Here is a 54,644-nt window from a genome sequence, read left to right on the forward strand (position 1 = left end):
GTGTCCCCCCCAATTGTAACTGCGTGACCGCGGGGGGTGTGTTGTTTCCGGGGGGGGGGTACCCCGCCATCACCACCCGCCCCCCCCCTCAGTGCCGCGCGCCTACCTCGCGAGTTCGGCCAGTTCGTCGAGGCGCGTCAGCTTCTGCGGGTTGCGTACCACGTAGATCCGGGTGACCCGCCCGTCCTCCACCGCGAGGCTCACCGCGGCCGGTTCGCCGTCGAACGCGATGCGTCCCGCGGGCGCGCCGTTCAGCCAGACGGTGGTCGCCTCGAGCGCGGTCACCTTCTGGTTCGCGCGCGCGAGAATGTCCGCCACCACGTCGGCCCCGTGGATCGGGGTCAGCGCGGCGGTGACGAGCCCGCCGCCGTCGGCGATCATGACGACGTCCGGCGCCATGACCTCGAGGAGCTCCTGCAGCTGCCCGGTGCGCAGCGCGGCCAGGAACCGCTCCACCACGGCCCGCTGCTCGGCCGGGCTCACCGCCACCCGCGGCCGCCGGGCCGCCACGTGCTCGCGGGCCCGGCGCGCGATCTGCCGGACCGCGGCCGCGGACTTGCCCGTCGCCCCGGCGATCTCGCCGTACGGCATCTCGAAGACCTCGCGGAGCACGAACACCGCGCGCTCCGTCGGCCCGAGCGTTTCGAGGACGGTCAGCATCGCGATCGAGACGCTCTCCGCGAACTCGATGTCCTCGGCGACATCGGGCCGGGTGAGCAGCGGTTCCGGCAGCCACTCGCCCACATAGTCCTCGCGGCTGCGCGCCAGCGTACGCAGCCGGTTGAGCGCCTGCCGCGTGACGGTGCGCACGAGATAAGCCCGCGGCTCGCGCACCTGCGCCTTGTCGACGTCGGCCCAGCGCAGCCAGGACTCCTGCACCACGTCCTCCGCGTCGGCCGCGGAGCCGAGCATCTCGTAGGCGACGGTGAAGAGCAGGCTGCGATGGGTGACGAACGGGTCGTCGGTCATGCCGTCGGCGCCACGTCGGCCGTCTCCGGGCGCGCGGTCAGCGGGATCTCGCAGGCGTCGGAGTAGCCCTGCGACGTGATGCCGTGCGCCGTGTTGCACCTGGACGCCAGGTTGGCGAAGCCGATGAACGAGGTGAGTTCGACCAGGGCGGCCGCGCCGAGCTCGTCGAGCAGCCGCGCCGACAGTTCGTCGGTGACGGTCGGCGGTGTGTTCGTCATGGCCTCCGCGTACGCGAGCACGTCGCGCTCCAGCGGCGTGAACACCTCCGACTGCCGCCAGCGCGGCACCTGGCTCGCCTTGGTCAGGTCCAGGTTCTGGTTCTGCGCGAGGAAGTAGTTGATGTCGAGGCACCAGCTGCAGCCGATCTGTGCCGCGACAGCCATGTGCGCAAAGGTCTTGAGGCTCGCGTCGGCCGCGTCCCACCCGCCCAGCGCGGCCGTGAACGCCTGGTAGGCCTCGGCGACCTTGGGGTTGTTCCACACCACTTCGGTGGGCTCGGGCACGGCGCCCAGCTGCTCGATCGTGCTCTCGCGCAGCTCGGCGGGAAGCTCTGCCTTCGGGACGCGCAGCGTCATGGTGTTCTCCTTGTGCGGAAGTACGGGTGCCTGTCCGGCCGTTCGACATGAAGACACCGGCCGGTCCGCGGATGTGACACCCGCCGACCTCACGAGGAGGCAGTGTGACGACCGCTGAGCTTGTCTCCGCGTACCTGGCAGGGCTGGAACGGGGTGATGCCGACTAGGACTCCGCGGGCCGCAGGCGCTCGTAGCAGTCGTAGTTCCGCTGGGCGATGATCCTGCCGTCGCGGAATTCCAGGATCACCGCGATGTGGGCGCGCAGCGCACGGCCCGCGGGGAGGTCGCCGAGCGGGACGGCGAGCGTGCCGGACCAGACGGTCTCCAGGGCCACCCGGGAGCCGGTCGCCATCGCGTTGGTCACGTCGAAGTGCTGGTCGGCGAGCAGGTGACGGCCCTGCTGCGACGCGGCGAGCATGCTCGGCAGATCGCGGACGGTGCCGTCGGGGAACAGGGCGTTGGGCAGTTGGGTGTGGACCGCGTCCGGGTGGAAGAAGGCGGCGAGCTCGTCCTCGCCCGCGAAGCGCGCGACGGCTTCGTGGTAGCGGACGGCCGTGGTGATGTTGCGGTGCTCCTCGGTTCCCGACGCGGCGACTCTGTCGGCCAGTTGGGCGGCGGTGTCTCGCATGGCGCCGACCCTAGCGGCCCTCCGGGAGCCGTGGTCGCCCTCCAGGCACCTCTCGTATGGCAGCCTTGCTGTCACCGGTCCCGCGACCAGTGGCTGGAGGGGTGCGCGGCCGTAGGCGTTCTCCTTGGGGCCCGAACATGATCAGATACTCGACCGGTCCGGTGGATCCGGCGTTGGCGACTGCGTGGGGGGTGCGGGTGTCGAACTCGACGACATCTCCGGAGGTCAGGACGAGGTCCTGGTTGCCGAGGGCGAGCCACAGCCGCCCGTACAGGACGCACAGCCACTCGTAGCCCTCGTGAGACCTCTGGCGGGGCCGCCCGGGCGGCTCCGCGACGGCGGGCAGCACGTGCTTGTGGGCGTGCAGGCCGCCGACGTACCGGGTCAGCGGCAACACCGCCTTGTCGTCGCCGAAGCTGTGCGGCGCCATGCTGCGGGGCTCGGCCGCAGAGGCGGGCGCGGTGCCGGCCAGCTCGTCCAGGCCGACTCCGTATTCCTTCGCCAGCTGCAGCACCACCTCCAGGGTGGGCTTGCGCCGGCCGGTCTCGATCCGCGACAGCGTGCTGGGCGAGATGCCGGTCGCGCAACTGACAGCGGCGAGTGTGACGCCACGGCGCTCGCGCAGCACCCGCAGCCGTGGCCCCATCGCCGCCAGCGTCCGGGTCACGTCGTCACCTGCCATGGGCCCCGTTCCTTCCCGCCGTGCCGCTTCACCGCCCTGTCCTGCAACCTTGCCAGAATGGCAACGCTGATCGCGCCGAGTGGCCACAGCGCCGCATGATCGATGGGTTCCCGTCGGCCGCCCACGAACCGAGGAGAAGTCCCCCATGCGATCCGAGCCGACCGCCGCACCGCGCCACCGCACCGTCGAGGCCCCGGCCGGGCGCCTGCACCTGGCAGAGCAGGGCACCGGCCCGCTGGTCCTGCTCGTGCACGGCTTCCCCGAGTCCTGGTACTCCTGGCGCCACCAGCTCCCGGCCCTCGCCGCGGCCGGGTACCGGGCAGTGGCGATCGACGTACGCGGCTACGGCCGCTCCTCCAAGCCCGCCGCGACCGACGCCTACCGCATGCTCGACCTGGTCGCGGACAACGTCGCCGTCGTGCGCTCCCTCGGCGAGGAGAGCGCGGTGATCGTCGGCCACGACTGGGGCTCCAACATCGCCGCCGCCTCCGCCCTGCTCCACCCCGAAGTCTTCCGCGCGGTCGGCTTGCTGAGCGTCCCCTACGCGCCGCCCGGCGGCCCCCGCCCCACCGACATCTTCAGCCGGATCGGCGGCCCCGAGCAGGAGTTCTACGTCTCCTACTTCCAGCAGCCCGGCCGCGCCGAGGCGGAGATCGAGCCCGACGTACGGGGCTGGCTCGCGGGCTTCTACGCGGCACTGTCCGCCGACACCATGCCGGCCAAGGGCGAGCCCGACCCGCACTTCGTCACCCCGGGCGGTCAGCTGCGCGACCGCTTCCCCGCCGGCCCGCTCCCGGCCTGGCTGACCGAGGACGACCTCGACGTCTACGCCGGGGAGTTCGAACGCACCGGCCTGACCGGCGCCCTCAACCGCTACCGCACCATGGACCGCGACTGGGAAGACCTCACGCCCCACCACGGCGCCCCGATCACACAGCCCGCCTTGTTCATCGGCGGCACACTGGACGCCTCCACCACCTGGATGGCCGACGCCATCGACGCCTACCCCACCACCCTCCCCGCCCTGTCCGCCTCCCACCTCCTGGACGGCTGCGGCCACTGGATCCAGCAGGAACGCCCCGACGAGGTCAACCGCCTGCTGACCGGCTGGCTCGCCACCCTCCAGGGCGGGTGACCGTGTCGACCTGCTGGTTGCTCAGGGCGCCGTCGATGATGATCGCGGTGGCCAGCAGCCCGGTGGAGGTGTCCTCGCCGTAGCGGTCCTACGGGAGTGTCGGCTCGCGGGCCTGGGTGGCGGAGATGAGCCCGGCCAGGGAGGTGCGGGTTTCCGACAGCGCGGAGATCCGGTCGTCCAGACCCTGGAGGTGTTCTTGGAGGGTCTCCAGCTTGCATCCGGCGACCGTATGACGAACACAGATCGCCCCATCGCCCTCTACGGTTTCCTGCGCCCCAGGCCGGAGCGCGCGGACGAGGTCCGGCGCATCCTCTCCTCTTTCGTCGAACCCACCAGACAAGAGCCCGGCAACCTGCAGTACCACCTCCACGAGCACGAGGACGGCTGCTTCTTCCTGTACGAGGTCTGGCGCTCCCAGGAAGACCTGGACCGGCACAACGCCACTCCCCCGCTGCGCGCCTTCCTGGAAAACCTGTCGACTTTCCTGGAGCAATCCCCGGAGGGCTACTTCGACACCATGCTCAGCCCGTATCCCGAGGCCTGACCGATGCCCGCCTGAGGGGATGCCCGCGACGGGTGCCGTGCAGCCAGCCGGGTGGAGCAGAGCTCAACTCCCCTCACCGAAGCACGATCCCTTGCGAATCGGCCGCCGTGGACACGAAGGACTGCGAATCCGCCAACGCGGCTCAACCGTTCTCTTAGAAGTCCTCTTACATCCGCCGACTACCCATCCCTCATGCCATCCACCACCGCACGCCACACCAGCACCCGCGCCGCCGCCACGGCCCTGGTGGCGTCCCTGTCCTGCCTCGCGCTCATCGCGCCCTCCGCCTCCGCTTCCTCCCCCGCGGCCGTCGCGCCGCACCCCTCCCGTATCGCCGACGGTGTCGTCGACATTCCGGTACGGGGCGGCACAGCCACCGTCGACACCACCTCCCTGCGCGTCACCGCCCGTACCGGGCACGGCACGGTGGAGCTCTCGGCGCCCGCCGCGACCGCGCCCGGTGCCCCCGGTCCGGTGACGAGGACCTCCGACGGCGCCCGCTGGAGCTACCCGGGCAAGGGCCTCTCCGTGACCGCGCGCGCCGCCAAGGGGCGACTCCTCGTCTCGATCTCGGCCACGGGCCCGGCCGACCGCGCCCTGAAGTGGCCCGTCACCGGCACCGACCGCGCCGCCTCCGCCCTGCAACTGCCGCGCGGCGAAGGGCTGTCCCTGCCCGTCACCGACCGCTTCTGGAACTCGCCCGCCGCCCAGCTCACCGGCGGCGACCTCGCGCTGGAGTCGGACCTGACGATGCCGCTGTGGGGCCACACCCTCGGCCGCCAGGGCGTCAGCTACCTCGTCCCCACCGACATCGGCACGTCCCTGCGGACGACGTCCGACCGGGGACGGCTGCGCACCACCGCCACCCACCGCTTCTCCCGCGCCGAGGGCACCACCCGCTACACCGTCGCCCTCTCCCTGACCGACGGCTCCCCCGTCGCGCCCGCCGTGGACTACCGCGCCTGGCTCTCCGAACACGGGCAGCTCGGCAGCCTCCGGAAGAAGATCCAGGCCGCACCGGCAACGCGCAAGCTCCTGGGCGCCTTCCACGCCTACCTGTGGGGCGACGCGCGCAAGCCCCAGGGCGTACGGCAGTTGCGTGCGCTCGGCGTGGACCGGATGTGGCTCGGCTACGACGCCGACGACCGGCCGATGGGTGCCGCCGCCGTCACCGCGGCCAAGGACGCGGGCTATCTCGTGGGCCCCTACGACTCGTTCGCCAACGGCCAGGACCCCAGGACCGCCGACGCGCCCACCTCCGTCTGGCCCGGCCGGGTGTACCCCGACTTCTGTGTCCGGGACGCCGCCGGGAAGCCACGCCCCGGCTTCCACGACCGCGGCTGCTACCTCAGCTCCGAGGCGTTCGAGCAGGCCGAGCCCACCCGCCACCACCTCGCCGACCGCACCCGCGCGATGACGGCCAACGGCGCCGACAGCTACTTCCTCGACGTCGACGCGGCGGGCGAGCTGTTCCGCGACCACAGCAGTGCCCACCCCATGACCAAGGCGCGCGACCGCGCCAACCGGCTCGCCCGCATGAAGCGCCTCACCGACGGCAACAGTCTCGTGCTCGGATCCGAGTCCGCCGGCGCGTGGGCCAACCAGGTGCTCGCCTTCGACCACGGCTCCGGCACACCCGTGGCCGACGGGCTCTGGACGGCCCAGAAGGACAAGGAGAAGTGGGGCGGTTACGCCCCCGCCAAGGCGCCGGGCGTCTTCTTCAAACCCGCCGAGCTCCCCGCCGCCGTGGCCAAGGCGATGTACGACCCGGCCTACCGCGTCCCCCTGTACGAGACGGCCCTGCACGACTCCCTCGTCAACACCGAGCGCTGGGAGCTGCCCTACGACAAGCTCCCGAAGCAGAAGACCACCCGGGCCCTCCTCGCCATGCTCTACAACACCCCGCTCAACTTCGTCCTCGACGGCGCCTCCCTCAAGGAACGGGGCCACGAACTGGCCGGGCTCCAGAAGTACTTCGCTCCCCTGCACCGGGCCGCCGCGACCGAACCCCTGACCTCCTTCCGCACCCTCACCCACGACCGCACCGTCCAGCGCACCGTCTTCGGCCGCGGAACCCTCACCGTCACCGCCAACTTCGGCACCGCCGCCCACGACGGCCTCCCGGGCGGCTGCGTGGACGCGACGCTCAAGGGCGACAAGAAGCCGCGCCGCCTGTGCCCCGGCGCGGAGCGGTGACCGGCACGTCGTCGAGGCGCGCCGGGCCCCCGCGGCCCGGCCCGTGAGAAGATCCCCCGCGACGAGCACCGCCCCCGACCGTGGAAAGTGACGATGTACGCGATATCCCTGGGTGACGACGGCGCGGAACTGCGGCCGCTCGAACCGTGGCAGGCCGAGGAGTTCCTGGCTCACATCGACCGAGGACGGGAGTTCATCGGGCGGCACAACGCGCTGCCCGACGTCGTCAAGGACCTGGAGTCGGGCCGGGCCTACCTCCAGGCGTACGCGGACAAGGCCGCCGCCGACTCCGGGCGGCTCTGCGGCATCTGGGCGGACGGCGGGCTCGTCGGGGCGGTGCTGCTGCGGACGATGGACGTCGCGCAGGGCACCGCCGAGGCGGGCTGCTGGCTGGAGCCGTCGGCGGCGGGCCGGGGCCTGGTGACCCGGGCGGTGCGGGTGCTCATCGACTGGGCGGTGGAGGAGCGCGGCATCCACCGCGTCGAGTGGTGGGTGTCGGCACAGAACGCGCCGAGCATCGCGGTGGCCGAGCGCCTCGGCATGACCCGGGACGGCGTGCTGCGGCAGAGCTATCTGTACCGGGGGCAGCGGCACGACGAGGAGATCTGGTCGGTGCTCGCGCCGGAGTGGCGGGCGGCACGGCAGGCCGATCGAACACCTGACGGGCTCGGTTAGGGTGGCCCGGTCGAGCCGCCGTACGCCCGTACGGTGACCGTGCATCAGGGGAGGTTCTCCATGACGGAGAAGATCGCGGGGAAGGTCACGGAGACGGACGCGGGGACGGACACGGGGACGGACGCGGGGGCGAGCCCGGGGACGGTCGCGGGGACGGTCGCGGACAAGATCAAGGTCGCGGTGGTCGGCACCGGCGGGATCGGCGGCTACTTCGGCGGACGGCTCGCCGCCGCCGGGCACGACGTCGGCTTCGTCGCGCGCGGCGCCCACCTGGCGGCGCTGCGCGAGAGCGGCCTGACCGTGGACAGCGCGGCCGGTGACTTCGCCGTCGCGCACGTGCACGCGACCGACGACACCCGGGACATCGGCGAGGTCGACTTCGTCCTGCTGTGCGTCAAGACCTGGCAACTGCCGCCCGCCATCGCCGCGTTGAAGCCGCTCGTCGGCCCGGGCACGGCGGTCGTCACCCTGCAGAACGGCGTGGAGGCCCCGGAGCAGGTGGCCGCGGAGGTCGGCCGGGACGCGGTCCTGCCCGGCACCGCGAAGATCATCGCGCATCTGGACGGGCCCGGCCGTGTGCGCCACGTCGGCGGGCCCGCCTCGCTGGCCTTCGCCGAGTGGGACGACCGCGCGTCGGACCGCGTGGCCCGCCTCAGGGCCGCGCTCACCGGCGCGTCGGTGTCCACCGCGGCGCCCGAGGACATCTGGGCCGAGCTGTGGGCCAAGTTCCTCTTCGTCGTGCCCTTCGGCGGGCTCGGCACCGTGGCCGACGCGCCGTTCGGCGTGCTGCGGTCGCGGCCGGGGACGCGGCAGCTGCTCGTCGACGGCATGACGGAGATCCAGCGGGTCGCGAGCGCCCTCGACGTCCGGCTTCCGGACGACATCGTGGACCGGACCCTGGACTTCATCGACCAGCAGCCCGCCGAGGGCACCTCGTCGCTCCAGCGCGACATCCTGTCCGGCCGCCCGTCCGAGCTCGACGCGTGGAACGGCTCGGTGGTCCGGCTCGGCGAGCGCACCGGGACACCGACGCCGGTCAACCGCTATCTGTACGAGGTGGCGAGCGTCCTCGCGACCCGCTCCCCGCAGGGGGCGGCGCCCACCACGTAGGCGCCTAGGGTGCCGTGAAGCTCACGTCGTCCGCGCTCGGCACGATCTCGACCTCGTCGCCGAGCGCCCATTCGGCGACACGCGACACCATGGCCGCCGGTACGGCGTCGCTGATGCCCGCGGCCGCCGGGATGTCGTACGTCGCGTGCGCGTCGTGCGGCAGGACCACGCGGAAGCCCAGGTCGAGGGCCGTGCGCGCGGTGGCGCCCACGCACATCTCGGACTGCACGCCGCACAGGGCGAGCGCGGTGACACCCTCCTCGCGCAGGATGTGTTCGAGGTCGGTCTCCTCGAAGCCGTCGTCGACGGTCTTGCGGAGCACGAGTTCGCCGCGGTCGGCGTCGACGGGCAGCTCGACCTGCCAGCCGGGCGTGCCGGGCTCGTCGAGGGCGCCCTCGGGCCCGTCGTTCTGGAGCTGGACGACGAGGACGTCGGCCGCCCGCGCCTTGGCCATGAGCTGTTCGGTGCGGCGCAGGACGCGCTCGGCGTCGGGGACGGCCTCGGCGCCGGTGACGAACGCGGACTGCATGTCGACGACGATCAGGGCCTGAACGGGTTCGGTCGGCTTGGCGGGTTCGGTGGGTCCGGGGGTCGCGGAAGGGCTCTGGGCGGTCATATGCCCATCATGCCCGCGCGTTCCCATCGGCCCGCATCCGCCCCATGGTTCGCACCGGCCGCACGGCCCTCGTGGCTCCCTCGGCACGGCGGCGTCCGCGCCTAGCCTGGGGCGATGAGTGCGGAAGTCACGGCGCTGCTGGTCGTCGCCGCGGTCCTGGTGGCCGCGACGCTCGCGGTCGCGGTCGTCCTCCTCGTACGTCTCGTCCGCACCCGGCGCGCGCTGCGGCAGGCGGGACTTCCCACGGGGCGTCAGTGGGTGTTCTGGGGCGCGGTCGCGTACTTCGTCCTCCCGGCCGACCTGCTGCCCGACCCGGTGCTGCTCGATGACATCGGCGTACTGCTGCTCGCGCTGCGGTCCCTGCGGTCCGGCGCGGCGGCGCCGCACAAAGAACCCTGAGCCCCCCCGGAACCCGGAAAGGTCCGTCGCGCGTCAGGACTCCGGCGGCGTCACCGGGCGCAGCACCGGGCGGCGCAGCAGGCGGGCCTTGGTCAGCAGGGCGTGCATGCGCTCGGTGACCTGGCCGAGGTCGTCGACGGGTTGGTGGAAGACCAGGCGTACGTCGGCCTGGCTGCTCGCGCGTTCCAGACGCAGCGTCAGGCCGTACCGGTCGATGGCGATCGGCTTGACGTTCACGACGCCCGCGAGGCTGTCCGCCGCGACGAGCCGGGTGAGCTGCTCCACGGCGTCGGGGTGCGAGTCGGCGAGGTGCGTGAGCAGCCGGGACTCGGCGTGGGCGAGCGGGTCGGCGTCGGCGAGCGCGAACTCCTCCAGGTCGACGCCGGTGCGGCCGTGCGCGTCGTGCAGCACGACGCAGGTCGGCTGGAAGGCGAGGTGTTCGCGGGTGACCGTGAGGGTGCCGGAGAGCCAGAGGCGGGCGCGGACCCGGTCCCTGACGGGCACGGGCGCGACGTCGGCCAACTCGACGAGCGTGGACGGCTCGCCGCGCGGCGCGCAGATGAGGGCGGCGGCCAGGGCACTGTCCTCCGGCGGGTGCAGGAGCACCGTGCCCCGGTCGGTGACGCTGTGGGCACCGACGAGATCGTCCTTGCCGATCTCCGTGGTCACCGCGCAGGACCAGGCGGTGGCGAGCACGGAACGAGCGCGCGCCGCGGCCGTGGGCATGGTCGTGCTGATGTGTCGGACACCCATCCTCAACCTCCATTAGGTAAGCCTTGCCTAACTTATCGGAGATCGAGGAGCGCGGCCACCACGCGCGACCTGCGGCGCGCCGCCCGTCCGACCCCGGCGGCGCGCGCCGGTCAGACCCAGCGGTGCATGCCGATCGATTCGGGAGCCGTGTCGCGGAAGCCGAACTTCTCGTACAGGAAGCGGGCGTCGCCGTCCGCGATCAGGGAGACGTACGCGCTCTTGGGCGCGCGGCGTTCGAGCTCGTCGACCAGCGCCGCCATGATCTGCTTGCCCAGGCCGCGGCCCTGATGGTCGGGCAGGACGCAGATGTCGACGACCTGGAAGACACATCCGCCGTCGCCGATGACGCGCCCCATCCCGACGGGCTCGTCCGCGCAGTAGACGGTCACCGCGTGCCAGGTGTTGGCGAGGCCGATGCGGGCCGCCTCGGGGGCCCGGGCACTCAGGCCCGACTCGACGCGCAGTCGGAGGTAGGTCTCCACCGAGGGAGTTTCGGCACGCACCATGTAATAGTCAGTATTAGTGTTCACCTGCTACACATTAGCAGCGCGAAAAAGCCACCCGAGGCGGCGCCCCAGGTGGCCTTCCGAGCAGGTCGCGCGCGACTCAGTGGCCGCGCGCGAGCCACTCCTCCACCTGTCCGGACTCCGCGCCGATCGTGGTCGTCCCACCGTGGCCGGTCCGCACCACCGTCTCCGGCGGCAGCGTCAGGAGCCGGTCGCGGATCGACGCGACGATCGTGGGAAAGTCGCTGAACGACCGCCCCGTGGCCCCGGGGCCGCCCGCGAACAGCGTGTCACCGGTGAACACCGTGCCGAGCTCCGGCGCGTACAGGCTCACCGCCCCGTGGCAGTGGCCCGGCGTGTGCAGGACCGTCAGCGTCACGCCCGCGACGTCCAGCTCCTGACCGTCGGCCAGTTCGCCGTCCGGCGCCCGGTCCGGGTGCGTGAGCTTCCACAGCTCCAGGTCGTCCGGGTGCAGCAGGACGGGCGCGCCGGTGCGGTCGGCGAGCGCCGGGGCGGCGTCGACGTGGTCGTCGTGGGCGTGCGTGCACACGACGGCGACGACGCGGCGCCCGCCGACGGCCGCCGCGATGGCGTCGGCGTCGTGCGCGGCGTCGACGACCAGCACCTCCCGGTCGTCGCCGACGAGCCACACGTTGTTGTCGACGTCCCAGGTCCCGCCGTCCAGCGAGAACGTGCCGGAGGTGACGAGGCGTTCGACGCGCACGGCGCCCGCGGAGGCGGCGGCCATCACAGGACCACCACCGAGCGCAGGACGTCGCCGTGGTGCATGCGCTCGAAGGCCTTCTCGACCTCGTCGAGCGCGATCGTCTCGGTCACGAACGCGTCGAGGTCGAGCCTGCCCTGGCGGTACAGGTCGATGAGCATCGGGAAGTCCCGCGAGGGCAGGCAGTCCCCGTACCAGCTGGACTTGAGCGCGCCGCCGCGCCCGAACACGTCGAGCAGCGGCAGATCGATCCGCATGTCCGGGGTCGGCACGCCCACGAGGACGACCGTGCCCGCCAGGTCGCGGGCGTAGAAGGCCTGCTCGTACGTCTCGGGGCGGCCGACCGCCTCGATGACGACGTCGGCCCCGAAGCCGCCGGTCAGCTCGCGGACGGCCGCGACCGGCTCGGTGGCGCGGGAGTTGACGGTGTGGGTGGCGCCGAGGCCGCGGGCGGTCTCCAGCTTCCGGTCGTCGATGTCCACCGCGATGATCTTCGCGGCGCCCGCGAGGCGCGCGCCCACGACGGCGGCGTTGCCGACGCCGCCGCAGCCGATCACGGCGACCGAGTCGCCGCGCCCCACGCCGCCGGTGTTGATCGCCGCGCCGAGCCCGGCCATCACGCCGCAGCCCAGCAGGCCCGCCGCGGCCGGTGAGGCCTCCGGGTCCACCTTCGTGCACTGCCCGGCCGCGACCAGGGTCTTCTCCGCGAACGCGCCGATGCCGAGCGCGGGCGAGAGCTCGGTGCCGTCGGCCAGGGTCATCTTCTGCTTCGCGTTGTGCGTGGCGAAGCAGTACTGCGGCCGCCCGCGCAGACAGGCGCGGCACTGGCCGCACACCGCACGCCAGTTGAGGATCACGAAGTCCCCGGGCGCCACCTCGGTCACGCCCTCGCCCACCGACTCCACGACACCGGCCGCCTCGTGCCCGAGCAGGAACGGGAAGTCGTCGTTGATGCCGCCTTCGCGATAGTGCAGGTCGGTGTGACAGACCCCGCACGCCTGGACCTTCACCACGGCTTCACCCGGCCCCGGGTCCGGCACGGTGATCGTCTCGATCCGCACCGGCTCACCCTTCGCGCGTGCGATCACGCCCCGCACTTGCTGCGCCATGACTCGTCGCCCTTCTCTCGCTGCGTACGTCACCCCGGCGCGACGTCGGCAAAGGGCCGAACGCGCCGGTACGAAAGGAGCCTACGGCCACCCCGCCTAGGGTGAGTGCGTGCGTGTACTCGCTGCTCAAACGCTGCTGCCCGTGAATGTGACGCTGGCCGTCGTCCTGCTCGTGCTGCTCGTCGCCGCGGCCACGACGGCGGCCGTCTTCCGGCTCTCGCCCGACGGGACGCGCGGGCGGGCGCGGGAGATCGGGGTGGCCGGTGTGCGGGCGGCGGCCCAGCTGGCCGCGGTGTCCCTGGTCATCGGCTGGGTGGTGCACCACGTGGCGGCCCTGTTCGCCTTCCTGCTGCTGATGTTCGGCGTGGCCACGCGCACGGCCGGGCGCCGCATCACGCCGAACGGCACATGGTGGTGGGCCGCGGTGCCCGTCGCGACGCCGGTCGTCCCGGTCGTCGCGGCCCTGACCCTCGCGGGCCTGGTGCCGGTGCGCGGCATCGCCATGATTCCGGTGACCGGCATCCTCATCGGCGGCGCGCTCACCGCCACGGTCCTCGGCGGCCGCCGCGCCCTGGACGAACTGCGCACCCGCACGGGCGAGTTCGAGGCGGGCCTCGCCCTCGGCCTGCTCCCCCGCGACGCCCGCCTCGAGGTCATCAGGCCCGCCGCGTCCGACGCCCTCCTGCCCGGCCTCGACCAGACCCGCACGGTCGGCCTGGTCACGCTCCCCGGCGCCTTCGTCGGCATGCTGCTCGGCGGGGCCTCCCCCGTCCAGGCGGGCGCGGTCCAGCTGTTCGTCCTCATCGCCCTGATGGCGGTGCAGGCCATCGCGGTGGCCGTGACCGTCGAGCTGGTCGCCCACGGCAAGCTGCACCGCGAGGAGCCGCCGGAGCCCGCTCGGCCCGCCTCTCCTGCCGACGCGGCCGGAGCGTAGGCTCCCCGGCATGTCTGTTTACGACGCAGTAGAGATCGAGCGCCTCCAGGGCGGCCCCGCGGACCTCGCCCAGTACCGGGGCAAGGCCGTCCTCATCGTCAACGTCGCCTCCAAGTGCGGTCTGACCCCCCAGTACGAAGGCCTGGAGCGCCTCCACGAGACGTACGCCGCCCGCGGCTTCACCGTCCTCGGCGTGCCCTGCAACCAGTTCATGGGCCAGGAGCCGGGCACGTCCGACGAGATCGCGGAGTTCTGCTCGGCGACGTACGGCGTGACGTTCCCCATGACGGAGAAGGTCGACGTCAACGGCGAGGCCCGGCACGCGCTCTACCGCAACCTGGTCACGGCGGTGGACGCGGAGGGCCACACCGGGGATGTGCGATGGAACTTTGAAAAGATCTTGGTGGATGGTTCGGGCAACGCCGTGGCCCGCTTCTCGCCGCAGACTGAGCCCGACGCGCCTGAACTCATCGCCGCCATCGAGGCGGCCCTGCCCGCCTGACCGACGCTGAGCGCACGTCAGCGCAGCACGGCCGCCAGCAGATCGGTCCCCAGCGCCGTCAGATCGGGCAGGTTGAGGGTGTGCCGGACGTAGCGGCCGTGCCGCCGGGCCGTGACCAGGCCCGCGCGGCGCAGGACGGCCAGGTGGCGGGAGACCTCCGGGAGGGAGAGCTCCCAGGTGTGGGCCAGCTCACCGGTGGTGTGCGGGCCGCGGGCCAGGGTGCGCAGCAGGCGCAGCCGTACCGGATGGGAGAGCGCCTCCAGGCGCAGGGTGACCGTTTCCAGCGACACCGGCTCCGCCGGGACCGCCTCGGCCACGGGGTACTGCACCACCGGCTGCCACCCGGGCGCGTGGACCACCACCAGGTGCGGGCTGCCGTAGACGCTGGGGATGAAGGTGACCCCGGTGCCGTGGGCGGAGGTCGCCTTGTCCTGCAGCTTGTCCACGACGATGCAGTCGCCGTCCGGTGCCAGGGTGACCGCGCCGGAGACCGACGCGAGCGCCGCCCCGATGCCCTGGCGCTGCACCAGGTCGTTCTTCAGGCGCAGATCGGTGGCGAGCCGCACGGCGACGCCCGCCCAGGCGGCGTCGAAGAAGGCCTCGGCGCACTGTTCGAGAGTGTCGCGCACCCGCGCCCGCACCGCGGCCGGGTCCGCGAACAGCCGTTCCGCGAAGGCCTCTTGCCGGCCGCCGCGGGCCTGGGCCAGGTCGAGGGCCCGCTCGCGCGCCGCCGCGTCGGTGAGTGGCGACGGCACGGCGAGCCGGACCCGCCGGCCGCCGCACGTGGGGACGAGCGCCGCGGTCACGTACGCGTCGTCGTCGATCCGGTCCACGTCGTCCAGCTCCTCGGCGAGGGTCGGCCGGGGCCGGGCGGGGAGCAGGAAGTCGGCCTGCGAGGACCGCCAGAGGAACTCCGCCTCGCGCAGCCGCTCGGCCAGCTCAGGGCGCAGCCTCGCCCGGACGTCCGCGGCCCAGCCTGCGAGCTGCGGATGGTGCCCGGGTTCGGCGAGCACATGCAGCATCGCGGTCAGCTCGGCCAGCGGGGAGGCGGCGAACCGCAGTCGCTCGGACGGCAGGCCGCTGATGTCGATGCGCAGCGTCATCCGTACATCATCGCTGGTCGGACGGTCGGCGACGGCGTCGCTTGACGGTCTTGGTCAAGCGACGGGCGCCGCCGGGCGGCCGCCCGCACGGTGGGCTCCATGCCCACCACCAAGATCAAGCCGCGCGCCCTCGTCCGTGCCTCCGGCGGCCCCCGCTACGCCGTCGCCCTGGCCGTGGACGCGCTCGGCACCGGCCTGCTGCGGCCCTTTCTGCTGCTCTACGGCGTGACGGTCCTGCGTCTTTCCGCGCCGGCCACCGGCATCGCCATGACGGTCGGCATCGTCGTGGGTCTGGCGTGCATGCCCGCGGTGGGCCGCTGGCTCGACCGGGGCGCACGCAGCACGGTCGTGGCGGCGTCGATGCTGATACGGGTCCTCGGGGTGGCGCTGCTCCTCGCCGCCCCGGCCGGGCACGTCTGGCTGTTCGCGACGGCGGCGCTCTTCCTCGGCATCGGCAACCAGGCCTGGCCGGCCGCCCACGCGGCGCTCGTGGCCACGGTCGCCCACGGCCGGGAGCGCGACGCCGCGCTCGCGGCAGGCCGCGCCCTGCGCAACGCGGGGCTCGGCGTGGGCGCGCTCCTCGCCACCGCATGCCTGGCGGGCGGCACCGCCGCGTTGCAGGCCCTCGCGGCCGTCACCGGGCTCGCCTATCTCACCGCGGCGGCCTTGGCGTGGTCGGTCCACCTGCACGCGCACCCCACCGCTGCCGCGACCGAGGACAGGGCCGACGGGCCCGCACCCCGGATGCGCGCGCTGCTCGCCGCCAACGTGATCTACGTCTTCTGCCTCAACGTCCCCGAAATCGCGCTCCCCCTGGTCCTGGTGACCCAGGTGCACGCGTCCCCGGTGTGGTCGGCAGCCATCTTCGTGGCCAACACGGTCCTGGTGGTGACCTTGCAGGTTCCCGTCACCGTCCTGCTGTCCCGCTTCGCCCGGCGGACCGTGCTGGCGCTCGCCGGCGTGGTGCTCGCCGCGTCCTACCTCGGCTTCCTCGCGGCCACCTCGCTGGGACACGGCCTGGCCGCCCCGGCCGTCGCCGCGGTGTCCGTGCTCTGCACCATCGGCGAGATCATCTACGCCGGCAGCGCCACCGCGCTGGTCACCGCCCTCGCCCCGGCCCCTGTCCTGGGCCGCACCCTCGCCCGCTTCGAGCTCTCCACGGGCTTCGGCCTCGCCGTGTCCCCGGCGGCCATCACCGCTCTCGCACCCCACGGCTCGGCCGCCCTGTGGGGCAGCCTCGCCGCCGCGACGCTCCTCTCGGCCTCCGCGGTCGCCACCGAGAAGGATCGAGGGGCGCGGCTCGGCGGCCACGGCCGTGGGGTGTGAGCGGCACCGACGTGTCGCGTACGGCTACGTCGTAGGAGTACGGCGCCCGCCCCGGCGCCCGGAGCCACGGCCGCCGGTGGTGTCGGCGCCGCCCGCAGGCGTACGCCGGCCGGAGCCGCGGGCGGCCTTGCCGGGGGCAGCGGTGGTCGCGGCCGCGGTACGGCGGTCGGAGCGGCGGCGGCCCGTGCCTGCGGCACCCGTACTGGGCCCGTCGGCTCCCGCCCGGCGGGCAGAGCCGCGCCCGCCGGTCGCCGGGGCCTCACCGGCCGCGGCCCGGCGGCCCGAGCCCCGGCCCTCGGTTCCGGTGGGCTTGCCCGACGCCGCTGCGGCCCCGCCGCCCTTGCCGCGGCGGCGCCCGGACCGCCCGCCGGGCGCGGCGCCGGTCTTGCGGTCCGTGCGGGACGCCTTCGGCGGCGTGGGCTGGGGGACCTCGATGGTGACGGCCACGCCGGAGGGCTCGCGGGCGCCGGTGAGGGTGGCCAGTTCCGCGTCGCTCGAGGTGACGCGGGCCGTGCGGGGGCGGATGCCCGCGTCCGACATGAGCCGGGTGACGTCCCGCTTCTGGTCGGGCAGGACCAGCGTGACCACACTGCCGGAGCCCCCGGCGCGGGCCGTGCGGCCGCCCCGGTGGAGGTAGTCCTTGTGGTCGGTGGGCGGGTCGACGTTCACGACGAGGTCGAGGTCGTCGACGTGTATGCCGCGGGCCGCGACGTTCGTCGCCACCAGCGCGGTGACGTGGCCGCTCTTGAACTGTTCCAGGGTGCGGTTGCGCTGCGGCTGGGAGCGGCCTCCGTGCAGTGCCGCGGCGCGGACGCCGACGGCCAGGAGCCGCTTGGCGAGCCGGTCGGCGGACCTCTTGGTGTCGAGGAAGAGGATGACCCGGCCGTCACGGGCCGCGATCCGCGTGGTGACGGCCTTCTTGTCGGTCTCGTCCTGGACGTGGAGCACGTGGTGCTCCATGGTGGTCACCGCTCCCGCGGACGGGTCCACGGAGTGCACCACGGGGTCGGTCAGGAACCGCTGCACCAGGCGGTCGATGTTGCGGTCGAGCGTCGCCGAGAAGAGCATGCGCTGCCCGTCGGGCCGCACCTGCTGGATCAGCTTGGTGATCTGCGGCAGGAAGCCCATGTCGGTCATCTGGTCGGCTTCGTCGAGCACGGTGATGCGTACGTCGCCGAGCGCGCAGTCCCCGCGTTCCACGAGGTCGTTGAGCCTGCCGGGGGTCGCGACGAGCACCTCGACGCCGCGCCGCAGCGTCGCGGCCTGCTTGGTGATGGACAGGCCGCCGACCACGGTGGCGAGGCGGAGGTTCACCGCGGTCGCGTACGGGGTCAGCGCGTCCGTCACCTGCTGGGCGAGCTCACGGGTGGGCACGAGGACGAGGGCGAGGGGCGCCTTCGACTCGGCGCGCAGCCCTGCCGTGCGGGCCAGGAGCGCGAGCCCGAAGGCGAGGGTCTTGCCGGAGCCGGTGCGTCCGCGGCCGAGCAGGTCGCGGCCCGCGATCGAGTTGGGCAGCGTGGCGGCCTGGATGGGGAAGGGGGTGGTCACACCTTGCGCGGTGAGGGTCTTCAGGAGCCCCGCGGGCATGTCCAGACCGGCGAAGTCCTCGACGGCGGGAAGTGCGGGAGTCGTGCTTTCCGGCAGCCGGAATTCCTGCGGCGTCGACGCGGACGGCCGGGGCGACGCGGTGCGCCGGTTCGACTTCTGGGGCCTGCGGGACATGCGGTGATTTACCTTCCTGGAAACAGCACAAACCGGGATCCGCACCTTGAGAGTGCGGACCCCGGTGCGTGGATACGCGTCCGGCGATCAGGCGGGGACGATGTTCTCCGCCTGCGGGCCCTTCTGGCCCTGCGTGACGTCGAAGGAGACCCGCTGGCCCTCCTGGAGCTCACGGAAGCCCTGGGTCGCGATGTTCGAGTAGTGCGCGAAGACGTCGGGGCCGCCGCCGTCCTGCTCAATGAAGCCGAAACCCTTTTCGGCGTTGAACCACTTCACGGTTCCCTGTGCCATGACCTTCTCCTTCTGTAGGCAGAGGCCCCATCCGGAGATGCCGGAAAACAACAAATGCGCCTGAAAGGAAAGCATTCCCGTCAGGCGCACATAGGTTCATGGGTACCACAACTGCAACTCCAAAAGCCTAACACAACTCGGCGCCCACGGGGGGTGGGGCCTCGCTCCCACGGGAGTGAGGCCTCGTTCCCAAGGGGGTGGGGCCTTGTTCAGGGCGCTTGCAGATCTTCCCGCAGGAAGTCCACGACGTCGCCGAAGAGGTCGTCCGGCAGGCGCTCCCGGTCCTGGGCGAAGGCCGTCTCCAGGAGGTGCGCGGCCCGCGTGCGGTACGGGGTGCGCGGGGGCAGCTCCTGGATCCCGCGCAGCGCCCTCACATACAGGTCGCTGAGGTAGCTGTCGGCCACCTGCGCGCGGTTGGCCAGGATCAGCTCCAGGAGGTCGTGGGCGAGCGAGGAGGCGGGCGCCCGCTCCATGGGGGTGAAGGTCGTCACCGCCGGGCCGAGCCAGCGGAACACGGGGTCCATGGCGTGGCGGACCGTCGCGTCGTTGGTGCCGCCGGACACGGACATCTTGTGCCAGATGTCGTCCCAGTACGACCGCGACCAGCCCGCTCCCCCGTGCCCCTCGGGGTAGTGGAAGAGCCAGTTCATGTCGAGCGGCGGGGGCGGCTCGACGCCGAACTGCCGCCGATCCGTGCGCGGCGAGAGGTGGAGGGTCCGCCCGGTCTCGTCCCAGGAGTGGGACACGTTCAGCGACAGAGCGAAGTCCGTCCACTGGCTCTCGTGCATCGCCGACCGCCACAGCAGGCAGTGCCGGTGCCACAGGGCCACCGGGTCGTCGGCGTCGGGGAACAGCTCGGCCACCGAGCAGCGCTCGGCGAGCAGCACGATCAGCAGGACCAGGTTGGAGTCGTACAGGCCGTGCCGGCGCGCGGTGCGCAGCGGCCACGGGCAGTAGGCCGCGTGCTGGTCGCCGGTGCGCATCCCGTGCTGGGCGAGGACCTGGATGAGGAGCCGGCTGAGCCTGCGCCGCTCGGCCGGGGGCAGCCGGCTGGTGAGCGCCCGGGCGAAGCGCGGCATCTGGCGGGACGACAGGGTGGTGTACGACAGGAGGGCGTAGGCGAGGTCGTCGTCGATGCGGGCGCCGCCGAGCGAGAGCGCGGGGCGGGGCGTGAGCAGGTCGGTGAGCAGGTGCAGGGCGAGCCGGACCGCCAGGTACTCGCCGAAGGTGGCGTGCAGGAACTCGTAGGTGGCGAGCATCTGGCCGTCGCGTACGGACTGGGCGCGCTGGACGAAGAAGAACCTGCCGAGCGCCGCGTCGGCGGTGGTCAGCGGGGTGCGGAACCCGGACGTCTGCACGGGTTCCCGGCCGAGCACCGCCGCGAGGTCCTCTTCGAGCTCGGCGGCCGACACCCACTGGCGGCCGCGGTTGAGCTGGGCGAAGGCCACGAGGGACAGGCGCTGCAGCTCCCGCTCGACGCGCTCGGCGGTCTCCTGGTCGGGCACGGCGTCGAGCGTCGACTTGCCGACCTCGCGGCGGGCGAACGAGGAGAGGAGCTCCTCGTACAGGCCGGCCACGTCGAAGGCGCCGCCGGTGGCACGCCGCAGGCCGCCCTCGGTGGCGTCGTACAGCGCGAGCATGGTCAACAGCAGGGGCTGAGCGGCGAGGTCCGCGTGCCGTGCGAGGTGCTGCCAGGTGAGCGGCGCCTGCCCGTGGGCGCGCAGGGCGCCGGCGTTGGCCGCGTTCCACACGGTCAGCCACTGCTCGATCTGTTCGGCCCGGAACGGCTCAAGGCGCAGCGCCACCAGGCCTTCGGGGTAGCGGGCGCGGTCGGCGACGGCGGTGCGGCTGGTGACCAGGGCCAGGACGGGGCGGCCCTGGTCGGCCTCGCGCCGCTGGAACTGGGCGACGCGGACGAGGAAGTTGTTCTGGTGGACGCCGGTGGTCTGCAGGAGTTCGTCGAATCCGTCGAGGAGCAGGACGGGAGTGCTGCCGCCGGCCGCGCGCACCAGCTCGGGCCAGCTCGCCGTCTCGCCCGTGACCGCGCGGACCGCGTGCTCGATCTGGTCCTGGAGCTCGTCCTCCGCGCGCATGTCCCGCAGCGGGACCCGGACCGGCAGGAATCCGACCGACGGCAGGCGCGCGGCGAGCACCCGGGTCAGGACGGACTTGCCCGCGCCGGGCTGGCCGAGGATCAGCAGCGGCGCCTCCGTCAGGTGCGGCGACGTGAGGGCGCCCGCCAGGTACTGGGTGAGGTCCTGGCGGACCGGGACCTGCTCCCACCACTGCTCGTCGGCGGGTCCGCCGGGACCGGACACTCCGCTCGCCCTGAAGTCCGGGTCGAGGTAGAGCTCTTCGAGGGTGGGGATGTGGATGCCGTCCGGCGCGGCGTCGGCGTCCAGGACGGTACGGGTCAGGGCGGCGCGGTAGGCGCGGGCGAGCGCGGCGGCCACGTCGACGGGTGGCCGCATCCACCGGGCGGTGCGCGCGAGGAGCGTCTCCATGCTGTCCAGCGCACGGCGCACTTCGGCGCGGGTCGCCTGCTGCTCGACCTGGGTCGTCCAGAACGCGAATTCGGGGGCTTCCGTGGCCAGGCGGGTGTAGAGGCCCTGGTAGCGGGCGAGGGCCGCGTTCGGCAGTCCCGCGCCGGTCACGGTCTGCCGGGCCTCGTTCTGGCGGCGCGGCTCCAGGCGGTCCCAGAAGTCGAGGCCCTCGATGAAGCGCAGGAACCTGTCGGCGTACGAGAGGTAGCGGGTCAGCAGGGCCGCCGCGACGACCTCCGGCGGCAGGTGCGGCGCCGGGCAGGGCAGGTCGGTGGCCAGGAGCGGCGCGACGAGGTCCATGACGGCGGGTGCGGGCTCCGAGGGCGCCGTGTCGGCCTGGGCCAGGGCGAGTTGCTCCGCGCGGGTCAGCGCCACGTCGTCCAGGTCGAACGGCAGGTCCAGTTCCTGGAGGGCCTCGAAGAACGCGACCACTACGATGACCGTGTGCGCGGCGCGCAGCACGTCCGACCGCTCCGCCCGCCCCTGGCTCCGCCCCAGGCGCGCGCCGACGCCCCGCATCACGTCCCGGCCGAGTCCGAGGAGGCGGCCCTGGGCGTCGGCCATGCCGAGGACCGTGCCGCTGATGCCGCCGGTGGCCTGGTTGAGCACCCCGCCGAGCGCCCGGTCGAGCGCCGCGAGGCGGGGTGGCTCGGCGCCGAGCAGCACCAGCGCGTCGGTGAACGTCAGCGGTTTGCGCGCCCCCATGGCCCCCACTCCCCGTGTGCGGTCCCCCACTCTGGCACGGGGCGGGCGGTCGAGTGGAGCACTGTGCGCAACGGGCACGCCAGGCGGGGTCCCGGTCAGGCGGAGCCCTGCGCTAGGGCGGGTCTGTCTCCGGGCGCCCGCCCGGCTCGTCCGGGGCGCGGGAGCTCACGAGGAGGGCGTCGACTCCCGTGATGTGCAGGACCCGTTCGACCGCCCTGGATATGGCGATCACGCCGAGGTGGCCGCCGGCGTCCCGGCTGCGCCGATGGTGCACGACCAGGGCGTTGATGCCGGAGGAGTCCATGAAGGCGACGTCGGCCAGGTCCAGTTCCACCCGTCGGTGCAGCAGCGGCGCCAGGGCCGTCCGCAGCAAGGGGGCGCTTTCCAGGTCCAGATCTCCCCGCACACGCACCAGGGCGGGATCGAGCCCGGAGACGATGTCCACGTGCAAGTGCTGGGGCGAGACGGCAGCCATCTTTCGCGCCTTCCGCTGGTGCAGGGCCGTGCAGGTCGAAGACCCTGTACACGGTACCGATGTCCCACGCGGTGACGATCTCTCTTTTGCCCTGCGATGCCACGCACTTGACGCCGGGACAGCACCCGCACCCTGATGTTCCGACGGCGAGAGAGCGCTTCAGGGCCGGTACACGCACGCCGCCAGCGGCGCGTGCAGCGTCCAGCCCAGCGTCTCGTACAGGGCGCGGCCGTCCGGCGTCGCGCCCAGGACGCCCACGCGTGCGCCCCGGGCGCGGGCCTCCGCGCTGAGCGACCGCATCACGAAGGTGCCGAGGCCGCGGCGGCGGTGTGCCTCCTCCGTGACGATCTTGTCCATGACCGTGGCCCGGCCGAGGAGAGCCATCTGCCCCCGGGCGGCGAGCGCGCCCGTGGCGTCGTGCACCCGGGCGAACGTCACGCCGTCGTCCGTCTCCACCGACAGGCGATAGCCCTCGGGCGCCGCCGTCTCCTCCGCCCGGAGGTCGACCGCCATCAGGTAGCCGGACTCCTCCTTGTCCACCGTCCAGCCCGCGGGCAGCCACGGCTCGACCTCCGCCAGGGCGGTGGGGACCTTCAGCCAGGTGTACGGCACGTCCACGGACGCGGCCGCCGCGCGTACCGCGGCCTCGGTGGGGTCGGGCAGGACGTGCCGCCCGACGTGGTCCGCGGAGCCCACCTCTATGTAGTGGCCCCAGGGGTGCTCGACCGGCGCGGGCGTGCGCCGCGAGACGGCCCAGCCCCGTACCCATGTGCTGACGAGTTCCGGGTTCATGTCGTCCTCCTGTGGTGGTCGTTCGCCGAAGTGGTCGATGGAGTCGATGAAGTCGATGCGGTCACGGTCGCCGAGGCACTCGATGGGGTGGGCGCGCCGACGCGGTGGGCGAGGAGCGTGCCGCCCGTGGCAAGCGCGAGCCCGGCGAGCGTGAGCGGTCCGATGTGCTGCCCGAGCAGCAGGGCGCCGAGACCGGCCGTGCTCATCGGCACGAGGTAGAAGAGGCTGCTGACCTGACTGGTCCCCTGACGCTGCAACAGGTGGTACAGGAGGCCGACGCCGACGATCGAGTTGACGAGCGCGCTCCACAGCAGCACCGGCCCGTACCCGGCCGTGAACTCCACGTCCCAGCCCTCCACGAGCAGCGCGGGCGGGAGCACGGCGAGCGCGGCGGCCAGGAGCTGCACGGCGTTGCCGCTCACCGGTTCCATGGGGCCGCAGAAGCGCTTCTGGTAGACGGTGCCGACGGAGATGCCGAGCAGTCCGAGCACGACGAACCCGAGCCCCAGCACGTACCCGCCGGACACCTGGATGCCCTCCGCGACCGCGAGGGCCACGCCCCCGAGGCCCAGGACGAGGCCCAGGTACTGCCCCGCCGACACGCGCTCGTGCAGCAGCGGCACCGAAAGGAGGGACGCGGTCAGCGGGTACAGCGCGATGATCAGGGCCGCGAGCCCGGACGGCACGCCGCGGTCCATGCCCGCGTAGATGCTGGAGAACTGCACCGCCTGCATCAGCACCCCGGCCACGGCCAGATGCCCCAACTGCCGCCCCCGGGGCAGCCGTTCCCGCCTCAGCCCCGCAAGGGCGAGCAGCACCAGGCCCGCGACCGTGAAGCGCAGGGCCGCGAAGGTGTACGGGGCCGCGTGCCGCAGGCCGAGCTTCCCGGAGACGAAGCCGGAGCTCCAGACGAGCACCAGCGCGACGCGCGCGGCCAGTTGGGGCCCGCTCGCGGACCTCCGGGGTCCGGCGGCTAAGCCGCTCGCCGACGGTGTCACGGCGGGCGGACTCGGACTCTTCACTGCTGCCACCTCTCCTCGTACGCTCGTGTGCGATAAACAGCACGATAGAACAAAATTTAGTTCAGAGCGAGCGGAAAAAGCCCCACGGGTGAGCACCCGTGGGGCGGCAGGAAGAGCGCAGAGGCGGATCGACGCAGGCCGGAGCCGATCGGTGCGGGCTTCAGTACAGGCTGGAGAAGAGCACGACCACCATCTGGGCCGGAACGTCGCGGTCGTTGCGGAAGGTGTGCGGATGCCCGGCCGACCACTGCACGCAGTCCCCGGTGCGCAGCTCGTGGTCGACGCCGTTGTAGCGGCACACCAGGGTGCCCCGGGTGACCATGATGAGGTCGGTGCCTTCGTGCTGGAGGTCCTCGGTCAGGCCGCTGTGCGGCTCGAAGTCACCGGTGACGACCTGGTATCCGAGCTCCGGCGAGCGCAGCACGTGGTACACGACGCCCGGGGCCCGGTTCAGCGTCTCCTGCTTCTCCCGGGGGAAGAGCGAGGGCGTGGCGGGACCGCGCGAGAAGCCGAGGAACGAGCCGACGTCGTGGTCGAAGACCTTGGCGAGCCGCCCGAGCCGCTCCAGGGCGATATCGGTCTCGCCCCGCTCCAGGGCGGCCAGGAAGGACACGGACAGGCCGCACTCGGCGGCCACTTGACGCAGCGACATCCCCCGCTGCGTCCGCAGCCGGTGCAGCACCGCACCGGGCGGTGGGAAGCCCAGCTCCGGATCCCTTGCGGAGGTACGGGTCGAGGGGTCCGGATCAGCCATGACGGCATCCTAAGCGGAGGCTCCGGGACCCGCCCCGGCGCGGTCCCGCGGGCACGGCCCCGCCCGCCGCGGCCGTGAGCCCCACCAGGGCCCTGCACGCACAACCAGCCCTCCGGGCCGAAATGCCCCCACTGTCCGGAACGCGCCCTCGCGCCCCCTCCGCGGCCGGGCCACGCTGTCCCGGCAGACGAGCCGAGAGGAGCCGCGCATGTCCACGCCCGTCTTCGATCAGCGCACCACCGGGTACACGCTGGCGCACGCGTACGCGATGGCGCTGGCCGCACAACTCGCCTACAAGGAGCCGGACGTCATCGAGCGGCGCGCCGCGGAGTGGGGCTTCAAGCGGGTGCGCCACCACCGCACGCGGTTCGAGCCGCCGTTCCCCCTGGAGGACACCCAGGCGTACACCATGGCCGGTGACCACATGATCGTCACCGCGTTCCGCGGCACGGAGACGGACAAGCTCCAGGACTGGCTCTCGGACGCGAGCACCCCGCCGTGGCCGGGCCCCGCGGGCACCGGCTTCATCCACTACGGCTTCGGCCAGGCCCTCGACTCGGTCTTCCCGGACGTGCGGGACACCCTCGCGGAGCTGCGCGACAACGACCAGACGCTCTGGCTGACCGGGCACAGCCTCGGCGGCGCCCTCGCCATGCTCGCGGCCTCCCGACTGCACTTCGAGGACCCGCATCTGACCGCCGACGGCATCTACACGTTCGGCCAGCCCCGCACCTGCGACCGGCTGCTCGCGGAAGCGCACGACAAGGCGTTCGCCGAGCGCGCGTACCGCTTCGTGAACGACAACGACGTCGTGCCGCACCTGCCGCCGGAGCCCGCCTACCACCACACGGAGGTCGTGCGGTTCATCGCCGCCGACGGCGGGATCCACGACAAGGTGGTGCGGCTCGGCGGGCTCGCGGGGCAGGCGAAGGGGTTCGTCACGGACAAGCTCAAGGACCTCACCGACATCAAGGGCCTGTGGGACTCCGCCCAGGACGCCTTCCGCGACCACAAGATGGCGCGGTACGTCGCGGCCCTGGAGAAGCACCGGCAGTGACCGGAGCGCGGCCGCGCGGTCAGGGGCGGCGCTGATACGTACCGGGTGTGTAGCCGAAGGAGCGGCGGAAGACGTCGATGAAGGCGCTCGTCGACGACCAGCCGCAGCGGTGGGCGACGGCGGTGACGGGCATGTCGTCGGCCAGCATCCGCAGGGCGTGGAAGAGGCGTGACTGCGTGCGCCACTGGGGGAAGGTCATGCCGAGTTCGGAGCGGAACAGCCGGCTGAGGGTGCGTTCGCCGACCCCGGTCGCGGCGCCGAGGGCGGCGAGGGTGCGGGGGTCGGCCGGGTCGTCGTGGACGAGTGCGCAGACCGCGGCGAGGCGCGGGTCCCCGGGGGTGGGCAGCTGCATCGGCTGCTGCGGGGACGCGCGCAGCTGGTCGCGCAGGACGGCGCGCAGGCGACGGCGTTCGGCGCTCGTGTCGTCCGGTGCCCGGGTGTACTCGATGATCAGCTCGCGAAGGAGCGGCGTGACGGCGAGGACGGTCGGGGCGTCCAGGTGCAGCGGGTTGTCGTCCGCGGGCAGGCCGACGAAGTAGGCGTTCAGAGGGCCGTGCGCGCGGTGGGCGTGCACGGTGCCCGCGGGCACCCAGATGGCGCGGGTGCCGGGCGCGAACCACGTCCCGGCGTCGGTGGTGACGGCCACGACGCCGGAGCCCGCGTAGACGATCTGGTGGTCGTCGTGGCGGTGCGGGTCGATGCGCTCCCCGGAGGCCAGGACGCGGAGGTGGGTCGGGGCCTTGGGGGTGTGGCGGACGTCCGACGCGGGGTGGATCTCCGACGTGGAGCGGACGTCCGACGCATGAGGGACGGGCGCCGCGTGAGGGACCGGCTCCGTCTGGCGGTTTTTCGGCACAGCTTGGCATTTTATCGGAAGCCCGACAGGGTGCGGGGTGGCGACGATCGACGGGTGTCCAACAGACCTCTCACCCTCATGTCCTTCGGCCACGCCTGCGTCGACGTGTACCAGGGCGCCGTGGCCGCGCTCGTGCCGTACTTCGTCGCCGAGCGGGAGTACACCTACGCCGCCGCGTCCGGCATCGTCCTGGCCGCGTCGCTCCTGTCGTCGGTCGTGCAGCCGCTGTTCGGCGCGCTCACCGACAAGTGGGCGATGCCGTGGCTGCTGCCGGTGAGCACGCTGGTGGGCGGGGCGGGTGTCGCGCTCAGCGGCGTGTTCGGCAGTTACGCCCTCACGCTCGCCGTGGTCGCCGTGTCGGGGGTCGGCGTGGCCGCGTACCACCCGGAGGCCGCCCGCGTCGCACGCGTGGCGAGCCGCGGCTCCCACACGGCGATGGGCTGGTTCTCCCTGGGCGGCAACCTCGGCTTCGCGACGGCGCCGCTCCTCGTCTCCGCCGTCGTCGCCACCGGCGGCCTCGGCGCGTCCCCGCTGCTCGTCGTCCCGGCCGTCGCGGGCGCGGCGCTGTGCGCGGCGGCGCTGCGGGGCATCGCGACGCCCGCCGCGGCGACGGCACCGGGCGCGGGCAAGGCCACCGGCGGGGACGACTGGGCGTCCTTCCTCCGCCTCACCGGCGCCATCGTGTGCCGCTCGATCGTCTTCGTCGGCCTGAGCGCGTTCATCTCCCTGTACGTGCGCGAGCGCGTCGGCGGAGGGGAAGTGTCCGGTACGGCGGCGCTGTTCGTGCTCTACATCGGCGGCGCGATCGGCACGGTGGCCGGGGGCCGGCTCGCCACCCGCTACAGCCGTGTCATCGTCGTCCGCTGGTCGTACGCGCTGACCGTCCTGGCGGTGGCCGGTGTTGTGCTCGTGCCGGGACCGCTCCTGTATCTCTTCGTGGCGCTCACGTCGGCGGGCCTGTACGTGCCCTTCTCGCTCCACATCACGCTCGGCCAGGACTATCTGCCCCGGCGCGTGGGCACCGCCAGCGGCGTCACCCTGGGCCTGACCGTCAGCGTCGGCGGCATCGCGAGCCCGCTCATCGGCGCCCTCGCCGACCACACCTCCCTGCGGACCGCCCTGGCCCCGCTGATCGCCCTGCCCGCGGTCGGCTGGCTCCTGCTGCGCCCGCTGCGCGAGCCCGAGATACCCGGCACGCTCGGTGCCGCGCCGGCCGTCACCACGGCTCCCGCACCCGACCGCACCTGAGCGGTCGACTTTCGTCGGCCGGACGTCGACTTACGGCCGCAGTGCCGCACCGCCCCGGCTGCCTACCGTCGGACCATGGCTCCCACGCGTCAGGGCGGCCGGGGACGGCCCGTCCTCGCCCTCTTCCTGCTCGCCCCGTTCGTCGGCGAGTTCCTGCTCGGCAACCTCACCGTCCCCGAGCTCGGACTCGGCGTCCTGCTCGCGCCGCTGTACGGCTGCGGGGCGCTGCTCGTCCGCGAGGCCGGGCGGCGCACGGGCGGCGGCTGGCCGGTCATCGTGCTGCTGGCCGCCGCGTACGCCCTGATGGAGGAGGGCCCGGTCGACCAGCTCCTGTGGAACGACTCCTACGCCGGACAGGACCTGCTGCACGGCCCGTCGTACGTGCCCGCGCTCGGGACCAGTGTCGAGCTCGTCCAGGCGGTCCTCGCGCTGCACACGGTGTGGAGCATCTGCGTGCCGATCGCGCTCGTCGAGGCGTGCGTGCCACAGCGGCGGACCACTCCGTGGCTCGGCCGCACGGGGCTCGCCGTCACAGGCGTGGTGTACGTCCTCGGTGCGGCCCTGGTCTTCTGGGGCAACTACGCCGAGGAGCACTTCCTCGCCCCGCCCGCCCAACTGGCGCTGTGCGGTGCCGTGATCGCGGCTCTCGTCGTGCTCGCCCTGCGGCTCCCGTCGCGCCGGCGCCCGGCGGCCGTGCCGGGCGTCGCGCCCGCCCCGTGGCGCGTGGGCGCCGCCGCGCTGGTCGGCACCAGCCTGTACTGGGGTCCGTCGGTGCTCGTCACCGCCGACTGGTTCGAGTGGCCCGGGGTCGGCGTGTGGTGCGCGGTCGCCGTGGCGGGGGCCGTGGTCGTCCCGCGCTGGTCGCGGCAGGAGGGCTGGCGGCCGCGGCACGTGTGCGCGCTCGCGGGCGGCGCGCTCCTGACGTATGTCTGGGCGGCCTTCCCCGTACGCCCGGAGAACGGCGGCTCCGTGACGGCCGATCTGGTCAGCAACGCGGTGTGCGCGGCCCTCGCGCTCGCGGTGCTCGCGCGGGCCGCCCGAACCGCCCGAGTGGCGGAGCTCGACGGCCCGATGCATCCGGCCGGGCCAAGCCGATCTGCGCACTTCCGGGCCCGCTCCTACGGTGGCTGAATGGCCATCAGGTTCCTTCCGCGCCCCACCGCTGTCCGCGCCGCGGCCCTCGTCACCGGGCTCCTCGTCTGCCTCACCGGCCCGGCCGCGTGCGCCGAGCCGACCCCGCCCAAGCCGCTGCCCGCGTACTCCTCGTCCCTCCTCGACCGGCCGGGCACCCAGGTGCGCCCCGGGTCCGCCGCGCCGCCGCTTCCCGGCGAGGTCTCCGCGCTCGCGTGGCTGGTGGCCGACGCCCGCACGGGCGACGTGCTCGCCGCGCACAACGCGCACCGCCGCCTCCCGCCCGCCTCCACCCTCAAGTCCCTGTTCGCGCTCACCGCGCTGCCGCGCCTGCACCCCGACACGCGGCACACGGTCACCGACGCCGAGCTCGCCCGCGTCGGCGCCGGCAGCAGCCTGGTGGGGGTCGCGGCGGGCCGCACGTACCGCGTCTCCGACCTGTGGCGCGGCGTGTTCCTCAGCTCCGGCAACGACGCCGTGCACGTGCTCGCCGCGATGAACGGCGGCATGCACCGCACCGTGCGGCAGATGCGCGTCAAGGCCCGCGCGCTCGGCGCCCGCGACACCCAGGTGGTCTCGCCCGACGGGTACGACGCCGCGGGGCAGGTGTCGTCCGCGTACGACCTGGCGGTGTTCGGCCGCGCGGGCCTGGCCGACCCGCAGTTCACGCGGTACTGCTCGACGCCGGTCGCGGCCTTCCCCAGCGGCCGGTGGTCGTACCCGATCCAGAACACCAACCGGCTGCTCACCGGCGCCGACGGCGTCGCCCGCTACCCCGGCCTGATCGGCGTCAAGAACGGCTACACCAGCGGCGCGGGGAACACCCTCATCGCCGCCGCCCACCGCGGCGCGCGCACCCTCGTGGTGACGGTGATGAACCCGCAGAACGGCGGCCACGCCGTGTACGAGGAGGCGCGGCGCCTGCTCGACTGGGGCTTCGCGGCGGCGGACCGGGTGCGTCCGGTGGGCTCGCTGCTGCCCGCCAAGCCCCGCACGGCCCCGGACCGGTCGCGGCACGCGGCCGCGGTCACGCTCGTCCCGGCCGGTTCGTCCGACGACGACTCGGACTGGCCCGCCCTCCTCCTGGTCGGCGCGGGCGGCGCGGCGCTCGCCACCGGGTGCGTGCTGATCCTGCGGCGGCGGGCCGCTACGGTGGCCCGACGTGCGGGCGCGGGAGGGGAGTTCGTGGAGTGAGCGAGCCGCTGGGGGTGGCCGTTATCGGAGCGGGCCACATGGGTGCCGACCATGTGCGGCGCCTCGCGCGGACCGTCGGCGGCGCCCGGGTGGTGGCCGTCGCCGACCCGGACGCGGCACGGGCCGAGGCGGCCGTCGCCGGGCTCGACGGCGTCCGGGTGCACACCGACGCGCCGGCCGCCCTTGCGCAGCCGGGCGTGGCGGCCGTGGTGGTGGCGTCCCCGGACAGCGCGCACGAGGAGGCGCTGCTCGCCGCGGTCGCGCGCGGTCTGCCCGTGCTGTGCGAGAAGCCGCTGGCGCCGGACCCGGAGGCGGCGCTGCGGGTGGTGGAGGCGGAGGCGCGGGCCGGGCGCAGGCTGATCCAGGTGGGTTTCATGCGCCGCTACGACACCGAGTACCGCCGTCTGAAGACGCTCCTGGACGCCGACGCCATCGGCAGACCGCTGATGCTGCACTGCCGCCACCGCAACGTGTCCTCTCCCCCGCACTTCACCTCCGCGATGCTGATCACCAGCTCGGTGGGGCACGAGATCGACGCGGCGCGCTGGCTGCTCGGGCAGGAGATCACCGCGGTGACCGTGGTCAGGCCCCGGCCGTCGGCCGCCGCGCCCGCCGGGCTCCTCGACCCGCAGCTCGTCCTGTTCGAGACCGACGGCGGCGCCCTGGTCGACGTGGAGGTCTTCGTCAACTGCGGCTTCGGCTACGAGGTGACGTGCGAGGCGGTCGGCGAGAGCGGCAGCGCCCGCGTCGGCGACGGGCACGGCATGGTCGTGCGGTCGGCGGGCGGCGCGCGCCGGGACATCGCGCAGGACTACCTGGTGCGCTTCGCCGACGCGTACGACCGTGAGGTGCGGGCGTGGGTGGCGGGCGCGCGCGAGGGCCGGGTGGCGGGGGCGAGCGCCTGGGACGGGTACGCGGCGGCGGCCGTCGCCGAGGCGGGGGTGCGGGCGCTCGGGTCCGGCGGGCGGGTCGCGGTGGAGTCGGCGGAGCGGCCCGCGTTCTACGGCTGAGACGGTGTCCGGCCCCTGACTGAGGCGGCCTCCGTCCCTGGCGGCGGTGTCCCTGCCCGGCCGCGGCGGTGTCCGTCCCTCAGGCGCGGCCCGGCCGCCAGTAGCCGAGGGCGTGGACGCGGTGCTTGGGCACCGAGAGCTCCTTGCGGACGTACGCGGTCAGGGCGCGGGTCGTGGTGGTGTCGCAGGTGATCCAGACGTACGCGTCCGCCGCGTCGTCGACCGCGGCGGCGAGCCCCGCCTTGGCCTGGCGCACCAGCTCGGCGCCGGACGCCTGCCGCTCGACGAAGTGCACGTCGTGGCGGGCGGGGTCGGTGCGCAGGGGCAGCTCGCGGTCCGACGCGTGCTGCGTCTCGAACCAGATCGTCGCCGGGGTCCCGGGCAGCGCGTCCAGGAGGGAGTTGACCGCCGGGAGCGACGCCGGGTCGCCCATCACCAGGAGCCGCGACGGCGTCGGCTGCGGCGCGTCGAAGCCGGTGCCCTGCACGGTCGCGTCGACGGTGTCGCCCGGCTCGGCCTTGCGCGCCCACTCGCTGGCGCAGCCGTCGTGCAGCGCGAACTCCAGGCTGAAGGTGCCCGCGTCCGGGTCGGGGTCGACCAGGGTGTAGGCGCGCTGGTGCGGTCTGCCCGCGTTGTCGAACCACAGGCGCACCCACATCGTCGGGTGCACACCGGTCTGCGCGAGCATGCCGCCGTCGGTGAGGTGCACGCGGCGGTAGTGCTCGGTCACGTCCTCGACGGCGGTCACCGTGAACCGGAAGTCCTTGCCGCGGAACAGCTTGAGGACGACGCCCTCCCAGCCGTGGCCCACCCCGGTCTCCTCCCCTGAGACAACTTATTCAAGTTAGGCCAGCCTAACCTATGTTACCTCCGGGTGGCGCGACCCCTCAGACCCCGCCGAGCAGCTTGGTCAGACCGCGGTCCAGATCGAGCCCCGCCGCCTCGCCGTCGGCGCCCACCACCGCGTAGGACCGCAGCAGGAACCGGCGCAGCGCGGCCCGGTCGAACTGCACGAGCGCGAGGCCGTGCGAGGCGTGGAACTCCAGGACCGTGCGCGCCCGCCCGCACGGCCAGATGTGCACGTCACCGGCGCCCGCCGGGGCACTGAGCCCGCTCTCGAGCAGGGCGCGGGCGAAGATCCAGGTGACCTCGGCGCCGTCGAGGGAGACCTCGGGCGGGAAGGTGACCTGGACCGCGAGCGGGTCGGACGCGGTGTAGCGCAGGGTCACGGGAATCGGGCGCTCGCGGCCCTCCGGAGTGATCAGACGAGCGCGGGCGGACTGTTCAAGCGTGACGGCCATGGTCGGGCTCCACTTCTGGCGATTCCTTGTCCCTACGACCTGGTGACGGGTGCCCTGATTACGGAAGTGCACAGAGAGATGCGTGTGACCTACGCCACTCTCCTCTGATAAGTCGGACATTTGTCACCTAGAGTTTCGAACTCACCCGCACCCCCACAGTGGGTCAGGAGAGTGTCCTGTCATGTCCGACGTCCCGGCCGACGTCCCCCCTGACGTCTCCCCCGAGATACCCGGCGCCCCCGAAGGCCCCGCCACCGCGCCCGGTCCCGCCACAGCCGCGTACGCGCGCGTGTACGAGGCCGAGCACCGGCGCCTCGTGGCGTACGCGCGCTCGCTGACCGGCAACGACTGGGTCGCCGACGACCTCGTCGCCGAGGCGCACTTCCGGGTCTGGCGGCGCCTCGCGGCGGGGCACGAGATCGAGAACGTGGCCGCGTATCTCATGACGACCGTGCGCCATCTCGCGGCGTCGGTGGGGCGGGCGGCCGCGCGCGAGACGCCCCGCGACCCGCAGGCCGCTCAGGCCCACGACACCCTCGACGTCACCGGCGTCGCCGCCGTCGCCGAGGACGCGGACGACCCGGCCGCCCGCGTGTCGTCCGTCGACCTGCTCAGGCGGGTGCTCGGCCAGCTGCCCGAGCGGTGGGTGAAGGCGCTGTGGCTCGCGGAGGCCGAGGGGCAGCCCCTCGACGCCGTCGGGCGGACCATCGGCGCCGGGCGCGGCGCCACGGCCGTACTCCTGCACCGGGCCCGCGAGGGCATGCGCCAGGCGTTCCTGCGCGCGCACCCCGGCACGCCCGAGAGCCCCGCGTGCGAGACCCACTGGGACCGGATGCCCGCCCACATCCGCGGCGAGGCCTCGGTCCGGCAGTCCCAGACGCTCCTCGCCCACGTCGACGGCTGCGCCGACTGCCGCGCCCGCCTCGCCCTGCTGACCCGCGCCAACCACCGGCTTCCCGCTCTCGTGGGTCCCGCGCTGCTGCTCTTCGTGCTCGGGGGCGCGGGCAAGTTCCTCGTGCCGCTCGCGGCCGGGGCCGGTGCCGGGGCGGCGGGTGCCGCATCGGCCGCCGGTTCCGGTGCCGGCGCGCATGCGCAGGGGGGTTTGTTCCACGGCGTACGTCATGTCCTCACTGCGGGCGGGAAGCTGCCCGTCGCCGCGGCCGCGGCGGTGGGCACGACGGTCGCCGGAGCCGCCGTGGCCGCGGGCCTGGTCCTCGGTGGCGTCGGCGACGCGGCGGCCCCGCCCCGCGTGAGCGCGGCGGAGAGCGGGCCGGTGGCACAGCCCGAGCAGGCACCCCGCGAGGCGGACGGCGTCGAGGCGCCCGACCAGGAGGCCGCACCGGAGCCGGAGCCGCGGGCGGCGGCCGAGCCGGACGCACCGCGGGCCCCGGACGCGGCACAGGCGGAGCCGGAGGCCCCTGGGGCACCGCCTCCCGCGGCGGCGGACGCCCCACAGCAGGACGAGCCCGCGCAGGCCGAGCCGGACCCGCCCGCGCCGAACCAGCCCCCCGCCCCCGACGGGGCCGACCCGGCGGCACCGGAGCCCCAGCAGCCCGTGCCCGCTCCACGGCCGGACGAGCCGGACCCCGGCGCCGCCACGACCCCGCCGGAGCCGACCCCGCCGCCGGACCCCACACCGACGCCGACGCCCACGCCGACACCTGTGCCCACACCTACGCCGACGCCTACACCTGTCCCCACGCCTACGCCTACGCCGATACCGACGCCGACCCCCACACCCACGCCTACGCCAACCCCCACGCCCGTACCGACCCCGATCCCCACGCCGACCCCGACCCCCACCCCGGTCGACCCCACACCTACCCCGGTGGAGCCCACTCCTCCCCCCGAACCGACCCCCACTCCCCCACCGACGCCGGTTCCGACGCCGACGCCGCCCCCTGCGCCCGTCGACCCGCCGACACCGACGCCCGTCGATCCGCCGCCCACCACCGGGCCGGTCTGCGACCACTGGGCCGGGCCCGTCTGGGTCTGCCGCCGCGGCTGACGGGTTCTCGACGGGATCACGGAGACGAGGTAGGAGTACGAGGCGTGTCCACACCTCAAGGTCCTCAAGGGGCCCGCGCCGCCGACCGCGTGTCCGCGCGCGAGGCCATCGCCGCCGTCACCGCCGACTTCACCGAACTCCCGGCGCCGCCGCGCCCCGCACGGCCGGACGGCCCGCTGTCCTGGGCCGGGTACGACACCGCGCGTGCCGCCGCGCGGGAACGCACCGGCGAGACGGAGTCCGTGGTGTGCGGCACGGCGACCGTGGGCGGCACGCGCGCCGTCCTCGTCTCCTTCGAGTTCCGCTATCTGGGCGGTTCGCTCGGGGAGCGGACCGGGGACCGCCTCGAAGCGGCGTACGCGGCGGCGCGGGCGGAGCGGCTGCCGCTGGTGTCGCTCATCGCGACGGGCGGCAGCCGCATGCAGGAGGGCATGCGCGCGCTGCTCCAGCTCCAGCGCGTGGCCGCCCAGTCGGCGCTCAACCGCGCGGCGGGCCTGCCGCAGATCGCCGTGGTGCGCGATCCGACGACGGGCGGCGGCTGGGCGACGCTCGGCGCGGGCGCCGACGTGGTGCTCGCGCTGCCGCAGGCGCAGGTCGGCTTCGCCGGGTCGCGGGTCCGGCCGCCGGACGCGGACCCGGCGGCGTACACGGCGGAGGGCCAGCTGGCGGCGGGCGCGGTCGACGCCGTCGTACCGCCGGACGCGCTGCGGTCGCGGCTCGGACACTGGCTGCGGCTGCTCACCGCGCCCGCGCCGGGGCCCGTCGCGCCGCCGCGCGCGCTCGGCGACACGGCGCCGCCCGCGACCGGCTGGGACGCGGTGCGCAGGGCCCGCGCCGCGCAACGCCCGCGCGCCGAGGCCTATCTCGACGCGTACTTCGCCTCGCGCGAGCCGATCAGCGGGGACCGCTGCGGCGGCACGGACGACGGCATGCTGTGCGGCTTCGGCCTGCGCGACGGGCGCGCGATCGCGTACGCGGCCCAGTGCGGCACGGCCACACGGCCCGCCGGATACCGCACCGCCGCCCGGCTCGTCCGCCTGGCCGACCGCCTCTGTGTCCCCGTCCTCACGCTCATCGACACGCCGGGCGCAGCCAACGACGCCGCCGCGGAGCGCGCCGGGGCGGGCGCGGCGATCGCGGACGTCTTCGCGGCCCTCGCCGCCGCGCGCGTGCCCGTCACGTCCCTCGTCGTCGGCGAGGGCGGCTCGGGCGGCGCCCTCGCGCTCGCCGCCCCCGGCAACACCTGGGCCACGCCCGACAGCTACTTCTCCGTGATCGCACCGGAGGCGGCGGCCGCCATCCTCAAGCGCCCGCGCGCCGAGGCCCCGGCGCTGGCCGACGAACTGCGGCTGCGCCCGCAGGACTTGGTGGAGCTCGGGGTCGTACGCGGCGTCGTGCCCCGGTGACGCCCGCCCGCGCGGACCCGCGCGGGACCTGCGGGTGCGGGATCGAGTGGGGCGTTGCAGGATAGCCGCATGTTGTTCGCCCGGGTTGCGGAGGTGTCCAAGGGGGTGGCGGCGACGTCGGCGCGGTCGCGGAAGGTCGCGCTGATGGCGGACGTGTTCCGGGCCGCGGACCCCGATGACGTGCCTCTCGTCATTCCGTATCTGGCGGGGCGGCTGCCGCAGGGGCGGCTCGGGGTGGGGTGGAACGCCCTCAAGGAGCCCGTCGCCCCGGCGGCCGAGCCGACGCTCGCGGTGCGCGAGGTGGACGCCGCCCTGACCGCGCTCGCCGCGGTGTCGGGCGCCGGGTCGCAGGCCGAACGGCGGCGGCTCGTGCAGGAGTTGCTGGGTGCGGCGACGGCGGACGAGCAGCGGTTCCTGTTCGGCCTGCTGACCGGGGAGGTGCGGCAGGGGGCGCTCGACGCCGTGGCCGTGGAGGGCCTGGCGGCGGCGACCGGGGCCCCGCCGGTCGGGGTGCGGCGTGCCGTGATGCTGGCGGGGGCGCTGGCTCCGGTGGCGCGGGCGCTGCTCGCGCGGGGGCCGGACGCCCTGGAGGAGTTCCGGCTCACGGTGGGGCGGCCGGTGCAGCCGATGCTGGCGCACAGCGCGGCCTCCGTGGCCGAGGGGATCGACAAGCTCGGCCCGTGCGCGGTCGAGGAGAAGCTGGACGGCATCCGCGTCCAGGTGCACCGCGACGGCGACGACGTACGCGTCCACACCCGCACGCTCGACGACATCACCGACCGCCTTCCCGAACTGACCGCCGCCGCCCTGGACCTGAAGGGGCGGCGGTTCATCCTGGACGGCGAGGTCATCGCGCTCGACGGCGACGGGCGCCCGCGGTCCTTCCAGGAAATCGCCGGGCGGGTCGGCTCGCGTGTCGACGTGGCCGCGGCGGCGGCCGAACTGCCCCTGTCCCCCGTCTTCTTCGACGCGCTGTCCGTCGACGACGTGGACCTGCTCGACCTCCCGCTGCGCGAGCGGCACGACCGCCTTGCGCGGCTGGTGCCCGAGCCGATGCGGGTGCGCCGGGCGCTCGTCGACGACCCCGCCGACGGGGCGGCGCGGCAGGCCGCCGACGACTTCTTCGCGGCGACACTGGCGCACGGCCACGAGGGCGTGGTCCTCAAGGGGCTCGACGCCCCGTACAGCGCGGGCCGCCGCGGCGCCTCCTGGCTGAAGGTCAAGCCCGTGCACACCCTGGACCTGGTGGTCCTCGCCGCGGAGTGGGGCCACGGGCGGCGCACCGGCAAGCTGTCCAACCTCCACCTGGGCGCCCGCCGCGCCGACGGCACGTACGCCATGCTCGGCAAGACGTTCAAGGGCATGACGGACGTGATGCTCGCCTGGCAGACCGAGCGGCTCCAGGAACTCGCCGTCAGCGACGACGGGTTCCTGGTGACCGTCCGCCCCGAACTCGTCGTGGAGATCGCCTACGACGGGCTGCAGAGGTCGACGCGCTATCCGGCGGGCGTGACGCTGCGGTTCGCGCGGGTGGTGCGGTACCGGGAGGACAAGACGGCGGCGGAGGCCGACAGCGTGGAGACGGTCCTGTCCGGCGTCGGGAGCCGCTGACGAGCTGGACCTCGGCAGGGCACGGGCCAGGGGCCGTGCGACGGGTGATGTCACCGTCGTACGGCCCCTGGGCTTCGCACGGCCCTCCGGTCCGCGTCCTACTGCTGGGGCGGCTTGTCCTGGTCCGCTCCCAGTTGTTCCTTGAGCTTCTCCTGGGCCGTGTCGACCTGGCTGCTGTACTTGCCCTGGGTCTTCTCGTCGACGAAGTCGCCGGCCTTGTCGATGCCCTGGCCGGCCTTGTCCTCGTGCCCCTTCAGCATCTGCTTGAGCTTGTCCATCACGGACATCGTGGCCTCCTCAGTGGTAGCCGACTCCTCCAGGTTCACCGCCTTTCGCCCGATCCGCATCCGCTGGCGTCACGCGCCGTGACGCGGGCGCCCCGACGCCAGGGGAACCGCCGGGGGAACTCCGTACAATCACCGGCACAGCCATCCGGGTGACCGGCAGTCACCTTCCTGGCCCAGGAACTGTTACGTGTTCCGGCAGCGCGTGATGAGTGTCTGACGTCTGACGCTCCGACGGTACGACCGTCGTGTTCCGTAGGGCGCGCCGCCGGGAAGGAAGAACGATCGTGAAGATCGCCAAGGCCGCTGCCGGTGTCGTCGGCGTCGCGATGGCTCTGGGGGCCGCGGCCCCGGCCGTGGCCGCCCCCGAGCCCCTGTCGGCCGCGAACCAGCTGCTCGGCCCCGACGCCCCCGGCAAGGGCGGCCTCAAGACCCCGGTGAAGGACGTCGACGTCAACGGCCTCGTCGGCACCGTCGACAAGACGACCAAGACGCTGAAGACGGGCGAGGTCACCGGCGCGACGACCCAGCTCGGCGGGGCCGGCGCCCACTGACCCACCCCTGTTCCGCCCCCGCGCACGAGCTCGGCGCCCCGGATGTCCGGGGCGCCGAGCTCTTTGCCGTGCGCGGCACCGTCCGGCCGTACGGAGCGCCGTCCGGTTGACCAGCGCCATGTCACAACTCCCCGCCGCTGCACCACTGTTGAGCGAGCGCGCCGCGGACGTGGCGGTGCGAGGAGCGAAGGGGAACGCGAGTGGATCCCGTAGTGGCCGGGGCAGCGGCGACCGTGCTCGTCAGCGTGGTCAGCGGCGTCGTGAGGATAGTCCGCGAGTGGCTCGGCAGGGAGGTGGAGCTCGCGCGCGTCGCCCACGAGGCGCTGACCGAGCGGGTACGGTGCGCCGCGCCCGGGGCCGCGTTCCAGGAGTCCTCGGGCGCCCATCACGTGCGAGTCGTCCCCGTGCGCCCCGAGAGCGGGGGTGGCCGTCATGGAGGATGCCGCGAGCGCTGAACTCAGTCCGCCGAGGCCGCTTGCCGCGGAGCCGGCCGCGCGGCCCCTGGAGGCGGAGTCGGCGGCGCTGCCCGGACGGGACCTCGCCGAGGAGCTGCACCAGACCGAGTACCCGGCCCTCGTGCGGTTCCTGCTGCTCCACGGCGCGACCTGGAACGAGGCGCAGGACGCCGCCCAGGACGCGTTCACGCAGATGTGCGCGCCCGGCGTGTCCATCCGCTATCCGAAGGCCTGGCTGCGCACGGTCGCGTGGCGTTCGTGGGTGGCGCAGCAGGTCCGGCCCGAGGACAGCTGCGCGGAGCTGCCGGAGTCCCGCGTGGTGGTGCGGTGGCAGACGCCCGCGCACGCGGCGGAGCTCGACGAGGAGGCCCGGCGCGTCACCGCCCTCCTGCTGCGCCTGCCCGCGAAGCAACGGGCCGCCATGGCCTGGCACCTGGACGGCTTCACCACGCAGGAGAGCGCCCGCGCGATGGGCACCACGCAGGCCGCCGTCCGCCAGAACCTGGCCCGGGCCCGCGCCGCCCTGCGCGCGGGCCTCGGCCTGGAGGGCGGCGGCACCTCCGAAGACGTACACGGGGAGCGGCGAACCGCCGGTGACATGCACGGGGAGCAGCGATGAGTCGCGACAGGGGCGGGACGACGGGCCGGGTCGAGGCCGGCCTCGACGTGCTGCTGCGGGCCGCCCACCGGCGCGTCGGCATCGCCGTGCACGACCGGCTCATGGGCCAGGGCGGGCCCCCGGAGCTCCGGGATCCCGACCTCGCCCTGGACCGGCTCCTCGCCTCCGCCCACCGCCGTACGGGGTTCGCGGTCACCGAGCGCCTCGCCAGGGAGGCGTGCGCCGCGGGCGAACCCAGGGCGACGCGGGGGCGGCTGCCGCCCGCGGGCAACGCGCTGATGCGGCGGCCCGCGGCCGTGCGGCTCAAGTACCGCTTCGAGGCGCTCGGGATCGCCCGTGCCCTGGCCCGGGTGGACCCGGTGGAGTCGCTGGGGGCCGCCCTGCGGGACGCGTGCCTGCTCAGCGAGATGCTGGCGGCGGACGAGGCGCGGGCGGTCACCGGCCGCATCGCCGCGCGGTTCGCGGAGGTCCAGCTCCTGCCGAAACCCCGCCGCCGCCCCTCCCCCGTGATCGGCACCGACTACCTGGCGGCCGTGGAGGAGTTCCTCGCGCCCCACACCGAACAGCTCGCCGGTGCCGTACGCGACGTGTGGCGGCTGCTCGACGAGGAGCTCGCGCCCTGCCTCGCCGACGGGGACGGGACCTGGTCCGGCTCCGCGCTCGGCGCCGACGTCGTGGCCCAGGACCTCGTCGACGACCTCACCGTGGCCCACGGGCTTGCGGTGGCGCTGTCCCGTGCCGTCCAGGACGTCGAGCGGGCCTGCAGCGACTTCGTGGGCGCCGACCTGCGCGACGCCAAGCTGGACGGGGTGCTCCTGAAGGGCATCCGGTGGGACGCGGCGACCACGTGGCCCGAGGAGTGGGAGGCGCTCGTCCGGCGCGCGTCGCTGCCGGTGGGCGGGGAGCGCGGCGTGCTGGTCGTGGCGGCGGAACCGCACGACAGCGTGGTGTCCGCCGACGTGTGACGCCGCGCGGCCGGTGGGGGGACGCGCTGCCGGTGGGGAGTGCTGCGCCGCCGGTGGGGGTCCTGCGCGTCGGATGCCGGTCGGGAGCGGTGCGTCGCGTCGCACCCCGCGTCTAGCCCGCCACCCGCTCCCGTACCACCAAGGACTGGCAAAATCCGGACGATAAGGTGGCATGAGCATCTAGTTGTCCACGAGCCATGAACCCAGGGAGATCTGTGTCCGCTTCACGCCTGAGTCGAACTCCGCTGCCAGGCATCGGCATGCGCTACGACCTGACCACCCGTGAGCAACGGCGGCTCTCCGTCGTGGCCCACCGGGACGGCGGGCGCACGCTCAGCGCCTACAGGTCCGACGACCCGGACGCCTGCTCGCTCTCGCTGCGGCTGAGTTCGTCGGAGGCGGCCGCGCTGGTGGACGCGCTGCAGCCCGCTCCGCAGAGCCCCGCCCTGCTGCACACCACCGACCTGGGGCTCGTCGCCGAGCGCATCGAGGTCGCGGCGGCCTCGCACTGGAACGGTCGGGTCCTCGGCGAGACGCGGATGCGGACCGAGACCGGCGCATCCGTCGTGGCGGTGCTGCGGCGGGCCGACGCCATTCCGTCGCCCGCGCCGGACTTCCGGCTCGCGGGCGGCGACACGCTCATCGTGATCGGCACCCGGGAAGGCGTCGAGAGCGCCGCGGCGATACTCGGCAGGGAGTGATCGCGTGCACTCCGCTGTTCTTCTGATCGAGTTCGGCGCGATCATCCTCGCGCTCGGCCTGCTCGGCCGGGTCGCGGGACGGTTCCAGTTCTCGCCGATCCCGCTGTATCTGCTGGCCGGGCTCGCGTTCGGGACGGGCGGCGTGCTGCCGCTCGGGGCGAGCGAGGAGTTCGTCGCCATCGGCGCCGAGATCGGCGTCATCCTGCTGCTCCTCATGCTCGGGCTCGAGTACACGGCGAGCGATCTCGTCAGCAACCTCAAGACGCAGTACCCGGCCGGGCTCGTGGACTGCGCGCTCAACGCGGTGCCGGGCGCGGTCGCCGCGCTCCTCATGGGCTGGGGGCCGGTCGCGGCCGTCGTGCTCGCCGGAGTCACCTGGATCTCGTCGTCCGGCGTCATCGCCAAGGTGCTCGGCGACCTGGGGCGGCTCGGCAACCGCGAGACGCCCGTCATCCTGAGCATCCTGGTCCTCGAAGACCTCGCCATGGCGGTGTACCTGCCCATCATCACCGCCCTGCTGGCCGGTGTCGGCTGGGCGGCGGGAAGCCTGACGCTCGCCATCGCGCTCGGCGCCGCGAGCGTGGTCCTGTTCGTCGCGGTGCGCTACGGGCGCCTCATCTCGCGCTTCGTCTCCAGTGACGACCCGGAGAAGCTGCTGCTCGTCGTCCTCGGTCTGACGATCCTCGTCGCGGGCATCGCGCAGCAGCTCCAGGTGTCCGCCGCCGTCGGCGCGTTCCTCGTCGGGATCGCGCTCTCGGGCGAGGCCGCCGAGGGCGCGCACAGCCTGCTGGCGCCGCTGCGCGACCTGTTCGCCGCGGTGTTCTTCGTCTTCTTCGGCCTGCACACCGATCCGGCGAGCATCCCGCCGGTGCTGCTCCCCGCGCTCGCGCTGGCCACCGTCACCGCGTGCACGAAGATCGCCACGGGGTACTGGGCGGCACGGCGCGCCGGCATCTCCGTCAAGGGGCGGTGGCGCGCGGGCGGCGCGCTCGTGGCGCGCGGCGAGTTCTCCATCGTGATCGCGGGGCTCGCGGTCACCTCGGGCATCGAGCCGTCCCTCGGCCCGCTCGCGACGGCGTACGTGCTGATCCTCGTGGTGGTGGGCCCGCTCACCGCCCGCTACGCCGAGCCCGCCGCCGCGCTGGTGGGCGGCCTGTCGCGACGCCGCGCGCGCCGACAGGGCCGCGACGTCGAGGAACCGCAGAAGGAGCCCGCCGCCGCCCTCACCTCCGAGGCCGTCGACGCGGACTGACACCCTCCCGCAAGGCTGTGGTCACGGCGTGCCGGTCCGGCACGCCGTGATCACACGGGGAGGGGCCCGCGGCCCGTCCCTCGTTCGGCCCAGGTCGCGGGCCGTGATCAGGACGTTTAGCGTGTGACGGGGGTGTCTCCTGAGGCGGGGGGTTTGGAGGTCACCATGGATCACACGCCCGGCCCCGACCCCGTACCGCACGACACGCCGCAGCCCGTCCCGCAGGCCCCGCCGGGCGCCGCGCCGCGGACGGACTCCCGGGCCGCCGTGCCGCCCCCGGCGCACCTCGCGCACCACGCGGGCGGCAAGCACGAGCACCGCTGGCTGATCCTCGCCGTGATCGCCATCGCCCAGCTCATGGTGGTCCTGGACGCCACGATCGTGAACATCGCGCTCCCGTCCGCCCAGCAGGACCTGGGCTTCACCGACGGCAACCGGCAGTGGATCATCACCGCCTACGCGCTCGCGTTCGGCAGCCTGCTGCTGCTCGGCGGGCGCATCGCGGACCTGGTGGGCCGCAAGGCCGTCTTCCTCGCCGGGCTCGCCGGCTTCGCGCTCGCGTCCGCGCTCGGCGGCGCCGCCACCAGCTTCTCGATGCTGGTCATCGCCCGCGCCCTGCAGGGCGTGTTCGGCGCGCTCCTCGCGCCCGCCGCGCTGTCGCTGCTCACCACGACGTTCACGGATCCGCGCGAGCGCGCCAAGGCGTTCGGGATCTACGGCGCCGTCGCGGGCTCGGGCGCCGCGGTGGGGCTGCTGCTCGGCGGTGTCCTGACGGAGTATCTGGACTGGCGCTGGTGCCTGTACGTGAACCTCGCGTTCGCCGCGGTCGCGATGATCGGCGGCGCGCGCCTGCTGCACCCGGGGGCGCCCCCGGACCGGCCCAGGCTCGACGTGCCCGGCACCCTGCTGGTCTCCGCGGGCCTGTTCTGCATCGTCTACGGCTTCTCGAACGCCGAGACGCACGCCTGGGGCGACTGGATGACCTGGGGGTTCCTGGTCATCGGTGTCGTACTCGTCGCGCTGTTCGCCTGGTGGCAGACGCGCGCCACGCATCCGCTGCTGCCGCTGCGGGTGGTGCTCGACCGGGACCGCGGGGCGTCGTTCCTCGCGATGTTCATCTCCGGCGCGGGCATGTTCGGCGTGTTCCTCTTCCTGACGTACTACATGCAGCAGATCCTCGGCTACTCGCCGATCAAGACCGGCCTCGCGTTCCTGCCGCTGGTCGCGGTGATGGTGGTGGTGTCCGTCCTGACCACCAACGTCCTCGTGCCGAAGTTCGGCGCGAAGCCGATCGTGCCGCTCGGCATGGGCCTCTCCGGGGTGAGCATGGTCTGGCTGACGGCCCTCGACACGGACAGTACGTACGCCGGGCACGTGCTGCCGCCCCTGCTCGTCATGGGGCTCGGCCTCGGCCTCGTCTTCGCCCCGGCGATGAGCATGGCCACCGCGGGCGTCGCCGCGCACGACGCGGGCGTGGCCTCCGCGATGGTCAACACCAGCCAGCAGGTGGGCGGTTCCATCGGCACGGCCCTGCTGAACACGCTTGCCACCAGCGCCGCGACGCACTATCTCGTGGGTAAGCGGCCGACGCCCCAGGTGCAGGCGGAGGCACAGATCCAGAGCTACGAGACGGCGTACTGGTGGTCGGCGCTCTTCTTCGGCGTCGGGCTCCTCGTCACGTTCGTGCTGTACCGCAGGGGGCGCCCGGCCGACAGCCATCTGAACGACGGCGCCGTCCACATGTGAGCAGGACCCGCGCAACTGGAGGTCAGTGACCGATGACGACGTCCCCCGGCGGCGACGGCGGCGTCGCCCTGGCCTCACCCCGGGGCCGCTGGGTCCTCACGTGCGCGGTCCTCGCCTCCGGCATGGCCCTGCTCGACGGCACCGTCGTCAACGTCGCCCTGCCGACCCTCGGCCGCGACCTGGACGCGTCGATCTCCGCGCTCCAGTGGGTGATCAACGCGTACATGCTCACGCTGTCCGCGCTGCTGCTCCTCGGCGGCGCGCTCGGGGACCGCATCGGGCGGCGGCGCACCCTCGTCATCGGCGTGGTGTGGTTCGCGCTCGCCTCGGCGCTGTGCGGTCTCGCCCAGGACGCGGGGACGCTCATTGCGGCGCGGGCGCTGCAAGGGGTGGGCGGCGCGCTGCTCACGCCCGGGTCCCTCGCCCTGGTGCGGTCCTCGTTCCGGTCGCGTGACCAGGCGAAGGCGGTGGGCGCGTGGTCGGGGCTCGGCGGGGTCGCCGGGGCGGTGGGTCCGTTCCTCGGCGGCTGGCTCATCGACGGCCCCGGCTGGCGCTGGATCTTCCTGATCAACGTGCCGCTCGCCGCCCTGGTGCTGCTCGCGGCGCGGCACGTCCCGGAGAGCCGTGACGAGGGCGCCGCCGCGCAGCGGTTCGACGTGCCGGGCGCGGTGCTCGCGGCGCTGTTCCTGGCCGGGGTGAGCTTCGCGCTGATCGGTGCGTCCGGTGACGCGTCGTTCGCGTCGACGGTCCTGCCGGGCGTCGCCGGGCTCGTCGCGGGCGTCGCCTTCCTGGTCGTCGAGCACCGGCGGCGCGACCCGATGCTGCCCCTGGAGCTGTTCCGCTCCGGCCTGTTCTCCGCGGCGAACGTCATGACGCTGTGCCTGTACGCGGCCATCGGCGGCATCCTGTTCCTGCTGCCGGTGCAGTTGCAGACGACCCTCGGCTACGACGCGTTGCAGGCCGGCACGGCGACGCTGCCCATCACGGTCCTGATGCTGCTGCTCTCCGCCCCCGCGGGCGACCTGGCCCGGCGCGTCGGCCCGCGCCTGCCGCTGTGCGCGGGGCCGCTGATCGCCGCCGCGGGCGTGCTGTTGATGCTGCGCATCGGCCCCGGAGCTTCGTACGCCGCCGACGTGCTGCCCGCGGTGGTCGTCCTCGGCCTCGGCATGAGCGTGTTCGTGGCGCCCCTGACGGCGACCGTGCTCGCGTCCGTCGACGCGGGCCGCGCCGGGCTCGCCAGCGGCGTCAACAACACGGCGGCCCGCATCGCCCAACTGCTCGTCGTCGCCGCCCTGCCGCTCGCGGTCGGCCTCACCGGCACGGCGTACGCGGACGCCGACGCGCTCGACACGGCCTTCGACAAGGCGGCCTGGGGCTGCGCGGGCCTGTTCGTCCTCGCGGCCCTCGCGGCGTTCGCCTTCGTCCGGCCGGAGCCCGCGGACTGGCACGGCGCCCCGGGCAACCGGCCGCACTGCAAGTCCAACGTGGCGGTGACGGCACCGCCGTTGGAGCCGGGGGCGTGCGGCAAGGAGTGACGCCGCGACTCCTCTGCGGCTCCTGGGGAGCGTACGTCTCACACGTCCCGTACGAACAGCGTCACCGTCACGCCCTCCACGAAGCCGTTGCGCCGCATCAGCGCGGCCGACGCCGTGTTGCGGGACTCGACGTCGGTGACGACGGCGGTGGCCCCGGCCTCGGTGAGCGTGGCGCAGCAGGCGCGCACCAGGCGGCTCGCGATGCCGCGGCCCTGGTGGGTGGGGGCGGCCGCGATCCACTCCAGGTTCCCCCAGTCGGGCCGCTGGTCGAAGCCCATCGAGCCGAGGACGAACCCGGCGAGCTCGTCCCCGTCGAGGGCCACCCAGCAGGCGGAGGCGTCGGCGTCCAGGTGCCCGGCGACCGCCGAGAGGGACCACGAGGTGTACGGCTTCACGGTCGTGTCGTACACCTGGTGGCCGAGGGCGAGGACGGCGGGCGCGTGGGCGGGTGTCATCGGGGCGAGTCCGACGGGCGGGCGCTCGGCCGTGTCGGGCCTGGTCACGGGGCCTCCCAGGGCGAACCCCGGGAGTTCCGGGGACGTGGCACCACGGTAGGCGGAGAGCCGGGGAGCGGCCCGTCAGGTCGGCGTATGGCCCAGCACGACGGTCGCGAGGGTGCGCTTGAGCCAGGCCTCGTAGTCGTCGTAGGACCAGCCGCCCTCGGTGACGAGGCTGTCGTGCACACCGGCGCTCAGGAGGGCGATCACGATGTCGGCGGCGCGCGGGTCGATGGCGTGGCCCGCGGCGCGGATGCGGTCGACGACCGTTTCGACGCCGAGGCGGTGTCGTCGCCCCGCTTCGTCCTGCGTCGCCGCGATGTCGGGATCGACCGCGGCACCCGAGTCGAGGATCGTGACGATGTCGCCGCAGCGCTCCCTGACCTGACGGCTGATCCTGGCCAGCGTGCCGAGCAGTTCGACCGGGTCCGTCACCCCGTCCGACGCGGCCAGCAGATCGGGGATGCCGGCCTCGTCGTCCAGCAGGTCGACGAGGCCGATGAGGACGCCGGCCTTCGAGCCGAAGTGCGCGTAGAGGGTCTGCGGTGCGACGCCGGCCTGTTGGGCGATGAGACGGATCGGCGTACGGGCGTAGCCGCGCTCGGCGAACAGACCGCGCGCCGCACCGAGGATCGTGCGCAGCGTCAGCGCCTCACGGCGGTCGCGCAGTCGGACGACACCGGGGAGGTCGGCTGGCATGTATGCTCCAATTGGAACGTTGTTCCAGTCAGTGGATCGAAGCTCTAAGTTAACAGGAGTGGAGACGTCATGCCCCTTCCCCAGCCGTTGGACGCGTTGCTCGCCGGGCTCGCGCACGCATGGAACAAGGGCGACGGTGCCGCCTGGGCCGGGCACTTCGCCGAGGACGCCGACTTCGTCGACGTGGTGGGCCGGGTCCAGCGCGGCCGGGCCGTCATCGCCGCGGAACACCAGAAGATCTTCGACACGATCTACCGGGGCAGCCGGCTCACGATCGAGCACCTCGACAGCCGCCCGCTCGCGGACGGCCTCCTGCTCGTGCACACCACAACCACCCTGCACGTCCCCGAAGGAACGCGAGCGGGCGAGTGGCACGCCATCCAGACGAAGCTCGTACGGGACGGCCAGATCCTGGCGTTCCACAACAGCATGCGCATGGACCTGGCGGACTTCACACACGAGGACGAGGACTTGGCCCGCCGCTCTCCGCGGGAGTGGCGGCGGACGGGCACACAGGACTCTCAGGAGACGCCCAGCCATTGATCGTCCAGGGCTGAAATGCGTTGAGCTCATGGCCTGAGGCTGGACGAGACCCGGGTGGGGGAGGCCGACGAGGCGTGGGTCCCGGTGGTCACGCCGGACGGACCCGGCGTACCGGTGTGGTTCAACTCGGACTGAGCCGCACCGGTCAGCCATCCGCCCGCGCCTTCTTCGGGCGCGCCCCCCTTGTGGACGTCCGCCGCACGCTGATGCGCTCGGGCCACAGTGGAGTCGGCCTCGATCGCGCGCTCCACGGCGTCGGCCGCGTCATCGCGCCTGAACCGCCTGTGGCAGCCTGGCCCAGGTGCCGTCCTTCTCCTCCTGGGCGAGCGCGGGTACGCGGTCTGCCAGGGGGCATCACGCTCAGACAGGGCGCGCCGGGGAGCGGCGGACGACGACGAGCACAGCGAGCTCGGGCACGTCAACCCCTACGCGCCATAGCCCAGTTGGACGACACACCGGTGCCGGACACGTGCTCGGGAGGGCCTATCGTGTACGCCATGTCCGCTCCCGAGCTGATCCGCATCGTCTCCCGCTCATCGCCCATGGCCCTGGCCCAGGTGGAGCGCGTACGCACCGAACTCGCCGCCCTCCACCCCGGCATCCGCACCGAGGTCCTGCCCGTGACGACGTCCGGGGACCGCTGGATGGGCGATCTGGCGCAGCTCGGGGGCAAGGGCGCGTTCACCAAGGAGGTCGACGCGGCGCTGCTCGCCGGTGAGGCGGACCTCGCCGTGCACTGCGTCAAGGACGTGCCCGCGGACCGTCCGCTGCCCCAGGGCACGACGTTCGCCGCGTTCCTCAAGCGCGACGACATCCGCGACGCGCTCATCCACCCCGACGGGCTCACCCTCGACGAACTGCCGTCCGGCACCCGGATCGGCACGTCGTCGGTGCGCCGCATCGCCCAACTGTCGGCGTCGCACCCGCACATCACGTGCGTGCCGATGCGCGGCAACGCGGGCCGCCGCCTGGAGAAGCTGGCCGCGGGCGACGCGGACGCGCTGCTGCTGGCCGTGTCCGGCCTGGAGCGGATCGGCGCGACGGGCCTGATCTCCGAGGTGCTGTCCGTGGACGTGATGTGCCCGCCCATCGGCGCCGGGGTCCTCGCGCTCCAGTGCCGCGAGGACGATGTCACGACCATCGACGCGATCAGCGGGCTCGGTGACCGCGACGCCTGGCGGGAGGCCACCGCCGAGCGGATGTTCCTGCACGTGCTCCAGGGGCACTGCAACTCGCCCATCGCCGGGTACGCCCGCAGCGAGGCGGGCGGCGACCTGTCGCTGCGCGCCCGGGTCTTCACGCCCGACGGCAAGCGGGTCCTCAACGCCCATGAGTGGGCCGGGCCCCTCGACCCGGCGACGCTCGGCACGTCGGTCGCGGTGACGCTGCTGCGGCAGGGGGCGCGGGAGCTGATCGACTCGATCGCGCACTGAGGCAGGCGCCGGGGCGCCGCCCGTTCCTGCAGCGCGTACCGCGTCCCGCGCGCCGCTCGATGTCCGGCCTCTGGGGGAAATCCCCCAGGTCAGGTCGGAGGAAAGCCCTGTTACGGCCGGGGTGGTGCCGGACCTAGCGTGAGGTGTGTTGACCACGCCGGGTTCGGACCGGGCTTGTAGCGGGAGTTGTGATGATCGAGGTCCAAGGGCTGACCAAGCGGTATGGCCCCACCACCGCCGTAGACGCGCTGAGTTTCGACGTACGCCCCGGAGCCGTGACGGGCTTCCTCGGTCCGAACGGCTCGGGGAAGTCGACCACGATGCGCATGATCATGGGCCTGGACCGCCCCGACACCGGATGGGCGCGGATCGGTGGGCGCGCGTACGGCGAGCTGCGTCGGCCGCTGCGCGAGGTGGGTGCGCTCCTTGAGGCGCGGACGTTCCATCCGGGCCGCAGTGCGCGGGCGCATCTGTCGGCGCTCGCCGCGGGCGGCGGCATCGAGCGCGGGCGGGTGGACGAGGTGCTGGGTGTCGTCGGCCTGAGCGCGGTCGCGGGGCGGCGGGCGGGGACGTTCTCGCTGGGCATGGCGCAGCGGCTCGGCATCGCGGCCGCGCTGCTGGGCGACCCGGCGGTGCTGCTCTTCGACGAGCCGGTCAACGGCCTCGATCCGGAGGGGGTGCGCTGGATCAGGGACTTGATGAAGTCCCTGGCCGCCGAGGGCCGCACGGTCCTGCTCTCCAGCCATCTGATCAGCGAAATGGCGCTCACCGCCGACCACTTGGTGGTGATCGGCCAGGGGCGGCTCCTCGCCGACACCTCGGTGCGGGAGCTCACCGCGCGCGGCCGCTCGCTGGAGGAGGCGTTCTTCGCGCTGACCGGGAGCGCCGCCGAGTACCGCGGCGACACCGGCCACTCCGCCTCGGGCCGCGGCCGCTTCAGCTCCGGCACCAGCACCGGCACCGGCACCGGCACCGGCACCGGCCACCTCGGCTCGGAGAGGAACGCCCGATGACCTCCCTCACCTCTCCCGCCACCGCCCCGCGCGCCTACGGCTTCCGGGACGCCGCCCGCATGGAGTGGATCAAGCTCCGCACGCTGCGCTCCACGTCCTGGGCGCTGCTGCTCACGGTCGCGGGCATGGTCGCCATCGGCATCGTCACCATGGCCAACACCAAGGCCCCGACGCCGGACAAGGCAGCCACGTTCGACCCGACGAACAACGTCCTCGCGGGTGTCGCCCTCGGCCAACTGCTCGTCGGCGTCCTGGGCGTCCTCGTGATCACCGGTGAGTACTCATCGGGGTCCATCCGCTCCACGCTCGCCGTGATCCCCGACCGCCGCCTGCTCCTGACCGCCAAGGCGACGGTGTACGGCACCATGGTGCTGCTCATCGGCGAGGTCGTCAGCTTCGTGACGTTCTTCGCGGGGCGCGCGGCGCTCGCGGACGGAGTGCCGCGACCGGACATCGGGGACCCGGGGGTGCTGCGGGCCGTCCTGCTCTCGGGCGCCTATCTGGGCCTGATCGGGCTGATGGGCATAGGCATCGGCGCGATCACCCGGCACACGGCGAGCGCCATCGCCGCGCTCGTCGGCGTCACCTTCGTCCTCCCCGCCCTCATCGGCGGCATCTCGGGCCCGACGGTCGCGAAGTTCTTCCCGACTATGATCGCCGGTAACTCCCTGGCGGTCGCCAAGCCCGTCTCCGACATGCTCGCCCCGTGGACCGGCTTCGCCCTGCTGTGCCTGTACACCGTTGTCGTCCTCGGTGCGGGCGAGCGGTTGTTGGTCCGCCGGGACGCCTGACAGGACACTGATCATCATGCACGCCACCCGTTCGGCCACCCCGACCGCTCCCCCCGCCCCTGCCATCCCCACGACGAGAGCGCGCGCCCTCGGACGCACGCTGGTGCGTGCCCCGCTGACCCGGCGTGCCGGTGCCGAGGCGCTGCACTGCCTGCTCGCGTTTCCGCTCGGCCTGGCGGGCGGCGTGGTCCTGGCGGTGCTGCTCGCCGTCGGCGCGGGTCTGACGGTGTCGCTGCTCGGCGCGGTCATCGGCCTGTTGATCCTGGTGGGCGTGGTGCGGCTCGCGCGGGTGCTCGGCGAGGCGCATCGGCGGCTCGCGTCCGCCCTTCTCGGTGAGCGGGTGCCGGGCCTGGCGCCGCCGTCGCCGGGCTCGGGCGTGTTCGGGCGCCTCGACGCGCGGCTGCGGGACGGGCCGGGGTGGCGGGCCGTGACGTACGTCCTGGCGAAGCTGCCGGTGAGCGCCCTCGGGATGTATGCGGTGCTGTGGTGGCTGACGGGCCTGGTGAACATCACGGCGCCGCTGCGGTGGGGCGTCTTCGGGCAGAACCCCGAGTCCGGCGCCGAGGGCGGCATGCCCGTCCTCACGCCCATCCCGGTCGGCGGCCTCGAAGTGCACAGCTTCGCGGGGACGTTCGGGGCGCTGGCGCTGGGCCTGGCCCTGCTGTGGCTCGCGCCCTGGGCGACGCGCCTGGTGGTGGAGGCCGACCGGCGGCTGCTGCACGCGCTGTTCGTCCCCAGCGGACTCGCCGACCGGGTGCGGGACCTGGAGGAGACGCGTGCGCTCGCCGTCGACGACTCGGTGGCGCTGCTGCGCCGGGTGGAGCGGGATCTGCACGACGGTGCCCAGGTCCGGCTCGTCGCGGTCGCCATGAGCCTGGACATGGTCAAGGAGCGGCTCGGTCCGGCGAGCGACGGGGACGACGTCATCCAGGACGGCGACCGGTCCATCGATCTGGCTCGGGTCCGCCAGCTCGTCGACGGCGCGCATCTGAACGCCACCGAGGCCCTGATCGAACTGCGCGACCTGGCCCGCGGCCTGCACCCGCCGGTCCTCGACGACGGCCTGCCCGACGCGCTCGCCACGCTCGCCGCCCGCAGCTCCATCCCCGTCGAGCTGACCACGCACGTCCCGCGGCGGCCCACGCCCGCCATCGAGACCATCGCGTACTTCTGCGCGGCCGAGCTGCTCACCAACGCCATCAAGCACAGCGGCGCCACGAAGATCATCCTGACGGTGGGCGAGTGCGACGACGGTCCGCTGCGCCTGCGGATCATCGACGACGGGTGCGGCGGCGCGACGGTCGGTACGGGCAGCGGCTTGACGGGCCTGACGCAGCGGCTGCGGCCCGTCGACGGCAGTCTGCGCATCGACAGTCCGCAGGGCGGGCCGACGGTGGCCATCGTCGAGCTGCCTCTGCACGCGTGAGAGCATTCCGCCATGCGTGTCGTGATCGCCGAGGATGCCGCAGTGCTGCGGGAATTGCTGGCCCAGATGCTCATCGAGCGCGGGCATGACGTGTGTGCCGCGGTCGGTGACGCGGAGGCGCTGCGCGTCGCGGTCGACGAGCACCGCCCGGACGTCACCGTGGTCGACATCCGGATGCCCCCGTCCCACACCGACGAGGGGCTGCGGGCGGCGATCGACATCCGCCGCTCCCACCCGGGCACGGGCGTGCTGCTCTTCTCCCAGTACGTCGAGACGAAGTACGCCACGCGGCTGCTCGCGGACGGGTCGGCGGGGGTCGGCTATCTGCTGAAGGACCGGGTGGCGAACGTCGCGGAGTTCGCCGATGCTCTGGAGCGGGTCGCCGCGGGGGGCACCGCGCTCGACCCGGAGGTCGTCACCCAGCTGGCGGGCGCGAGCCACCGCGCCGCCGAGCTCGCCCCGCTGACCGAGCGCGAGCGGCAGGTCCTCTCCCTGATGGCCGAGGGCCGGTCGAACGCCGCGATCGCGCAGGCGCTCGTCGTCTCCGCGGGCACGGTCGAGAAGCATGTGGCGGCGGTCTTCGAAAAGCTGGGGCTGCCCGCGTCGCACGACCACAACCGGCGGGTGCTCGCGGTCATCCGGTATCTGCGGTCCTGACTCCTGACGGGGCCGGTGAACCCGCGCGGTGGCGGGGCCGGCCGGCTCGCTTCGTACGGGCGTAGTGGCGCCGGGCCCGGTCCCGGTTGCCGCAGTCGCCCGAACTGCACCAGCGGCGGGCGCCGTTGCGGCTGCGGTCCAGGAAGAACCATCCGCAGCCCGGCCCCTCGCAGCGCCGCACGCGGGACAGCGCCTGCGCGTCGCTGAGCAACTCCTCCGCCTGGAGGGCGAGTTCGTCGCACAGGGTCGCGGGGACCAGGCTCAGGGGGAAGGCGCGGGGCAACCCGGCGCGCTCGCGGGCGGTGAGGGTGGCATCGCGCAGGGCGTCCCAGACCTGGTCCGGGGGGACGGTGCCGTCGGCGAGGGCGTCCAGGGCCGCCGTGAGCACCTCGCGCAGGGCGCGCAGGGCCGCCTCGTCGGGAAGCGCGGTCGCGGTCAGCCCGGCTGTGGTGGCCCAGCGGGTCCAGGCCGCGGCGTCCGGTACGCGCTCGGCCTGGCGACTGTCGTCGGTGCGCCAGGCCACGGTGTTCACGAAGTCCAGGACGGGGTGGCCCGCGATGTGCGACGGCTCGATCGTCTCGGCGGTGGATTGCGGCTCCTCGGTCACCTTCTCACCTTAACGCGTCTCGCAAAGCTCTAACGAGTAAAAACCGAATAGCTTGTTAGGGTGCCGGGATGGACACCCTCTTGCGGCGACGGCCCGTCACCCCGCCGGACAGCTTCCGGTCCGGACTCAGAACCGGATCCGGCCTCGCGGCCGCCTCGTTCCTGCTCGCCATCAGCTTCGGCGCGCTCACCCAGGCCCAGGGCTGGGGCCCGGTCGCGCCCGTCGTCTGTTCGCTCATCGTCTTCTCCGGCTCAGCCCAGTTCGCGATGGTGGCCACGCTCAGCGCGGGCGGCGATGCGCTCGCCGCCGTGCTCGCCGCGGCGCTGGTGAACATCCGTTTCGTCCCCATGGGCATAGCCATCGCCCGGGATCTACGAGGGGGGCGGCTGCGCCGAGCACTTGAGGGGCAGGCGGTGATCGACGGCTCATGGGCCGCGGCCCACCTGGGCGGTGGCCGCTTCGACCGGTCGCTGCTCTTCGGGGCGACCGTGGTCCAGTGGCCGTCCTGGGTCGTGGGCACGGCCATCGGCGTGGCGGTCGCCCCCGATCCCGATCTCCTGCACACGCTCGGCATCGACGCCCTCACCCCGGCGCTCTTCGCCGTCCTGCTCCTCGACGAGCTCAAGCGCGGGCGGGAGGGGTGGCTGTCCGCCGGTATCGGCGCGGCGGTCGCGGGGGCGCTGATCGCCGTGGTCCCGGCCGGGCCCGCCCTGGTCGCGGGCGCGGGGGCCGCGGCCCTGGTCGCGCTCGCGCGCGGCGTCCGGACCGTACGGGCCGACCAGGAGGTGGCCCGGTGAACACGGCACAGCTGTGGGCCGCGATCGCGGCGGTCGCCCTGCTCAGCTTCTCCTTCAAGGCGGTGGGCCCCGCCGTGTTCGGCGGGCGTGAACTACCGGCCCGCGCACGGACGGTGATCGCGCTCATGGCTCCGGCGCTGCTCGCCGGGTTCGTCATGGTCGACCTGGCGGGCCGGGGCTGGTCCGCGCTCGACCTCAGTGTGGTGGGCGGCGTCGCCGTCGGGATCGGCGTACGCCTGTGCAAGGCGCCGTTCCCGGTGGTGATGCTGGCCGCGGCGGTGGCAACGGCCCTGCTGCGCTGGGCGGGCTAGGGCTTGTCCGGTGGGCCGATGGAGCGGTGGGCCGATGGGGCGGTGTGCCGGTCCACCGGACAGCCCCTGGGGCACAGGCCGTCCCTCGACGCCACGGGGAGCGCTCCGCTTGTGTGCGGTTGCCCCATTGTGTGGTGATCGAGCCGT

General features: G+C 73.7%; 57 protein-coding genes and 1 pseudogene. 34 read left to right on the plus strand and 24 right to left on the minus strand.

Features of this window, described 5'->3' with window-relative positions; translation table 11 throughout:
• Positions 1–102 precede the first annotated feature (102 nt).
• From ACFWZ5_RS00005 to ACFWZ5_RS00020, 4 genes are all read right to left on the minus strand, one after another.
• The gene (locus ACFWZ5_RS00005) at positions 103–969 is read right to left on the minus strand and encodes an RNA polymerase sigma-70 factor (RefSeq protein WP_384788298.1); all 867 of its coding nucleotides are present in this window, start codon (positions 967–969) and stop codon (positions 103–105) included.
• Positions 966–1,544 carry a carboxymuconolactone decarboxylase family protein gene (locus ACFWZ5_RS00010; protein ID WP_384788294.1) on the minus strand — a complete coding sequence of 193 codons (579 nt, stop codon included), beginning with the start codon at positions 1,542–1,544 and terminating at the stop codon, positions 966–968. Before ACFWZ5_RS00010 ends, ACFWZ5_RS00005 begins: the two co-directional genes overlap by 4 nt.
• 163 nt (positions 1,545–1,707) lie before the next feature.
• Positions 1,708–2,172, minus strand: a complete 465-nt coding sequence (locus ACFWZ5_RS00015; RefSeq protein ID WP_384788291.1) for a nuclear transport factor 2 family protein — start codon at positions 2,170–2,172, stop codon at positions 1,708–1,710.
• 10 nt (positions 2,173–2,182) lie between these two features.
• A complete protein-coding gene (locus ACFWZ5_RS00020; protein WP_384788288.1) occupies positions 2,183–2,854 on the minus strand; it encodes a helix-turn-helix domain-containing protein in 672 nt (223 codons plus the stop codon).
• Between the two features lie 145 nt (positions 2,855–2,999).
• Between ACFWZ5_RS00020 and ACFWZ5_RS00025 the strand changes: the two genes are divergently transcribed.
• From ACFWZ5_RS00025 to ACFWZ5_RS00045, 5 genes are all read left to right on the plus strand, one after another.
• A complete protein-coding gene (locus tag ACFWZ5_RS00025) occupies positions 3,000–3,989 on the plus strand; it encodes an alpha/beta fold hydrolase (protein ID WP_384788285.1) in 990 nt (329 codons plus the stop codon).
• Between the two features lie 229 nt (positions 3,990–4,218).
• Positions 4,219–4,533, plus strand: coding sequence for a putative quinol monooxygenase (locus tag ACFWZ5_RS00030; protein ID WP_384788282.1), 315 nt, complete (start codon positions 4,219–4,221; stop codon positions 4,531–4,533).
• A gap of 192 nt (positions 4,534–4,725) precedes the next feature.
• Positions 4,726–6,729 carry a glycoside hydrolase gene (locus ACFWZ5_RS00035; protein WP_384788279.1) on the plus strand — a complete coding sequence of 668 codons (2,004 nt, stop codon included), beginning with the start codon at positions 4,726–4,728 and terminating at the stop codon, positions 6,727–6,729.
• A gap of 93 nt (positions 6,730–6,822) precedes the next feature.
• Positions 6,823–7,404, plus strand: coding sequence for a GNAT family N-acetyltransferase (locus ACFWZ5_RS00040; RefSeq protein WP_384788276.1), 582 nt, complete (start codon positions 6,823–6,825; stop codon positions 7,402–7,404).
• 60 nt (positions 7,405–7,464) lie between these two features.
• Positions 7,465–8,514 carry a 2-dehydropantoate 2-reductase gene (locus tag ACFWZ5_RS00045; RefSeq protein WP_384788274.1) on the plus strand — a complete coding sequence of 350 codons (1,050 nt, stop codon included), beginning with the start codon at positions 7,465–7,467 and terminating at the stop codon, positions 8,512–8,514.
• Positions 8,515–8,518: 4 nt separating this feature from the next.
• Here ACFWZ5_RS00045 and ACFWZ5_RS00050 read toward each other — a convergent pair whose 3' ends face one another.
• Positions 8,519–9,130, minus strand: coding sequence for an isochorismatase family protein (locus ACFWZ5_RS00050; RefSeq protein WP_384788271.1), 612 nt, complete (start codon positions 9,128–9,130; stop codon positions 8,519–8,521).
• 114 nt (positions 9,131–9,244) lie between these two features.
• Between ACFWZ5_RS00050 and ACFWZ5_RS00055 the strand changes: the two genes are divergently transcribed.
• A complete protein-coding gene (locus ACFWZ5_RS00055) occupies positions 9,245–9,529 on the plus strand; it encodes a hypothetical protein (RefSeq protein WP_384788268.1) in 285 nt (94 codons plus the stop codon).
• A 33-nt stretch (positions 9,530–9,562) separates the two neighbouring features.
• Here the strand turns inward: ACFWZ5_RS00055 and ACFWZ5_RS00060 are convergent, their stop codons facing one another.
• The 4 genes from ACFWZ5_RS00060 to ACFWZ5_RS00075 form a co-directional block, all read right to left on the minus strand.
• Positions 9,563–10,282, minus strand: a complete 720-nt coding sequence (locus ACFWZ5_RS00060) for a DUF2470 domain-containing protein (RefSeq protein WP_384788265.1) — start codon at positions 10,280–10,282, stop codon at positions 9,563–9,565.
• 110 nt (positions 10,283–10,392) lie between these two features.
• A complete protein-coding gene (locus tag ACFWZ5_RS00065; RefSeq protein ID WP_384788262.1) occupies positions 10,393–10,788 on the minus strand; it encodes a GNAT family N-acetyltransferase in 396 nt (131 codons plus the stop codon).
• Between the two features lie 100 nt (positions 10,789–10,888).
• A complete protein-coding gene (locus ACFWZ5_RS00070) occupies positions 10,889–11,536 on the minus strand; it encodes an MBL fold metallo-hydrolase (protein ID WP_384788259.1) in 648 nt (215 codons plus the stop codon).
• Complete coding sequence (locus ACFWZ5_RS00075; protein WP_384788257.1) at positions 11,536–12,621, minus strand: S-(hydroxymethyl)mycothiol dehydrogenase; 1,086 nt, start codon at positions 12,619–12,621, stop codon at positions 11,536–11,538. Before ACFWZ5_RS00075 ends, ACFWZ5_RS00070 begins: the two co-directional genes overlap by 1 nt.
• 109 nt (positions 12,622–12,730) lie before the next feature.
• Here ACFWZ5_RS00075 and ACFWZ5_RS00080 point away from each other — a divergent pair, with 109 nt between their 5' ends.
• Complete coding sequence (locus ACFWZ5_RS00080) at positions 12,731–13,555, plus strand: ABC transporter permease (RefSeq protein ID WP_384788254.1); 825 nt, start codon at positions 12,731–12,733, stop codon at positions 13,553–13,555.
• Positions 13,556–13,565: 10 nt separating this feature from the next.
• Positions 13,566–14,057 carry a glutathione peroxidase gene (locus tag ACFWZ5_RS00085; protein ID WP_384788251.1) on the plus strand — a complete coding sequence of 164 codons (492 nt, stop codon included), beginning with the start codon at positions 13,566–13,568 and terminating at the stop codon, positions 14,055–14,057.
• A 17-nt stretch (positions 14,058–14,074) separates the two neighbouring features.
• Here ACFWZ5_RS00085 and ACFWZ5_RS00090 read toward each other — a convergent pair whose 3' ends face one another.
• Positions 14,075–15,160, minus strand: a complete 1,086-nt coding sequence (locus ACFWZ5_RS00090) for a DUF5937 family protein (RefSeq protein ID WP_384788249.1) — start codon at positions 15,158–15,160, stop codon at positions 14,075–14,077.
• Positions 15,161–15,259: 99 nt separating this feature from the next.
• Between ACFWZ5_RS00090 and ACFWZ5_RS00095 the strand changes: the two genes are divergently transcribed.
• A complete protein-coding gene (locus ACFWZ5_RS00095) occupies positions 15,260–16,486 on the plus strand; it encodes an MFS transporter (protein WP_384788247.1) in 1,227 nt (408 codons plus the stop codon).
• A 24-nt stretch (positions 16,487–16,510) separates the two neighbouring features.
• Here ACFWZ5_RS00095 and ACFWZ5_RS00100 read toward each other — a convergent pair whose 3' ends face one another.
• From ACFWZ5_RS00100 to ACFWZ5_RS00130, 7 genes are all read right to left on the minus strand, one after another.
• On the minus strand, positions 16,511–18,208 hold the full coding sequence (locus ACFWZ5_RS00100) for a DEAD/DEAH box helicase (protein ID WP_384890046.1): 1,698 nt from the start codon (positions 18,206–18,208) through the stop codon (positions 16,511–16,513).
• A gap of 87 nt (positions 18,209–18,295) precedes the next feature.
• Positions 18,296–18,499 (minus strand): cold-shock protein, encoded by a 204-nt coding sequence (locus ACFWZ5_RS00105; protein ID WP_030069301.1) that lies wholly within the window; start codon positions 18,497–18,499, stop codon positions 18,296–18,298.
• 209 nt (positions 18,500–18,708) lie between these two features.
• On the minus strand, positions 18,709–21,747 hold the full coding sequence (locus ACFWZ5_RS00110; protein ID WP_384786697.1) for an NACHT domain-containing protein: 3,039 nt from the start codon (positions 21,745–21,747) through the stop codon (positions 18,709–18,711).
• Between the two features lie 112 nt (positions 21,748–21,859).
• Positions 21,860–22,222, minus strand: coding sequence for an STAS domain-containing protein (locus ACFWZ5_RS00115; protein ID WP_384786700.1), 363 nt, complete (start codon positions 22,220–22,222; stop codon positions 21,860–21,862).
• 159 nt (positions 22,223–22,381) lie between these two features.
• Positions 22,382–23,014 (minus strand): GNAT family N-acetyltransferase, encoded by a 633-nt coding sequence (locus ACFWZ5_RS00120; RefSeq protein ID WP_384786703.1) that lies wholly within the window; start codon positions 23,012–23,014, stop codon positions 22,382–22,384.
• The gene (locus ACFWZ5_RS00125; protein WP_384786706.1) at positions 23,011–24,036 is read right to left on the minus strand and encodes a DMT family transporter; all 1,026 of its coding nucleotides are present in this window, start codon (positions 24,034–24,036) and stop codon (positions 23,011–23,013) included. The genes ACFWZ5_RS00120 and ACFWZ5_RS00125 overlap by 4 nt, the downstream gene beginning before the upstream one ends.
• 160 nt (positions 24,037–24,196) lie before the next feature.
• Entirely contained in the window at positions 24,197–24,790 is a 594-nt protein-coding gene (locus ACFWZ5_RS00130) for a helix-turn-helix domain-containing protein (protein ID WP_384786709.1), read from the minus strand.
• A gap of 208 nt (positions 24,791–24,998) precedes the next feature.
• On the opposite strand from ACFWZ5_RS00130, the gene ACFWZ5_RS00135 reads away from it, so the two are divergent.
• The gene (locus ACFWZ5_RS00135; RefSeq protein WP_384786712.1) at positions 24,999–25,847 is read left to right on the plus strand and encodes a lipase family protein; all 849 of its coding nucleotides are present in this window, start codon (positions 24,999–25,001) and stop codon (positions 25,845–25,847) included.
• A 19-nt stretch (positions 25,848–25,866) separates the two neighbouring features.
• On the opposite strand, the gene ACFWZ5_RS00140 is transcribed toward ACFWZ5_RS00135, so the two are convergent.
• A complete protein-coding gene (locus ACFWZ5_RS00140; RefSeq protein ID WP_384787019.1) occupies positions 25,867–26,622 on the minus strand; it encodes an AraC family transcriptional regulator in 756 nt (251 codons plus the stop codon).
• 159 nt (positions 26,623–26,781) lie between these two features.
• On the opposite strand from ACFWZ5_RS00140, the gene ACFWZ5_RS00145 reads away from it, so the two are divergent.
• The 4 genes from ACFWZ5_RS00145 (at position 26,782) to ACFWZ5_RS00160 (ending at position 31,286) form a co-directional block, all read left to right on the plus strand.
• Positions 26,782–27,951, plus strand: coding sequence for an MFS transporter (locus ACFWZ5_RS00145; protein ID WP_384787022.1), 1,170 nt, complete (start codon positions 26,782–26,784; stop codon positions 27,949–27,951).
• Positions 27,952–28,026: 75 nt separating this feature from the next.
• The gene (locus ACFWZ5_RS00150; RefSeq protein ID WP_384786714.1) at positions 28,027–29,082 is read left to right on the plus strand and encodes a DUF998 domain-containing protein; all 1,056 of its coding nucleotides are present in this window, start codon (positions 28,027–28,029) and stop codon (positions 29,080–29,082) included.
• The gene (locus tag ACFWZ5_RS00155; protein WP_384786718.1) at positions 29,083–30,276 is read left to right on the plus strand and encodes a D-alanyl-D-alanine carboxypeptidase family protein; all 1,194 of its coding nucleotides are present in this window, start codon (positions 29,083–29,085) and stop codon (positions 30,274–30,276) included.
• Entirely contained in the window at positions 30,273–31,286 is a 1,014-nt protein-coding gene (locus ACFWZ5_RS00160; protein WP_384786721.1) for a Gfo/Idh/MocA family protein, read from the plus strand. Before ACFWZ5_RS00155 ends, ACFWZ5_RS00160 begins: the two co-directional genes overlap by 4 nt.
• 79 nt (positions 31,287–31,365) lie before the next feature.
• On the opposite strand, the gene ACFWZ5_RS00165 is transcribed toward ACFWZ5_RS00160, so the two are convergent.
• A complete protein-coding gene (locus ACFWZ5_RS00165) occupies positions 31,366–32,097 on the minus strand; it encodes a siderophore-interacting protein (protein ID WP_384786724.1) in 732 nt (243 codons plus the stop codon).
• A 76-nt stretch (positions 32,098–32,173) separates the two neighbouring features.
• On the minus strand, positions 32,174–32,587 hold the full coding sequence (locus ACFWZ5_RS00170; protein ID WP_384786727.1) for an SsgA family sporulation/cell division regulator: 414 nt from the start codon (positions 32,585–32,587) through the stop codon (positions 32,174–32,176).
• Positions 32,588–32,768: 181 nt separating this feature from the next.
• Between ACFWZ5_RS00170 and ACFWZ5_RS00175 the strand changes: the two genes are divergently transcribed.
• The 3 genes from ACFWZ5_RS00175 to ACFWZ5_RS00185 all read left to right on the plus strand — a co-directional run bounded on the left by ACFWZ5_RS00175 (position 32,769) and on the right by ACFWZ5_RS00185 (position 37,612).
• On the plus strand, positions 32,769–34,595 hold the full coding sequence (locus ACFWZ5_RS00175) for a sigma factor (RefSeq protein WP_384786730.1): 1,827 nt from the start codon (positions 32,769–32,771) through the stop codon (positions 34,593–34,595).
• Positions 34,596–34,639: 44 nt separating this feature from the next.
• Positions 34,640–36,001: a carboxyl transferase domain-containing protein gene (locus tag ACFWZ5_RS00180; protein WP_384786734.1), complete on the plus strand. Its 1,362-nt coding sequence runs from the start codon at positions 34,640–34,642 to the stop codon at positions 35,999–36,001.
• A gap of 69 nt (positions 36,002–36,070) precedes the next feature.
• Positions 36,071–37,612, plus strand: coding sequence for an ATP-dependent DNA ligase (locus ACFWZ5_RS00185; RefSeq protein WP_384786737.1), 1,542 nt, complete (start codon positions 36,071–36,073; stop codon positions 37,610–37,612).
• 98 nt (positions 37,613–37,710) lie between these two features.
• Here the strand turns inward: ACFWZ5_RS00185 and ACFWZ5_RS00190 are convergent, their stop codons facing one another.
• The gene (locus ACFWZ5_RS00190) at positions 37,711–37,899 is read right to left on the minus strand and encodes an antitoxin (protein ID WP_384786740.1); all 189 of its coding nucleotides are present in this window, start codon (positions 37,897–37,899) and stop codon (positions 37,711–37,713) included.
• 284 nt (positions 37,900–38,183) lie between these two features.
• On the opposite strand from ACFWZ5_RS00190, the gene ACFWZ5_RS00195 reads away from it, so the two are divergent.
• From ACFWZ5_RS00195 to ACFWZ5_RS00230, 8 genes are all read left to right on the plus strand, one after another.
• On the plus strand, positions 38,184–38,450 hold the full coding sequence (locus tag ACFWZ5_RS00195; RefSeq protein WP_384786742.1) for a hypothetical protein: 267 nt from the start codon (positions 38,184–38,186) through the stop codon (positions 38,448–38,450).
• Positions 38,451–38,650: 200 nt separating this feature from the next.
• The gene (locus ACFWZ5_RS00200; protein ID WP_384786744.1) at positions 38,651–38,905 is read left to right on the plus strand and encodes a hypothetical protein; all 255 of its coding nucleotides are present in this window, start codon (positions 38,651–38,653) and stop codon (positions 38,903–38,905) included.
• Entirely contained in the window at positions 38,883–39,524 is a 642-nt protein-coding gene (locus ACFWZ5_RS00205) for an RNA polymerase sigma factor (RefSeq protein ID WP_384786747.1), read from the plus strand. Before ACFWZ5_RS00200 ends, ACFWZ5_RS00205 begins: the two co-directional genes overlap by 23 nt.
• Positions 39,521–40,489: a hypothetical protein gene (locus ACFWZ5_RS00210; RefSeq protein WP_384786750.1), complete on the plus strand. Its 969-nt coding sequence runs from the start codon at positions 39,521–39,523 to the stop codon at positions 40,487–40,489. The genes ACFWZ5_RS00205 and ACFWZ5_RS00210 overlap by 4 nt, the downstream gene beginning before the upstream one ends.
• A 197-nt stretch (positions 40,490–40,686) precedes the next feature.
• On the plus strand, positions 40,687–41,190 hold the full coding sequence (locus tag ACFWZ5_RS00215; protein WP_384786753.1) for a cation:proton antiporter regulatory subunit: 504 nt from the start codon (positions 40,687–40,689) through the stop codon (positions 41,188–41,190).
• A gap of 4 nt (positions 41,191–41,194) precedes the next feature.
• Positions 41,195–42,442 carry a cation:proton antiporter gene (locus ACFWZ5_RS00220; protein WP_384786756.1) on the plus strand — a complete coding sequence of 416 codons (1,248 nt, stop codon included), beginning with the start codon at positions 41,195–41,197 and terminating at the stop codon, positions 42,440–42,442.
• Between the two features lie 165 nt (positions 42,443–42,607).
• Entirely contained in the window at positions 42,608–44,188 is a 1,581-nt protein-coding gene (locus ACFWZ5_RS00225; protein WP_384786759.1) for an MFS transporter, read from the plus strand.
• A 32-nt stretch (positions 44,189–44,220) separates the two neighbouring features.
• On the plus strand, positions 44,221–45,723 hold the full coding sequence (locus ACFWZ5_RS00230; RefSeq protein ID WP_384786762.1) for an MFS transporter: 1,503 nt from the start codon (positions 44,221–44,223) through the stop codon (positions 45,721–45,723).
• A 38-nt stretch (positions 45,724–45,761) separates the two neighbouring features.
• Here ACFWZ5_RS00230 and ACFWZ5_RS00235 read toward each other — a convergent pair whose 3' ends face one another.
• Together ACFWZ5_RS00235 and ACFWZ5_RS00240 are read right to left on the minus strand one after the other, a co-directional pair.
• Positions 45,762–46,226 carry a GNAT family N-acetyltransferase gene (locus ACFWZ5_RS00235; RefSeq protein WP_384786765.1) on the minus strand — a complete coding sequence of 155 codons (465 nt, stop codon included), beginning with the start codon at positions 46,224–46,226 and terminating at the stop codon, positions 45,762–45,764.
• Positions 46,227–46,301: 75 nt separating this feature from the next.
• Positions 46,302–46,919 (minus strand): TetR/AcrR family transcriptional regulator, encoded by a 618-nt coding sequence (locus ACFWZ5_RS00240; RefSeq protein ID WP_384786767.1) that lies wholly within the window; start codon positions 46,917–46,919, stop codon positions 46,302–46,304.
• Positions 46,920–46,988: 69 nt separating this feature from the next.
• Here ACFWZ5_RS00240 and ACFWZ5_RS00245 point away from each other — a divergent pair, with 69 nt between their 5' ends.
• From ACFWZ5_RS00245 to ACFWZ5_RS00275, 7 genes and pseudogenes are all read left to right on the plus strand, one after another.
• Positions 46,989–47,462, plus strand: coding sequence for an SgcJ/EcaC family oxidoreductase (locus ACFWZ5_RS00245; RefSeq protein WP_384786770.1), 474 nt, complete (start codon positions 46,989–46,991; stop codon positions 47,460–47,462).
• A gap of 39 nt (positions 47,463–47,501) precedes the next feature.
• The gene (locus ACFWZ5_RS00250; protein ID WP_384787024.1) at positions 47,502–47,597 is read left to right on the plus strand and encodes a DUF6210 family protein; all 96 of its coding nucleotides are present in this window, start codon (positions 47,502–47,504) and stop codon (positions 47,595–47,597) included.
• A 362-nt stretch (positions 47,598–47,959) separates the two neighbouring features.
• Positions 47,960–48,895 (plus strand): hydroxymethylbilane synthase, encoded by a 936-nt coding sequence (gene hemC, locus ACFWZ5_RS00255; RefSeq protein ID WP_384786773.1) that lies wholly within the window; start codon positions 47,960–47,962, stop codon positions 48,893–48,895.
• 191 nt (positions 48,896–49,086) lie between these two features.
• A pseudogene (locus tag ACFWZ5_RS00260) lies at positions 49,087–49,725 on the plus strand (ATP-binding cassette domain-containing protein); the annotation flags it as partial.
• A gap of 179 nt (positions 49,726–49,904) precedes the next feature.
• Entirely contained in the window at positions 49,905–50,699 is a 795-nt protein-coding gene (locus ACFWZ5_RS00265; protein ID WP_384786776.1) for an ABC transporter permease subunit, read from the plus strand.
• 16 nt (positions 50,700–50,715) lie between these two features.
• Complete coding sequence (locus ACFWZ5_RS00270) at positions 50,716–52,125, plus strand: sensor histidine kinase (RefSeq protein ID WP_384786779.1); 1,410 nt, start codon at positions 50,716–50,718, stop codon at positions 52,123–52,125.
• A 12-nt stretch (positions 52,126–52,137) separates the two neighbouring features.
• Positions 52,138–52,782 carry a LuxR C-terminal-related transcriptional regulator gene (locus ACFWZ5_RS00275; protein WP_384786782.1) on the plus strand — a complete coding sequence of 215 codons (645 nt, stop codon included), beginning with the start codon at positions 52,138–52,140 and terminating at the stop codon, positions 52,780–52,782.
• Here the strand turns inward: ACFWZ5_RS00275 and ACFWZ5_RS00280 are convergent.
• Entirely contained in the window at positions 52,760–53,389 is a 630-nt protein-coding gene (locus ACFWZ5_RS00280; RefSeq protein ID WP_384786785.1) for a CGNR zinc finger domain-containing protein, read from the minus strand. The two genes, ACFWZ5_RS00275 and ACFWZ5_RS00280, sit on opposite strands and share 23 nt — an antisense overlap.
• Positions 53,390–53,457: 68 nt before the next feature.
• Here ACFWZ5_RS00280 and ACFWZ5_RS00285 point away from each other — a divergent pair, with 68 nt between their 5' ends.
• Positions 53,458–54,186, plus strand: coding sequence for an AzlC family ABC transporter permease (locus ACFWZ5_RS00285; RefSeq protein ID WP_384786787.1), 729 nt, complete (start codon positions 53,458–53,460; stop codon positions 54,184–54,186).
• Complete coding sequence (locus tag ACFWZ5_RS00290; RefSeq protein WP_384786789.1) at positions 54,183–54,497, plus strand: AzlD domain-containing protein; 315 nt, start codon at positions 54,183–54,185, stop codon at positions 54,495–54,497. Before ACFWZ5_RS00285 ends, ACFWZ5_RS00290 begins: the two co-directional genes overlap by 4 nt.
• Positions 54,498–54,644: the final 147 nt, after the last annotated feature.

This window comes from Streptomyces sp. NPDC059003 (assembly GCF_042740445.1).
Classification (GTDB): Bacteria; Actinomycetota; Actinomycetes; order Streptomycetales; family Streptomycetaceae; genus Streptomyces.

Bases quoted from the DNA above. Each gene is read 5' to 3' on its own strand.
- ACFWZ5_RS00095 (WP_384788247.1), top strand. From the start codon at position 15,260: ATGCCCACCACCAAGATCAAGCCGCGCGCCCTCGTCCGTGCCTCCGGC.
- ACFWZ5_RS00020 (WP_384788288.1), bottom strand. From the start codon at position 2,854: ATGGCAGGTGACGACGTGACCCGGACGCTGGCGGCGATGGGGCCACGG.
- ACFWZ5_RS00150 (WP_384786714.1), top strand. From the start codon at position 28,027: ATGGCTCCCACGCGTCAGGGCGGCCGGGGACGGCCCGTCCTCGCCCTC.
- ACFWZ5_RS00285 (WP_384786787.1), top strand. From the start codon at position 53,458: ATGGACACCCTCTTGCGGCGACGGCCCGTCACCCCGCCGGACAGCTTC.
- ACFWZ5_RS00175 (WP_384786730.1), top strand. From the start codon at position 32,769: ATGTCCGACGTCCCGGCCGACGTCCCCCCTGACGTCTCCCCCGAGATA.
- ACFWZ5_RS00110 (WP_384786697.1), bottom strand. From the start codon at position 21,747: ATGGGGGCGCGCAAACCGCTGACGTTCACCGACGCGCTGGTGCTGCTC.
- ACFWZ5_RS00275 (WP_384786782.1), top strand. From the start codon at position 52,138: ATGCGTGTCGTGATCGCCGAGGATGCCGCAGTGCTGCGGGAATTGCTG.
- ACFWZ5_RS00040 (WP_384788276.1), top strand. From the start codon at position 6,823: ATGTACGCGATATCCCTGGGTGACGACGGCGCGGAACTGCGGCCGCTC.
- ACFWZ5_RS00035 (WP_384788279.1), top strand. From the start codon at position 4,726: ATGCCATCCACCACCGCACGCCACACCAGCACCCGCGCCGCCGCCACG.
- ACFWZ5_RS00030 (WP_384788282.1), top strand. From the start codon at position 4,219: ATGACGAACACAGATCGCCCCATCGCCCTCTACGGTTTCCTGCGCCCC.
- ACFWZ5_RS00065 (WP_384788262.1), bottom strand. From the start codon at position 10,788: ATGGTGCGTGCCGAAACTCCCTCGGTGGAGACCTACCTCCGACTGCGC.
- ACFWZ5_RS00215 (WP_384786753.1), top strand. From the start codon at position 40,687: ATGAACCCAGGGAGATCTGTGTCCGCTTCACGCCTGAGTCGAACTCCG.
- hemC (WP_384786773.1), top strand. From the start codon at position 47,960: ATGTCCGCTCCCGAGCTGATCCGCATCGTCTCCCGCTCATCGCCCATG.
- ACFWZ5_RS00070 (WP_384788259.1), bottom strand. From the start codon at position 11,536: ATGGCCGCCGCCTCCGCGGGCGCCGTGCGCGTCGAACGCCTCGTCACC.
- ACFWZ5_RS00115 (WP_384786700.1), bottom strand. From the start codon at position 22,222: ATGGCTGCCGTCTCGCCCCAGCACTTGCACGTGGACATCGTCTCCGGG.
- ACFWZ5_RS00135 (WP_384786712.1), top strand. From the start codon at position 24,999: ATGTCCACGCCCGTCTTCGATCAGCGCACCACCGGGTACACGCTGGCG.
- ACFWZ5_RS00170 (WP_384786727.1), bottom strand. From the start codon at position 32,587: ATGGCCGTCACGCTTGAACAGTCCGCCCGCGCTCGTCTGATCACTCCG.
- ACFWZ5_RS00210 (WP_384786750.1), top strand. From the start codon at position 39,521: ATGAGTCGCGACAGGGGCGGGACGACGGGCCGGGTCGAGGCCGGCCTC.
- ACFWZ5_RS00245 (WP_384786770.1), top strand. From the start codon at position 46,989: ATGCCCCTTCCCCAGCCGTTGGACGCGTTGCTCGCCGGGCTCGCGCAC.
- ACFWZ5_RS00225 (WP_384786759.1), top strand. From the start codon at position 42,608: ATGGATCACACGCCCGGCCCCGACCCCGTACCGCACGACACGCCGCAG.
- ACFWZ5_RS00240 (WP_384786767.1), bottom strand. From the start codon at position 46,919: ATGCCAGCCGACCTCCCCGGTGTCGTCCGACTGCGCGACCGCCGTGAG.
- ACFWZ5_RS00060 (WP_384788265.1), bottom strand. From the start codon at position 10,282: ATGGGTGTCCGACACATCAGCACGACCATGCCCACGGCCGCGGCGCGC.
- ACFWZ5_RS00190 (WP_384786740.1), bottom strand. From the start codon at position 37,899: ATGTCCGTGATGGACAAGCTCAAGCAGATGCTGAAGGGGCACGAGGAC.
- ACFWZ5_RS00270 (WP_384786779.1), top strand. From the start codon at position 50,716: ATGCACGCCACCCGTTCGGCCACCCCGACCGCTCCCCCCGCCCCTGCC.
- ACFWZ5_RS00185 (WP_384786737.1), top strand. From the start codon at position 36,071: ATGTTGTTCGCCCGGGTTGCGGAGGTGTCCAAGGGGGTGGCGGCGACG.
- ACFWZ5_RS00105 (WP_030069301.1), bottom strand. From the start codon at position 18,499: ATGGCACAGGGAACCGTGAAGTGGTTCAACGCCGAAAAGGGTTTCGGC.
- ACFWZ5_RS00205 (WP_384786747.1), top strand. From the start codon at position 38,883: ATGGAGGATGCCGCGAGCGCTGAACTCAGTCCGCCGAGGCCGCTTGCC.
- ACFWZ5_RS00085 (WP_384788251.1), top strand. From the start codon at position 13,566: ATGTCTGTTTACGACGCAGTAGAGATCGAGCGCCTCCAGGGCGGCCCC.
- ACFWZ5_RS00100 (WP_384890046.1), bottom strand. From the start codon at position 18,208: ATGTCCCGCAGGCCCCAGAAGTCGAACCGGCGCACCGCGTCGCCCCGG.
- ACFWZ5_RS00025 (WP_384788285.1), top strand. From the start codon at position 3,000: ATGCGATCCGAGCCGACCGCCGCACCGCGCCACCGCACCGTCGAGGCC.
- ACFWZ5_RS00005 (WP_384788298.1), bottom strand. From the start codon at position 969: ATGACCGACGACCCGTTCGTCACCCATCGCAGCCTGCTCTTCACCGTC.
- ACFWZ5_RS00145 (WP_384787022.1), top strand. From the start codon at position 26,782: ATGTCCTTCGGCCACGCCTGCGTCGACGTGTACCAGGGCGCCGTGGCC.
- ACFWZ5_RS00045 (WP_384788274.1), top strand. From the start codon at position 7,465: ATGACGGAGAAGATCGCGGGGAAGGTCACGGAGACGGACGCGGGGACG.
- ACFWZ5_RS00265 (WP_384786776.1), top strand. From the start codon at position 49,905: ATGACCTCCCTCACCTCTCCCGCCACCGCCCCGCGCGCCTACGGCTTC.
- ACFWZ5_RS00075 (WP_384788257.1), bottom strand. From the start codon at position 12,621: ATGGCGCAGCAAGTGCGGGGCGTGATCGCACGCGCGAAGGGTGAGCCG.
- ACFWZ5_RS00230 (WP_384786762.1), top strand. From the start codon at position 44,221: ATGACGACGTCCCCCGGCGGCGACGGCGGCGTCGCCCTGGCCTCACCC.
- ACFWZ5_RS00010 (WP_384788294.1), bottom strand. From the start codon at position 1,544: ATGACGCTGCGCGTCCCGAAGGCAGAGCTTCCCGCCGAGCTGCGCGAG.
- ACFWZ5_RS00155 (WP_384786718.1), top strand. From the start codon at position 29,083: ATGGCCATCAGGTTCCTTCCGCGCCCCACCGCTGTCCGCGCCGCGGCC.
- ACFWZ5_RS00015 (WP_384788291.1), bottom strand. From the start codon at position 2,172: ATGCGAGACACCGCCGCCCAACTGGCCGACAGAGTCGCCGCGTCGGGA.
- ACFWZ5_RS00130 (WP_384786709.1), bottom strand. From the start codon at position 24,790: ATGGCTGATCCGGACCCCTCGACCCGTACCTCCGCAAGGGATCCGGAG.
- ACFWZ5_RS00090 (WP_384788249.1), bottom strand. From the start codon at position 15,160: ATGACGCTGCGCATCGACATCAGCGGCCTGCCGTCCGAGCGACTGCGG.
- ACFWZ5_RS00120 (WP_384786703.1), bottom strand. From the start codon at position 23,014: ATGAACCCGGAACTCGTCAGCACATGGGTACGGGGCTGGGCCGTCTCG.
- ACFWZ5_RS00055 (WP_384788268.1), top strand. From the start codon at position 9,245: ATGAGTGCGGAAGTCACGGCGCTGCTGGTCGTCGCCGCGGTCCTGGTG.
- ACFWZ5_RS00050 (WP_384788271.1), bottom strand. From the start codon at position 9,130: ATGACCGCCCAGAGCCCTTCCGCGACCCCCGGACCCACCGAACCCGCC.